The sequence below is a fragment of the Metabacillus dongyingensis genome, assembly GCF_019933155.2.
GTDB lineage: Bacteria > Bacillota > Bacilli > Bacillales > Bacillaceae > Bacillus_P > Bacillus_P dongyingensis.
Genome location: NZ_CP082944.1, coordinates 2,625,367 through 2,683,037, shown reverse-complemented (window position 1 = coordinate 2,683,037; position 57,671 = coordinate 2,625,367). Strand labels below are relative to the sequence as shown.

The 57,671-nt window shown below is 38.7% G+C and carries 53 protein-coding genes (1 of these 53 running past the window's edge); 37 read left to right on the top strand and 16 right to left on the bottom strand.

Annotated elements, in window-relative coordinates:
- The 8 genes from galE to K8L98_RS13290 form a co-directional block, all read left to right on the top strand.
- Nucleotides 1-250, top strand: the final stretch of a protein-coding gene (galE, locus tag K8L98_RS13325) for a UDP-glucose 4-epimerase GalE (RefSeq protein ID WP_223435369.1). It extends 815 nt beyond the left edge of the window; the window shows 250 of its 1,065 coding nt (coding positions 816-1,065); its start codon lies off the left edge, out of view; it ends in the stop codon at nt 248-250.
- 181 nt (nt 251-431) lie between these two features.
- Nucleotides 432-2,375, top strand: coding sequence for an asparagine synthase-related protein (locus K8L98_RS13320; protein ID WP_223435368.1), 1,944 nt, complete (start codon nt 432-434; stop codon nt 2,373-2,375).
- 4 nt (nt 2,376-2,379) lie between these two features.
- Entirely contained in the window at nt 2,380-2,502 is a 123-nt protein-coding gene (locus tag K8L98_RS13315) for a paeninodin family lasso peptide (RefSeq protein WP_223435366.1), read from the top strand.
- Between the two features lie 104 nt (nt 2,503-2,606).
- Nucleotides 2,607-3,548: a phosphoenolpyruvate carboxykinase (ATP) gene (locus K8L98_RS13310; RefSeq protein ID WP_223435365.1), complete on the top strand. Its 942-nt coding sequence runs from the start codon at nt 2,607-2,609 to the stop codon at nt 3,546-3,548.
- The gene (locus K8L98_RS13305; protein WP_223435363.1) at nt 3,541-3,840 is read left to right on the top strand and encodes a lasso peptide biosynthesis PqqD family chaperone; all 300 of its coding nucleotides are present in this window, start codon (nt 3,541-3,543) and stop codon (nt 3,838-3,840) included. Before K8L98_RS13310 ends, K8L98_RS13305 begins: the two co-directional genes overlap by 8 nt.
- A gap of 73 nt (nt 3,841-3,913) precedes the next feature.
- Nucleotides 3,914-4,342 (top strand): lasso peptide biosynthesis B2 protein, encoded by a 429-nt coding sequence (locus tag K8L98_RS13300; protein ID WP_223443411.1) that lies wholly within the window; start codon nt 3,914-3,916, stop codon nt 4,340-4,342.
- The gene (locus tag K8L98_RS13295; RefSeq protein ID WP_223435362.1) at nt 4,332-5,525 is read left to right on the top strand and encodes a nucleotidyltransferase domain-containing protein; all 1,194 of its coding nucleotides are present in this window, start codon (nt 4,332-4,334) and stop codon (nt 5,523-5,525) included. Before K8L98_RS13300 ends, K8L98_RS13295 begins: the two co-directional genes overlap by 11 nt.
- Nucleotides 5,522-7,318, top strand: coding sequence for an ABC transporter ATP-binding protein (locus tag K8L98_RS13290; protein ID WP_223435361.1), 1,797 nt, complete (start codon nt 5,522-5,524; stop codon nt 7,316-7,318). The genes K8L98_RS13295 and K8L98_RS13290 overlap by 4 nt, the downstream gene beginning before the upstream one ends.
- 54 nt (nt 7,319-7,372) lie before the next feature.
- On the opposite strand, the gene K8L98_RS13285 is transcribed toward K8L98_RS13290, so the two are convergent.
- From K8L98_RS13285 to K8L98_RS13260, 6 genes are all read right to left on the bottom strand, one after another.
- Nucleotides 7,373-8,323, bottom strand: coding sequence for a nucleotidyltransferase family protein (locus tag K8L98_RS13285; RefSeq protein ID WP_223435360.1), 951 nt, complete (start codon nt 8,321-8,323; stop codon nt 7,373-7,375).
- Between the two features lie 14 nt (nt 8,324-8,337).
- Entirely contained in the window at nt 8,338-10,140 is a 1,803-nt protein-coding gene (locus K8L98_RS13280; RefSeq protein WP_223435357.1) for an ABC transporter ATP-binding protein, read from the bottom strand.
- Nucleotides 10,137-10,580 (bottom strand): S24/S26 family peptidase, encoded by a 444-nt coding sequence (locus tag K8L98_RS13275; protein ID WP_223435356.1) that lies wholly within the window; start codon nt 10,578-10,580, stop codon nt 10,137-10,139. Before K8L98_RS13275 ends, K8L98_RS13280 begins: the two co-directional genes overlap by 4 nt.
- Nucleotides 10,570-10,836 carry a PqqD family protein gene (locus tag K8L98_RS13270; RefSeq protein WP_223435354.1) on the bottom strand — a complete coding sequence of 89 codons (267 nt, stop codon included), beginning with the start codon at nt 10,834-10,836 and terminating at the stop codon, nt 10,570-10,572. The genes K8L98_RS13275 and K8L98_RS13270 overlap by 11 nt, the downstream gene beginning before the upstream one ends.
- Nucleotides 10,833-11,612: a hypothetical protein gene (locus tag K8L98_RS13265; RefSeq protein ID WP_223435352.1), complete on the bottom strand. Its 780-nt coding sequence runs from the start codon at nt 11,610-11,612 to the stop codon at nt 10,833-10,835. The genes K8L98_RS13270 and K8L98_RS13265 overlap by 4 nt, the downstream gene beginning before the upstream one ends.
- Nucleotides 11,613-11,677: 65 nt before the next feature.
- On the bottom strand, nt 11,678-11,881 hold the full coding sequence (locus K8L98_RS13260) for a hypothetical protein (protein WP_223435351.1): 204 nt from the start codon (nt 11,879-11,881) through the stop codon (nt 11,678-11,680).
- A 282-nt stretch (nt 11,882-12,163) separates the two neighbouring features.
- Here K8L98_RS13260 and K8L98_RS13255 point away from each other — a divergent pair, with 282 nt between their 5' ends.
- Genes K8L98_RS13255 through K8L98_RS13240 form a run of 4 tightly spaced genes read left to right on the top strand, consistent with a single transcriptional unit; the run spans nt 12,164 to nt 14,993 of the window.
- Nucleotides 12,164-12,928 (top strand): sigma-70 RNA polymerase sigma factor region 4 domain-containing protein, encoded by a 765-nt coding sequence (locus K8L98_RS13255; protein WP_223435350.1) that lies wholly within the window; start codon nt 12,164-12,166, stop codon nt 12,926-12,928.
- Nucleotides 12,925-13,782, top strand: coding sequence for a DUF3307 domain-containing protein (locus K8L98_RS13250; protein ID WP_223435349.1), 858 nt, complete (start codon nt 12,925-12,927; stop codon nt 13,780-13,782). The genes K8L98_RS13255 and K8L98_RS13250 overlap by 4 nt, the downstream gene beginning before the upstream one ends.
- A gap of 18 nt (nt 13,783-13,800) precedes the next feature.
- Nucleotides 13,801-14,502, top strand: coding sequence for a Type 1 glutamine amidotransferase-like domain-containing protein (locus K8L98_RS13245; RefSeq protein WP_223435347.1), 702 nt, complete (start codon nt 13,801-13,803; stop codon nt 14,500-14,502).
- Entirely contained in the window at nt 14,502-14,993 is a 492-nt protein-coding gene (locus K8L98_RS13240) for a DinB family protein (RefSeq protein WP_223435346.1), read from the top strand. The genes K8L98_RS13245 and K8L98_RS13240 overlap by 1 nt, the downstream gene beginning before the upstream one ends.
- Here the strand turns inward: K8L98_RS13240 and K8L98_RS13235 are convergent.
- On the bottom strand, nt 14,990-15,232 hold the full coding sequence (locus tag K8L98_RS13235) for a hypothetical protein (RefSeq protein WP_223435345.1): 243 nt from the start codon (nt 15,230-15,232) through the stop codon (nt 14,990-14,992). The two genes, K8L98_RS13240 and K8L98_RS13235, sit on opposite strands and share 4 nt — an antisense overlap.
- A gap of 126 nt (nt 15,233-15,358) precedes the next feature.
- On the opposite strand from K8L98_RS13235, the gene K8L98_RS13230 reads away from it, so the two are divergent.
- Nucleotides 15,359-15,841 carry a CBO0543 family protein gene (locus tag K8L98_RS13230; protein WP_223435344.1) on the top strand — a complete coding sequence of 161 codons (483 nt, stop codon included), beginning with the start codon at nt 15,359-15,361 and terminating at the stop codon, nt 15,839-15,841.
- Between the two features lie 14 nt (nt 15,842-15,855).
- Here the strand turns inward: K8L98_RS13230 and K8L98_RS13225 are convergent, their stop codons facing one another.
- Both K8L98_RS13225 and K8L98_RS13220 read right to left on the bottom strand, forming a co-directional pair.
- Nucleotides 15,856-16,305 carry a DMT family transporter gene (locus K8L98_RS13225; RefSeq protein WP_223435343.1) on the bottom strand — a complete coding sequence of 150 codons (450 nt, stop codon included), beginning with the start codon at nt 16,303-16,305 and terminating at the stop codon, nt 15,856-15,858.
- 13 nt (nt 16,306-16,318) lie between these two features.
- Nucleotides 16,319-16,741, bottom strand: a complete 423-nt coding sequence (locus K8L98_RS13220; protein ID WP_223435342.1) for a DMT family transporter — start codon at nt 16,739-16,741, stop codon at nt 16,319-16,321.
- A gap of 92 nt (nt 16,742-16,833) precedes the next feature.
- Between K8L98_RS13220 and K8L98_RS13215 the strand changes: the two genes are divergently transcribed.
- Nucleotides 16,834-17,514 carry a cyclic nucleotide-binding domain-containing protein gene (locus tag K8L98_RS13215; protein ID WP_223435341.1) on the top strand — a complete coding sequence of 227 codons (681 nt, stop codon included), beginning with the start codon at nt 16,834-16,836 and terminating at the stop codon, nt 17,512-17,514.
- A 555-nt stretch (nt 17,515-18,069) separates the two neighbouring features.
- On the opposite strand, the gene K8L98_RS13210 is transcribed toward K8L98_RS13215, so the two are convergent.
- Both K8L98_RS13210 and K8L98_RS13205 read right to left on the bottom strand, forming a co-directional pair.
- Nucleotides 18,070-18,972, bottom strand: coding sequence for an ABC transporter permease subunit (locus K8L98_RS13210; RefSeq protein ID WP_223435340.1), 903 nt, complete (start codon nt 18,970-18,972; stop codon nt 18,070-18,072).
- On the bottom strand, nt 18,965-19,861 hold the full coding sequence (locus K8L98_RS13205; protein WP_223435339.1) for an ABC transporter permease subunit: 897 nt from the start codon (nt 19,859-19,861) through the stop codon (nt 18,965-18,967). Before K8L98_RS13205 ends, K8L98_RS13210 begins: the two co-directional genes overlap by 8 nt.
- Before the next feature lie 201 nt (nt 19,862-20,062).
- On the opposite strand from K8L98_RS13205, the gene K8L98_RS13200 reads away from it, so the two are divergent.
- Complete coding sequence (locus K8L98_RS13200) at nt 20,063-21,172, top strand: sensor histidine kinase (protein ID WP_223435336.1); 1,110 nt, start codon at nt 20,063-20,065, stop codon at nt 21,170-21,172.
- A gap of 26 nt (nt 21,173-21,198) precedes the next feature.
- On the opposite strand, the gene K8L98_RS13195 is transcribed toward K8L98_RS13200, so the two are convergent.
- Complete coding sequence (locus tag K8L98_RS13195; RefSeq protein ID WP_223443408.1) at nt 21,199-21,435, bottom strand: ion channel; 237 nt, start codon at nt 21,433-21,435, stop codon at nt 21,199-21,201.
- A gap of 440 nt (nt 21,436-21,875) precedes the next feature.
- Here K8L98_RS13195 and K8L98_RS13190 point away from each other — a divergent pair, with 440 nt between their 5' ends.
- On the top strand, nt 21,876-22,760 hold the full coding sequence (locus K8L98_RS13190) for a carbon-nitrogen hydrolase family protein (protein WP_223435334.1): 885 nt from the start codon (nt 21,876-21,878) through the stop codon (nt 22,758-22,760).
- A gap of 12 nt (nt 22,761-22,772) precedes the next feature.
- Nucleotides 22,773-23,438, top strand: coding sequence for a GNAT family N-acetyltransferase (locus K8L98_RS13185; protein WP_223435333.1), 666 nt, complete (start codon nt 22,773-22,775; stop codon nt 23,436-23,438).
- Nucleotides 23,439-23,778: 340 nt separating this feature from the next.
- On the opposite strand, the gene K8L98_RS13180 is transcribed toward K8L98_RS13185, so the two are convergent.
- The gene (locus K8L98_RS13180) at nt 23,779-24,207 is read right to left on the bottom strand and encodes a cell wall hydrolase (protein WP_223435332.1); all 429 of its coding nucleotides are present in this window, start codon (nt 24,205-24,207) and stop codon (nt 23,779-23,781) included.
- Nucleotides 24,208-24,463: 256 nt separating this feature from the next.
- Here K8L98_RS13180 and K8L98_RS13175 point away from each other — a divergent pair, with 256 nt between their 5' ends.
- The 16 genes from K8L98_RS13175 (at nt 24,464) to K8L98_RS13100 (ending at nt 45,107) form a co-directional block, all read left to right on the top strand.
- Nucleotides 24,464-25,717, top strand: a complete 1,254-nt coding sequence (locus K8L98_RS13175; protein ID WP_223435331.1) for a YeeE/YedE family protein — start codon at nt 24,464-24,466, stop codon at nt 25,715-25,717.
- Nucleotides 25,718-25,846: 129 nt separating this feature from the next.
- Nucleotides 25,847-26,842, top strand: a complete 996-nt coding sequence (gene mgrA, locus K8L98_RS13170; RefSeq protein WP_223435330.1) for an L-glyceraldehyde 3-phosphate reductase — start codon at nt 25,847-25,849, stop codon at nt 26,840-26,842.
- Nucleotides 26,843-27,179: 337 nt separating this feature from the next.
- Complete coding sequence (locus K8L98_RS13165) at nt 27,180-28,325, top strand: Gfo/Idh/MocA family protein (protein WP_223435329.1); 1,146 nt, start codon at nt 27,180-27,182, stop codon at nt 28,323-28,325.
- A 165-nt stretch (nt 28,326-28,490) separates the two neighbouring features.
- Nucleotides 28,491-29,627, top strand: a complete 1,137-nt coding sequence (locus K8L98_RS13160) for a LacI family DNA-binding transcriptional regulator (RefSeq protein WP_223435328.1) — start codon at nt 28,491-28,493, stop codon at nt 29,625-29,627.
- 394 nt (nt 29,628-30,021) lie between these two features.
- Nucleotides 30,022-31,062, top strand: a complete 1,041-nt coding sequence (locus K8L98_RS13155) for a zinc-binding alcohol dehydrogenase family protein (protein WP_223435326.1) — start codon at nt 30,022-30,024, stop codon at nt 31,060-31,062.
- Nucleotides 31,063-31,313: 251 nt separating this feature from the next.
- On the top strand, nt 31,314-32,201 hold the full coding sequence (locus K8L98_RS13150; protein WP_223435325.1) for a macrolide 2'-phosphotransferase: 888 nt from the start codon (nt 31,314-31,316) through the stop codon (nt 32,199-32,201).
- Between the two features lie 170 nt (nt 32,202-32,371).
- Nucleotides 32,372-33,064 (top strand): FadR/GntR family transcriptional regulator, encoded by a 693-nt coding sequence (locus K8L98_RS13145; RefSeq protein ID WP_223435324.1) that lies wholly within the window; start codon nt 32,372-32,374, stop codon nt 33,062-33,064.
- Nucleotides 33,065-33,130: 66 nt separating this feature from the next.
- Nucleotides 33,131-34,432 carry an FAD-binding oxidoreductase gene (locus K8L98_RS13140; protein WP_223443406.1) on the top strand — a complete coding sequence of 434 codons (1,302 nt, stop codon included), beginning with the start codon at nt 33,131-33,133 and terminating at the stop codon, nt 34,430-34,432.
- Nucleotides 34,433-35,797 carry a (Fe-S)-binding protein gene (locus K8L98_RS13135; protein ID WP_223435323.1) on the top strand — a complete coding sequence of 455 codons (1,365 nt, stop codon included), beginning with the start codon at nt 34,433-34,435 and terminating at the stop codon, nt 35,795-35,797. It begins immediately after the preceding gene.
- On the top strand, nt 35,797-37,251 hold the full coding sequence (locus K8L98_RS13130; protein WP_223435322.1) for an FAD-binding oxidoreductase: 1,455 nt from the start codon (nt 35,797-35,799) through the stop codon (nt 37,249-37,251). The genes K8L98_RS13135 and K8L98_RS13130 overlap by 1 nt, the downstream gene beginning before the upstream one ends.
- Before the next feature lie 117 nt (nt 37,252-37,368).
- Nucleotides 37,369-39,549, top strand: coding sequence for a malate synthase G (locus tag K8L98_RS13125; protein WP_223443403.1), 2,181 nt, complete (start codon nt 37,369-37,371; stop codon nt 39,547-39,549).
- 30 nt (nt 39,550-39,579) lie between these two features.
- On the top strand, nt 39,580-40,767 hold the full coding sequence (locus K8L98_RS13120) for an NAD(P)-dependent malic enzyme (protein WP_223435320.1): 1,188 nt from the start codon (nt 39,580-39,582) through the stop codon (nt 40,765-40,767).
- Between the two features lie 13 nt (nt 40,768-40,780).
- On the top strand, nt 40,781-41,557 hold the full coding sequence (locus K8L98_RS13115) for a fumarylacetoacetate hydrolase family protein (protein WP_223435319.1): 777 nt from the start codon (nt 40,781-40,783) through the stop codon (nt 41,555-41,557).
- A gap of 74 nt (nt 41,558-41,631) precedes the next feature.
- On the top strand, nt 41,632-42,405 hold the full coding sequence (locus K8L98_RS13110; protein ID WP_223435316.1) for an IclR family transcriptional regulator: 774 nt from the start codon (nt 41,632-41,634) through the stop codon (nt 42,403-42,405).
- 197 nt (nt 42,406-42,602) lie between these two features.
- Nucleotides 42,603-44,384 (top strand): L-lactate permease, encoded by a 1,782-nt coding sequence (locus tag K8L98_RS13105; RefSeq protein WP_223435314.1) that lies wholly within the window; start codon nt 42,603-42,605, stop codon nt 44,382-44,384.
- Between the two features lie 336 nt (nt 44,385-44,720).
- Nucleotides 44,721-45,107 (top strand): VOC family protein, encoded by a 387-nt coding sequence (locus K8L98_RS13100; RefSeq protein ID WP_223435313.1) that lies wholly within the window; start codon nt 44,721-44,723, stop codon nt 45,105-45,107.
- A gap of 218 nt (nt 45,108-45,325) precedes the next feature.
- Here the strand turns inward: K8L98_RS13100 and K8L98_RS13095 are convergent, their stop codons facing one another.
- From K8L98_RS13095 to K8L98_RS13085, 3 genes are read right to left on the bottom strand one after another with little or no spacing between them, the layout of a single operon-like run.
- On the bottom strand, nt 45,326-46,618 hold the full coding sequence (locus tag K8L98_RS13095) for an extracellular solute-binding protein (RefSeq protein ID WP_223435312.1): 1,293 nt from the start codon (nt 46,616-46,618) through the stop codon (nt 45,326-45,328).
- Nucleotides 46,611-48,182, bottom strand: coding sequence for a response regulator transcription factor (locus K8L98_RS13090; RefSeq protein WP_223435310.1), 1,572 nt, complete (start codon nt 48,180-48,182; stop codon nt 46,611-46,613). The genes K8L98_RS13095 and K8L98_RS13090 overlap by 8 nt, the downstream gene beginning before the upstream one ends.
- Before the next feature lie 18 nt (nt 48,183-48,200).
- A complete protein-coding gene (locus tag K8L98_RS13085; protein WP_223435309.1) occupies nt 48,201-49,994 on the bottom strand; it encodes a cache domain-containing sensor histidine kinase in 1,794 nt (597 codons plus the stop codon).
- 818 nt (nt 49,995-50,812) lie between these two features.
- Here K8L98_RS13085 and K8L98_RS13080 point away from each other — a divergent pair.
- The 4 genes from K8L98_RS13080 (at nt 50,813) to K8L98_RS13065 (ending at nt 57,420) form a co-directional block, all read left to right on the top strand.
- Nucleotides 50,813-53,356: a glycoside hydrolase family 31 protein gene (locus K8L98_RS13080; protein WP_223435308.1), complete on the top strand. Its 2,544-nt coding sequence runs from the start codon at nt 50,813-50,815 to the stop codon at nt 53,354-53,356.
- 151 nt (nt 53,357-53,507) lie between these two features.
- A complete protein-coding gene (locus K8L98_RS13075; RefSeq protein ID WP_223435306.1) occupies nt 53,508-54,365 on the top strand; it encodes a hypothetical protein in 858 nt (285 codons plus the stop codon).
- 242 nt (nt 54,366-54,607) lie between these two features.
- Nucleotides 54,608-56,398 (top strand): glycoside hydrolase family 66 protein, encoded by a 1,791-nt coding sequence (locus tag K8L98_RS13070; RefSeq protein ID WP_223435303.1) that lies wholly within the window; start codon nt 54,608-54,610, stop codon nt 56,396-56,398.
- Between the two features lie 155 nt (nt 56,399-56,553).
- A complete protein-coding gene (locus tag K8L98_RS13065) occupies nt 56,554-57,420 on the top strand; it encodes a peptidylprolyl isomerase (RefSeq protein ID WP_223435301.1) in 867 nt (288 codons plus the stop codon).
- Nucleotides 57,421-57,671 lie beyond the last annotated feature (251 nt).

Sequence of the window (57,671 nt, the reverse complement as noted above, 5' to 3'; positions counted from 1 at the left end):
CCACGCATTTGAAAAAGTAACAGGTAAGAATATACCATACAAAATAATTGACCGGAGACCAGGAGATATCGGAATTAGTTATGCGGATTCTACAAAAGCACAAAAGGAGTTAGATTGGGTTGCCAAAAAAGGAATTGAAGAAATGTGTTCTGATTCATGGCGTTGGCAGCTCAATAATCCAAACGGATATGAGGTAGAAAACAAAAAACAGATAGTGGTTTTAACATCGATGCCCGTTCCTGTTAAGTAGTTTATAAATACCATAAAATCACTGTAATAAAATGGTGAAATTTATTCCAAATAATTAGCTATAAAGTTATTGCTTTTAGTAAAAAAGTAATGTAATGTTCTTAATATAGAATGCAATTAGTTTATTCGTTCTTTAATGAGAAAGTATGTTACTAATGAAATGATCTGTAGGAGAGGGAAATATGAGTGCAATAGTTGGAGTTTATCATTTTGACGGTGAACCAATAAGAATTGAAGAATGTAAGAATGTAATGAAAACTATGCAAAAGTTTCCCGCAGATGATGTTCAGACATGGACTAATAGGAATTTATTTCTTGGCTGCCACGCACAATGGATCACACCTGAATCAGTTGGCGAAGTATTGCCTTACTATGATTATGAGTTGAAAATGGCCATTACTGCGGATGTCATTATCGACAACCGCGTGGAATTATTTGACAGATTACAGGTTGGTAAATTTTTGAGAAAAGATATTACCGATAGCAAGTTAATATTGCTTGCATATGAAAAATGGGGAGAAGAAGCCCCAAAGTATTTAGTTGGTGATTTTGCCTTTATGATCTGGGATGAAAAGCGTCAATTGCTCTTCGGTGCTAGAGACTTTTCAGGTACTAGAACCCTTTATTACTACAATGATGGTTCAAAATTTGCGTTTAGTACAATTATTGAACCACTTTTCTCCATCTCTAATATTAGTAAAAAACTAAATGATCAGTGGCTTGCCGAATTTATTGCAATACCTGTTACAACGGATTCCATTTCCACTGAGACGACTGTTTATAACAATATTAAGCAACTGCCGCCTTCACATACAATTAAAGTAGAAAATGGACGTATAAACATAAGGCAATATTCTAAATTTGATTATTCGGTTAAATTGAAATTGAAATCTAATGGAGAATATGAAGAAGCTTTTAAAGAAGTATTTAATACAGCAGTTGTTGATAGACTTCGGACTCATCGAAGTGTCGGTGCTCACCTAAGCGGAGGGCTAGATTCTGGCTCAGTTGTTAGCTTTGCTGCTAAAGCTTTGAAAGAGAAAAAGAAGAGATTACATACATTTAGCTATGTTCCAGTGGATGACTTTGTGGATTGGACACATAGATATAGAGTGGCTAATGAGAGGCCATTAATTGAATCGACGGTTAACTTTGTAGGTAACATTAATGATAAGTATTTAAGCTTTTCGGATACTAATCCATATTCTGAAATCGATGATTGGCTGCAAACTTTGGAGATGCCTTATAAGTTTTTTGAAAACTCTTTTTGGCTAAAAGGAATTTATGAGCAAGCAAGTAGTCAGGGAGTTGGATTACTGCTAAATGGCCAAAGAGGCAATTGGACGATTTCTTTTGGTCCAGCTTTGGATTACTATGGCCGCTTGTTAAGGCAATTCAAATTATCGAGCTTATATAAAGAAGTAAACTTATATAGTAAAAATATAGGTGTGAAAAAATCAAGAATTATGAAATTTGTAAGTAGGAAAGCGTTTCCTGAAATTGCAAGGCTTTCTAACTCGAAAAATCAAGAAAGTTTTCCTATTTGGATAAATCCTGAATTTGCATCTCGAACTAAAGTTTTTGAAAAACTGGAAGAGCAAGAAATCGATATAAGCGGAACTAATACGACTGATGCTTATCACATAAAAGATAATCAGTTTAAACAATTACATTTTTGGGGATTAAATGGGACCATCGGCACCAAATTATCATTAAGACATTCATTATGGGAGCGCGATCCTACAAACGATATAAGGGTAGTTCAATTTTGTCTATCTGTTCCAGATGAACAATTCGTCCAGAGTGGACTTGATCGGGCACTTGTCCGCAGAGCTACTAACGGACTATTGCCAGATGATATAAGACTTAATCAGAAATCCCGTGGTGTACAAGGGGCTGATGGAGTCTATAGAATGATAGGCTCTTGGAAAGTATTTATAGATGAACTCTACAACCTACTTAAAGATCCTAAACTTTCATCTTTTGTAAATAACGAACTATTGGCGAAGTACATTAAGAGAATTGAAACGGACTACACACCTAGGCTTATCTTTGAATTTGAATTTAGAATTTTAATGCGAAGTTTAATATTATATAGATTTTTAAATAAAATTGAAGGGAGGTGATTACATGAAATCTTGGCAAACACCAGAACTAGAAGTATTGGATGTAAGTTTGACAATGGCTGGACCAGGAATTAAAACACCAGACGCAGTTCAGCCTGATGTAGATGAGGTAGTCCATTATAGTTAATTATTTTAATAAATTTAAATCGTACCCTTATACTTTTATAGTATAAGGGTACTTACTGATAATCTTATCTACATGATTTTAATATAAATTCGGGGGATGTTTTCTTGAATAATGTTCGTTTGAATACACAGCTGTACCATGCTTTTGGATTTAATATACAGTCGGACATAGATTTGCTGGAACTGCCTCTCAATAATATAGAAGAGAATGAACCTCAAATCATAGTAGAAAAATCAGATTTAAGTTCGTTTTGGAGAGAACTATCAGTTGAAAACAAATCTTTTGTTATTAAAAAGGAAATTATTTTGTTCAAAATTCAAGCAGTTGGAATTTTTTCGGTGCAAAAAGGAAGAGAAATTCTCTATTCTCCTTTTGCTGATGCTGATGATGATCTAATTCGTCTTTACCTGCTTGGAACATGTATGGGTGCAATATTAATGCAAAGAAGAGTTTTACCATTGCATGGCAGTGCTGTCGCAATCGACGGTAAAGCATACGCCATTATAGGTGACTCAGGAGCAGGCAAATCAACTCTGGCTTCATCTTTAATAAATATGGGGTATCAGCTTATCAGTGATGATGTCATTCCCGTAACTCTAAATGAAGAAAAACTTCCCTTAATAACTCCGGCTTATCCTCAGCAAAAACTTTGGTTAGAAAGTCTAAATGAGTTTGGAATGGATGCAAATGGTTATAAACAGATTTTTAATAGAGAAACTAAATATGCAGTTCCAGTAAAAAATCAATTCGTTACTCAGAAGCTTCAGCTCTCGGGAATTTTTGAGTTAGTTAAAACAGACAATACAGAGATAATAGTAAAACCAATCCATAAACTAAACAGTCTTCATACTTTGTTTAAACATACATATCGTAATTTCTTTATTGCACAAATGGGTTTGACGGAATGGCATTTTAATACAACTGTAGCAATGGCTGAGAAAATCAATTTATACCAGCTTAGCAGGCCAACTAACCGTTTCACTGCACATGAACTGGCTGAAGAAATAATAAATGCTATCAAAGAGGAGGAAATTTTGTATGGTTAACGCACTAATGTCTTCGACAAATTTTATTGTAAGCCAAGGAGAAGGAAACATTGTAAGTGATATGAACGGGGAAAAAGTGATGCTCAGTATAAGTAATGGAAAATACTATAATCTAGGTGAAATGGGCGGTGTAATTTGGGATCTTATAGAAAGTCCTATAACCTTTAATCAATTAATCGAAAGTTTGCTATCACAATATCAAGTTGAAAGAGAAGAATGCCAGAAACAGGTTCTTACTTTTTTAGAGTCCTTAAATAAAGAAAAATTAATTAAATTAGAAAAAGATATTTAGTTTATTGTGCGATCTATTTTAAGTAAGGGATAGTGAGATCTTGAATAAATTAGTACTGCTTCATTCAATGGATATGAAGACTAAATTACTTTTGGCAGAATCTTTTTTTTACTTAGGACTTGGTCGATATCTTAAAAGCATACCTTTTTCAAAAGTAGCTCCTTCTTTAGGACACTATATGGAAGAGACAGCCTATGAAACTATTAATCTCAACAAAAAAACGATAGCCAGTGTTTCTCAAGCAATTAATATAATGAGCAAATATACATTTTGGGAAAGCCAATGTCTTGTAAAAGCTATTGCAGCAATGAAAATGCTGGAGAAGCGTAACATCGAAAGTACTTTATATTTGGGAACAGCAAGAGATGAGACAGGAGAGCTTGTAGCTCATGCTTGGCTGCGCAGTGGACCATATTTTGTCACGGGCTCAGAAGGTAAGGAGAAATATACGGTTGTAGGTAAATTTGCTAAGAAAATTGGAGGATTTGAAAATGAGACTTAATTTAGCAAAGGTGCCTAGAGAATTAAAGATCATTTTCGAACTTTTAAAGGATGAAAGTGTTGAAAACTTAGTCGAAAAAGGAAGGTATTTGTTTACTAAGATTGATTGGACTTTATTTTTAAAACTATGTACACATCATCGTGTTTATACAATGATTTATCCCCGTTTAAAACAGCTGCCTGAAGGCATGATCCCATCAAAAGTTATTCAATATCTGGCTGACAAATACAGGAATAATACATTCAAAATGCTTTTCTTAAGTGCAGAAATGGAGCAGCTGAGCAAGAAATTGACAGAAGACCAGATACGTGTTCTTTTTTTAAAAGGGCCAGTAATTGCCCTCGATTTATACGGAGATATTTCTCTCCGGACTTCTAGTGATCTGGACTTTCTCGTTCCATTTGAAAAACTTGAAAGAACAGAAGAACTTTTGAAAAGCCTTGGGTATGAAAAAGATGAATATATACAGTCTGTACTTGGCGATTGGAAGTGGAGACATCATCATTTTACTTATTTTCATCCTGTCAAAAAAACTAAAGCAGAAGTTCATTGGCGAATGAATCCTGGACCTGGCCCTGAACCTCATTTTGATGATCTATGGAAGGAAAGACGTAAAAGTGAACTGACAACTTCACCAATCTACTTTTTAGGAAAAGAAGATTTATTTTTGTTTCTCGTGTCGCACGGAGCAAGGCATGGATGGTCAAGATTAAGGTGGCTGACAGATATTCAGCATATGATGGGGCAGGATATAGACTGGAATAAATTACAGGTATTGCTAAAAAAGTACTATTTCATAAATCAGGGTTCACAGGCTTTGGTTTTAGCATCGGACTTGTTAAATGCAAAAGTTAATACCGATATGACACATATGGTGGAAAATAAAAAATCAAGAGGACTCGCTCAGGAGGCAATTTTTTATTTTGAAAGAATGGTTAACTTACATACTGATCCTGTGCCTGATGACATCTGTAAATATCATGCAAAACATTTATTTAGTTTAATGTCTCCAAAACAAAAAATACTCTTTCTACTAAGCTGTATTCATCCTTTGCCAGAAGACGCCGAAACACTCCCGTTGCCAAATCAGCTTCATTTTTTGTATTTCCCATTCCGCCCCTTTTTATGGGCATGGAGGAAAACGAAAAAAGAAACAAGATACCTTAGGGGGCAAAAATCTTGAATCTAATCTTGTATTTTCTGAAGCAAATACAATCTTATGCTGGGAAAAGACTATATATAAACTTATTAGGTACTGTGTTTATAAGTTTATTAGATGGTGTAGGTATTTTATTGCTTATTCCCATGATAAGCATTACTGGCATTATCGATTTTAATGTGGGGAATACCCCTTTTAACGAGATTTTCTCTTTTTTTGACCGTATTCCAAGCAGTGTCGGTCTGCCATTCATTCTATTAATTTTTGTTCTTATCGTGATCTTACAAAATTTTTTACATCGTCACATAACGATTCAGAACATAAAAATCCAGCATGGTTTTTTTCGCCACTTGCGAGTAAACACATATCATTCTTTGCTCCACGCGAACTGGGCTTTTTTTATAAAAAATAGAAAATCAGACTTAATCAATTTGTTAACAACCGAAGTTGCCCGTTCTAGCGCTGGAACGCATTCGCTGCTGCAGTTTTTGGCATTTCTTATTTTTACTGTTATTCAAATCGGTCTAGCCTTTTTTCTTTCTCCCAGTATAACGTTTTTCTTATTGCTTTGCGGGGCTCTTATTGTCTTTCTAAACAGGAAATTTTTAAAAATGTCACTAGCTTTAGGGAAAAAAAATTATTCTCTAGGGAAAGAATACCTTGCTGGTATTACCGATCAAATGAATGGTATTAAGGATATTAAAAGTAATACCCTTGAAAAATCCAAAATGAATTGGTTTCTAACCGTTACTAAAGGAATGCAAGATGAACAGATTGAATACACCACATTAAGGACCATGTCCCAACTCTATTACAAAGTGGCTTCTTCTATACTTATAGCTGTGTTTATTTACATTGCAGTAAACATGTTTCATGCACAGGCGGGGGAATTAATGCTGATCATTGTGATTTTTTCAAGGTTATGGCCAAGAGTTGCAGGTATTCAGAGTTCTTTAGAGCAAATTGCTACTATGCTTCCTTCATTCCATGCTGTGAAGAATCTACAAAATGAATCCAGAATAGCTGTTGAATTCAAAGAATTTGAGAACCTTTCAATTAGTCCTATTCAAATCAAGAAAGAAATTGAATGTAAAAATGTTTATTTCCGCTATTCTCAGAATTCAGATTCATATGCTTTAGAAGGTATAAATGTTGTTATTCCTTCAAATAAAATGACAGCGTTTGTCGGGAAATCTGGCGCAGGAAAAAGTACATTAATAGATATTTTAATGGGCTTAAATCTACCAGAAAAAGGTCAAGTTTTAATTGACGGCACACTTCTGACAAGTGAAAACCTTCTTTCAATGCGCAAAGCAGTTAGTTACGTGCCGCAAGATCCATTTTTATTCAATGCGAGTATCAAAGAAAACCTTCTAATGGTTGAATCTGAAGCTACGGATGAAGAAATATGGAAAGCATTAGAGTTCTCCTCAGCTGCTGAATTTGTTAAAAAACTGCCCAAGGGATTAGACACATTAGTTGGAGATAGGGGTATCCGTCTATCAGGTGGGGAGAGACAACGAATTGTCCTTGCGAGAGCAATATTACGAAAGCCATCCATTCTAGTTTTAGATGAAGCTACAAGTGCACTAGATACCGAAAATGAAGCAAATATTCAAAAAGCATTGGAAAGGCTTAAAGGAAGCATTACAATCATTGTTATAGCCCATCGACTGTCAACAATAAGAAACGCAGATCAGGTAATTGTCTTAGAACAAGGGAATGTCATTCAAAAAGGTGAGTTTGGTCAGCTGGCGAAAGACAAGAAAAATCTTTTTGGGAAATTATTAAACAATCAAAAAGATGCAAGTCTTTAAATAGTTGAAAGATAACGTTAAAAGCCACTATAAATCTTTCATAGTGGCTTTTATTTATATTCTGTTATCAACACTAAACAATAAGTAATCCACAAAGTCCAAATAAACCCTCAAACTCCGATACTCCCGATCCCTGATTTTTTCATATTCCCACCACTTGCCGTAATTCTTTTGTATTGATAGTTGTTCAGGATATTTTATTTCTCCAAACACCCTATAAACGATTTTTAACGTTCTCTGAACTCTTTTCAAAGTTTTATCTTTCTTTGCCTGGTTAAACAGAGATTCAAAGCAAATCTTATTTTCCAATATAGACACCGTTTGAATCACATCAATAAAGTGTCTCAGTGAATCTAAATTATGACGCCATGCATGAAGCACAATCATATAAAAAGCATGCTGGTGGGAGAGTTCTTTAATATGCTGATAAGCCATTATAGGAACCGCATCATTCCAAAACTCAATAATGTCCAGCTCTGAGGTATTTTCTTTTAATAGGTTCCAATGTATTTCGACTCTTAATGGAATGGAGGAACCAAGAAAATCCAATCTGTAGCTGCAGTGAAAGTGATCTTTAGGACCCTCATCTTCATAGATGAATCCTCGGTTTCTAAGTATTCCATCAACCGTTTGTCTGTCTTTTTGATGGATCAGTAAGTCAATATCTGAAGTAGATCTTGCAGCGATATGTCCAAAGTATTTTTCCGCAAAATAGACACCTTTTAAAGGGATGGTGTCTATTTTTTGAGTTTCAAATAATTTTAATATCTTTTCCATTTGCACTTTAATAAAAAGGTTTTGAAGCAAGATTTGATCTGTTGCTTTCTTTAAGTAGTCAGTGAAAAAAGCAGGTGTTTCATTCAGACGGTCATGTTGTTTTAATAGATGATAAACTTGAGGTTCAATTGAAAAGTGATGAATATCTTCTATTAAATTTTGATAATCGCTTTCTTTTTCTGGTAATTTAGTTTGATTAAATAATGATTGTAAAAAGTGTATGATCATCTTTCATCCATCCCTTATTGAGAGATTGCTTGTAATGAAGGCAGCTTTTCTTTTGCTTTAAATGTCAGGTGTGATAATTTCCTATATAGACCTTCTTGAGTAATCAATTCCTCATGTCTCCCCATCTGAACAATTTTCCCTTCATCCATTACTACAATTAGGTCTGCATGCTGAATCGTCGATAAACGATGGGCGATAATGAGTGTCGTTTTGTTTTTGATTGCGGCTAATGCTTCTTTGACAAATAGCTCACTTTCACTGTCGAGTGCGGATGTTGCTTCATCTAATAACAGGATAGGTGCATTTTTTAAGATGGCTCTTGCAATGGAGAGTCTTTGTTTTTGTCCTCCTGATAGGCGAACGCCTCTTTCGCCGACTTCTGTGTCATACTGATTTGGCAATGTCATGATGAAATTATGAATGTTTGCTTGTTTTGCTGCAGTAACGAGCTCTTGATTTGAAATGTTTGGCCGTGCGAGCAGGAGGTTATCTTTGATTGTTCCAGAGAAAAGAAAGGTTTCTTGCGCAACATATGCGAAAGAACTTCTTACAACAGATGGGGGAAGGAGTTCTGCTGGATTGTGATCCAGTGTAACCATTCCGCTGTCTGGCTGATAGAAGCCTTGGATGAGGTGAAAGAGTGTTGATTTTCCTGCACCGCTTGGCCCGACAATCGCAACTGTTTGGCCTGCTGGTATATCTAATGTCATGTTATCTATCGATTTTTTTTGCTGATCGTAACTAAAGGTAATGTTCTTCAGTTGAATAGAGCCTTTGATTTTTGATGGAATGTATTCAGGAAGATGGTTTAGTTCAACTTCTTCATTTAATACGTTTGATAGTCTTTCAACTGCTGATGCTGAACTTTGGAAGCTGCCCCAAATTCCTGCTAAACCGGTAAGCGGGGAGATCAAATGCTGCATCAGAGTAACGAAGGTGAGCAGCGAACCAACTGTAATCATGGATTTAGAAACAAAATAAGCTCCCAGGCAAAGTCCCGTTATATAAGTGATGGAAGTAATGGCTTCTCCGCCAATATAAAAAAAACCGCGAAGTTTAGTATTTTTCATTTCTAATGTAAAGAGATCCTGGTTTTGACTGTTTTGCTTTTGAGACATTTTTTTCTCTAAAAGAAAAGATCGAATAACGGATAAACCCTGAAACATTTCATTAAGTGTACTGTTTATATCACTGATTTGAGTAAACATTTTTCTGCTGTTGTTTCTTAGCAGAATGCCAAAAACAGCCCCAATAGCAATGGCAAGAGGGATCACAGAAAAACCTATTAAAGCCATCTGCCAATTGATGATAAACATGTAAACAGAAACAGCAGCAAATGTTAAAGGGAGCTGAATGAGATAAAGCAGATTACTGCCGATGACTCCTTCGATGCAGTTGACATCGTTTATGAAATGAGTCATTAAATCTCCAGTTCGCATGTTTGATGTTTTTTTCACTGGCAGAAGAAGAAGATGCTTTAAAACTTGCTCTTTGAGTTCTAGTTTTACTTTATTGATTGTTACGGACTCTAAATAAGTGTAAAAGTACGTCGTTGCCAAGCTTATACTTAGTAAACCAAGGCCAAACGGCAGCAGCCATTTTAGTTTATCCGTTTCATTTTGAACGGCAGCATCTGTGATCGTTCCAAAGAACCAGGCAAAACCGATCGTTAATAAAATTTGTGAGAGCATAGTAAAAAAAAGAGATATGTAGGATCTTTTGTACTTTAATAGATAGGGACCCAGCAAAGCGAATGTCCTGCGGATATCTTCTATTAAAAACATGTTCTTGAATGTGTTCCATTTCTTTTTTATCATAGCGCTTCACCGAGTCTTCTTTTTAAATAGAAGCGGAACAGCCGTGCAGAGAAGGGAGAAGAAACGACCGCTTGACTGTATAGAAATGGAAAAGGCTTATGCATCATGATCATGCCTTTCTTTTTTTGAACTGATTCCAGGCAGCCAATCACTTGAGCAGGTGATACTGGCTCATCCAGGCATTCGTTTGTATCTCCTTTTAGGATGTAATGCCCCTTTTCATAGCGGTATAATCTGTGGGCAATCAGCTTCCCTGATTTGGAATAAAAGAGAAGGATCTGTCCTTTTTTAAGGTTTCTATGATCGAATTTTATAAATCGGCAAATTTCACCTTTTTGAATAAAGGGATACATGCTGAAGCCTTCAGCCGGCAAGTCAATCCATCCGTGTTTTTCAATGGTCGCTTTCAATAGATTGACTGTATTCTGATCAAACCGCATGTTCAATCAATCCGTATTGTTCCAATTCTTTTAGAAAGCACTGAAGCTCATGTTTTGTTTCCTGATTGTCTTTATTAAACTGAGTTTGAAAAGACAGAACCAGTTCGTCTACAGTGTGCGCATCTTTTAGCAATGACCAGCAGAATCCGCCCGTTTCATTTAACTTCGTAATGGTGAATTGACCGGAGTGGAGAATCATCCATTCTCCATCGATTTCTACTGTTTCGCAATCAGGTGCCTGTTTATAATATGTCATGAAATCATCTCCCAAAATCGATTATTTTTTTGAAAATAAAGATCATAAATGTCAACATGCTCTACGAGAAAGCGCAGCATAGTAAGAATTCTTTTCGTTTCTTCTTTATTGCTGGGCCAATAGAATACTTTATCCAATAACGCTAAAAGGGCAGATGGTTTATCAACCCGGTTTCTTTCTATTGAAAGAGATTGATGGAGAAGGTCAATGCTCAGCAGTTTTATATTAGAAACAGGTGCATGTCCATGCAATTCACTTCTGAATGGCGAGTCAAAGGCCAGAATTCCCTCTTTATCGATTTTTATGATTGTTGCTTCGTCAGACAATAATGGGCGGGGAGCAGAGAGTTTGGCTGCTGTGGATTTTCCTGCTCCAGAATGTCCTGTGAAAATGTGTGCACCATTTGTCTCAAGGACGCAAGAAGAATGTAGAAGAATCCCCCAGTTTCTGTGAACGATAAAAGAACTGTAAAGGTTCATTAAAGCGTGTTTTAGTGCGAGTTCATTGTGAACGTGCACTTCCGCTTGCGTGTAATTTGGGTCAACTGTAATTTTGTAATCTGCTCTTTTAAATGTGATGGAAGTTAGAGTTTCAGAAACGTCTACATCATAATTCTTAAAGGGCTGACCGTAGCCTTTCTCAATTAATATCGATAAATCTATTTTTCTGCCATGATCTCTTATTAGGAATTGGTGAGTTAAAAAATTTACTAGTTTCTTATTTTCGCAAACCAGTCTTATATTATGCTCACCAATTTTAGTATTTATATTGGTCATATCGTTCTCCTCAATCATCATATAAAGAAGGCCATAAGACTTATGGACCTTCTTTATTGTTGATATTAATTTCCTTTTCCCTTTCCTCCTCCATTATCATGGCGGGGACCGGTATATGGCGGATTAGGATAATGAATTCCGCCGTTCCCTTTACCAGGGTGATCCACATTACCATGGCCTTTATTCCAGCTCTGAGCTGTCTCAAACCGAACCGGCTGGTGACTTAAAACCATAGGACGTGATACATTTCCATCATATTCATTCTTCATAGTAGGCCTCATTTCTTAATTTAATTCTTTATAAAGAACAAAAAGGTTGTATATAAAATGTTTCAGAATAGCAAATAAGATTTTTGTTCTTTATAAAATAAATTATAGTTCTTATTAACGTACATTGGTAGTTTTATTTTTCGACAAACAGTACTATTTTCACATATTTAAAGAAAATAATGATTATTCGTCTAAATAGCAGCACATTGTAAAAGTTTGACTATATAATCGAATTATTGATATATTTGATAATATAATCGAATTTCTAGGAGGTTTCATGAAATGCCCCAACACCCAGCCTCAATTTTCATCATGGACATCCAAAATTCCTCAGCAGAGGGAATGGGAGAAGAATTATCAGCCTATTTAGAAAAAATGGTAAAATGGATTAAGACTTGGACAAATGATGAAGTGATTGTGAAACACCGCAGGGGAGATGAAATCATCTTGATTGCAAATGGGTATTCAACTGCATATGAAATTGCCCATTTCATCAGCGTCATATGGAACCTGCCAGACAATCCTCCATATTTCGGAGTTACCTTTGGAGACATCAGTAGAGAATTAAAAGAGATTGATATCGAAACGTGGATTCATCCCATGATCAAGCTTGCGAGGGAAGCCAATGAATCTCTGAAAAAAGAGGGAGATGAAAGATCTCAGTTCAAGTTTTATATAAAAGAAAACCGGGCTGAAGTTCAGCTATTGATGAATTCCCTGCTGATGATGCATCAAAAGCTTGTGAATGAACAAACAGATCTGCAGAAGATGGTGTTTTCCTTATTTGAGATTTTTAATCAGCAGAGAAAAGTGGCAAAGATTTTAGGCAAATCCCCATCCACGATATCAAGTCACTTTAAGAAAGGGAGCGGGGAAGAATTAAGAATGATTTTCATTAATTTGAACATTGTTTTGAACTCGCTTCAGCAAAAAGAATTCCCTGATTCACATCCAGCTCTGCCAAAATTGCAGCAGTCCATCCGCACTTATTTACAGCAGCACATCAGCGAATGGTATTCAAAAGAGGAAGGAAAGGGGAACCTATGATTTTATTAAGTCTCATTCTGGCTCATTTAATTGCTGATTTTTTTCTCCAATCGGATGAGATGGTGAGAGAAAAGCTGAAGAATTTGAAAAAGCATATGCTGCATCACTTTATTGTCCTTTTACCGGCAACGCTTTTGTTCTGGGGGTTGTCCTTTGATTTTGCAAAGCCACTGAAATATGTCGTTTTGCCGATTTTGTTTTTATTAGGCACTCATTTTCTGATCGATTTTCTAAAAATAAAGCTGCTGGACAAAACAGTCGGCAAGCAAAACATGAAAAAGCTTTTCTATTTTATTGCAGATCAGATCATCCATCTGGCAATGATTATCACTGCTTCTCATTTGTTTTTTAAGGTAACTTTTTCTGGACTGCTGGAAAAAGGAATTGAGCTCTTAACAGAGAATTCTTCTTTAAGTATACTGAATTCCGTCCTTTTTATTATCATTATTGTGATTTTAGTGACAAGTGTAAGCGGGCATATAATCCGGATTTTGCTCGGGACGCTGCCTGATCAGCTGCTTTCGTTTGAGGGCAGGTATTCTTTTAAGAATGAGCGGAAAGAGGAGCAGATGAATTCAGCCGGCGGACTTGTAGAAGAGTACACTTATTATACTTTTAATAAGCATGATCTATCACGGGGAAAGCTGATCGGATACATCGAGAGGCTGCTTGTCATCATTTTAACTTTTTATAGTGCTTATCCTGCGATTGCATTCATTGTGACGGCTAAGTCAATTGCGCGATTTAAACAGATGGACGACCGGAATTGGGCTGAGTATTTTCTTCTTGGGACATTAACATCCATGTTTCTTGGCATTTTCTTTGGCTTGCTGCTGAGGGAAGTTTTAATTTAAAAGAAGGAGATGTTGTCAGTGAGGCAGATTATTGCGATGGGGGGCGGAGGATTTTCAATGGAGCCTGAAAATCCGCTGCTTGATCAATACATATTAAAGCAAAGTATGAAGGATCTTCCGAAAGTTTGTTTTGTACCGACTGCAAGCGGGGATCAGAATCAATATATAGAAAAGTTTTATGATGCCTTTCATTCCCATTCATGTGTTCCTGATCATCTAGCTTTGTTTGATCCTCATTTTTATGATTTGGAGGATTTTGTCATGTCGCAGGATATTCTTTATGTTGGAGGCGGAAGTACGAGAAACTTGCTTGTTTTATGGAAAGAGTGGGGGTTGGATTTGATTATTAGAAAGGCTTATGAGAACGGGACCATACTTGCAGGTTTGAGTGCGGGAGCTATTTGCTGGTTTGAAGAGGGGCTTACAGATCCCATGAACGCTCCGCTGTATAAATTAAACGGACTTGGCTTCCTGCATGGCAGCTGCTGCCCTCATTATGATGGGGAGGAGAAACGCAGACCTGCATATCAGGAACACATTTTATCCGGTAAAATGAAAGCAGGATACGGCCTTGATGATGGTGCTGGGATTCACTTTATAGATGAAAAACTTTATAAAATTGTCAGCTCAAGACAGAATGCCAGAACTTTTTTTGTCAAAAAATCAGAAGATTCCATACACGAAGAAGAAAAATTCCCCTTATACTTGGGTGATCAGTAATGCAGCTGTTTTTTCAATACAATTGGCGTGTAAGAGAAGAGTGGTTTGAATGGTGCAAAAATCTGACTGACGAAGAATTGCAGCAAAAACGGTCAGGAGGAGTCGGCTCCATAATTGAAACTCTGCTCCATATCATTGATGTGGAATACAGCTGGATCAATGTGCTTAAGGGTGAAAAGATCATCGATTTTACGATCAGGGAATACCACTCACTTGAAAAGATTATCCGATTATCGGGAGAACTGCAGTCAGAAATGATCACGTATCTGCAAAATTGGAACATTGCATGGGAAAATGAAAATGTAACTCCGCCTTGGATGGACGGCACCTATAAAAAAGGGGAAATCATCCGCCATGTCATTGCCCATGAAATTCATCACGCAGGACAGCTGTCCGTCTGGGCAAGAGACATGGGGAGAGAACCTGTTGGAGCAAGTTTTATTGGCAGAGGGTTCATTCCAGAAAAAAAAGCTGGATATCCAGCTTTTTAAAAAGACTCATTCACTTCCCAAGCTTCTACTAATTGATAGGCAGCATTGTAATCATATCCTTTTCCGAGCAGATAGGACATGGCGGCTACTTCCATTAGAGCATGCTGGTACGACGTGAAATGTGCTTCTTTTAAACCATGCTGTACAAATGGGTGAACAGCATTTAATGTGGATGATTTTAGTTTTTGCATGACTGGCTTAGGATAGCGTGCGTATGGATATGGCATGTAATGATACAATTTAAAACCTCCTCAAGATGATCATCATTAGCATATGCAGGCTTATCGGCTAAGTTCCTGCAAAATTCCGTATTATTTTTATTGATAAGAGCAGATACTATCAAAAAAATGATAAGGATGTTGAAGATGGAAAAAACGATGATCAAAGGGCTGTTTGCACTATGTGCAGTATTGTTCCCTTTTGTAATACGGAAGCCAAATGTAAAGGAAATGCTTATTGTCTTCTTTTCCAAAGGTATATTGTCTACCCTTATTGATGCTTATGTTGTCAATACTAAAAGAGTCAAGTATCCTGTTAGGCCATTTTCAAAAATTTTCAATACAAATATTCTTTTTGATTTGGTGTTTTTTCCGTTATTAAGTGTCATTTGGGTCCGTCAATCTTACAAAGATAAATTACCGGGGATCCTGTTGAAAAGCTTAACCTGGAGTGTGCCGATGTCCATTGCTCAGTGGTATATGGAAAAAACGACCCGTTTATTTAAATGGAAGAAGTGGTCTGTCTTTCATACCTTTGCAAGTATCAGCTTTACGCTTTTAACGATAAGAGGACTTGCTGCAGTTGTGAAAAGGACAGATAAAAATGCAGATACATATCAGGACTATTAATAGGAAATGGGACCTTAAGCAGATCTCATTTCTTGTTTTCGGTCAATTCTCAAATTAAAGACTAGACCAAATAATACAAGCAATCCTCCAAGTATTTTCCCTTGAGACAATTCACCAAGTGTAAAGTAGTCAATGACAATCCCCGTAAATAACTGACCTATGAAAATAAAAAGAGTTAAATAAAATGCAGATACTTTCGGCGTGAGATAGCTTGAAAGAAAGATGACTATGACTCCTGCTGCACCGCCTAAGTAAGCCCAGCTTGGAACTTGTGTAAAGTCTAAGGTCGAAAAGGAAACTGCCTCGCTGCTGAATAAAAGAAAAACCAAGGATAACATCAGGCCTGTCACAAAATTGATGAGCGTACCTTCAAGTAAACCAATTTTGTCTGCAAGGTTGGAATTGATGATTCTTGCGATAACAATTGAAACTCCTGCTAAAATAGAAATAATCAAGTAGATCATTGTAAATACCTCCTTAATAAAATGTCATAACAGCACTGCCCAGCAGAATAAATGCCAGACCTATGCATTTTGTTTTGTTGAATTTTACGGTTTTCATACCCAGCAGCCCGTAGTGATCGATGATAATGGCAGCCAGGGACTGCCCTAACAATCCAAGGGCTATCGTGACAGATACCCCAAGTGACATGAAGCTGATATTTGAAAAAAGGACGGTAAGCACTCCAATGGCGCCAGCGCTGTACAAATAAAGCGGCAGTCCTTTTTGGAAATGAATAGGTTTTTTTATAAATAAGAAAACGGCGCAAATAGCAAGAAGACCGACGAGATGAATGGCAACGCTAGAGGTGTAATTTCCTATGCCATTTGAGAGTTCTCCGTTCAATACAATCATAATGGCAATAAAAGCGCCAACAGCAGCAGAAATCAGGTTGTACAAAAATATTCACTCCTTTTATAGATGTCTTGTTTCATTATCCATATATAAAAGAGATATAATGATGACATATGTCACATTGCGCGAGGTTTTTTATGAAAAAATTACAAAATCAGAAATTGTTTGAAGAGTATATAGCGGTGAACAAAATAGCCGGCTATTTTTCCGAGGATATGAAAGCATGGATGGAACTGTACGTCTTTTCAAAAAATGAATATTTATGCCGGGAAGGAGCAGAAATGGATTATCTCTATTTTTTTGTAGATGGACGTGCAAAGGTTTACACGACATTAAGCAACGGGAAATCACTGCTGCTCTCATTTTATGAGGGATTTAAAGTGCTGGGAGATGTAGAACTATTCCAAGTGCGGGGAGCAGCATCAAGTGTTCAGGCTATTGACGATACATATTGTATTGGCATTTATTTGCCGCAAGTAAGAGAAAAATTGCTTCGGGATCCTGTTTTTTTAACCTTTATGGGATATTCTCTATCCGACAAGCTGAACAGGCTTTCAAAAAATAGCTCCATCAATTTGTATTATCCGCTTGAACATAGACTTTCAAGCTATATTTTAGCTACTGGTGTGAAAAAGGAGAGCATCCTATTTAAAGAAAATCTGACGTACCTCTCTGAAATGCTCGGCACAAGCTATCGTCATCTTCTGCGGACTCTGGATATGCTTTGTAAAAGAGGTACAATCCTCAAAAGAGAGAATGCTTATGAAGTGATGAATGAGAGTGAATTGCGAAAGCTTGCAGGGGATATTTATAGGTAGGCAAGAAAAGAAAGAATGAATTGACATCCAGTAAATGTTTCGAATGATGCGGGCTGACATTTTCTGAGGACTTCAGTTAAGTGAGCTTCTTTATTTTGCCTATTTTAAATCGGCACGGAAAACGGGGTTTCAATATTAGACTAATTTATAAAGTCAGGCTTATAAATTGAAAAGTTTGTAAAGCGATTACAAAAGCGAAGCTTATTTAACTTTCAACAAAACCTGCAGGGGATATTAATAAATAGTAAAGACCCAAAAAAATATTTTGGGTCTGCTTTCATCTGCTTATCACTATTTTCCTATCATCTTATGAATGGATTTAACCATGATTTCAATGTTCTCTTTAGTAATTTTATCAAGCATTGCTGCTTCTGCTTCAATTGCGATTTGAACTAAAGATTGTTTTGCTTAGAGAACAAAGTGGCATTGCTGACTTAAAGCGGGTATGCTTTAATCAGAAAATACCTGGTACAGATCATGTTCTTCCTCCGAATGCAGCAGGATGCAATGAAGAAGATTTTTCAGTGTGAAAAATGCAGGGGCAGCCTCTGCATTTTACTTTTTCTCAGGATAGAGCAAATAGTTTAAAACGATATTTAAAAGTAAAATCAAAATGATAAATGCAATTCCCGGGCCTAATACAATCCAGGGCGCCGTCATCAAATCAAATTTGCTTTGGCCGATCATGCCTGCCCATTCCCCTGACTGAGAAAGAGAGCGTTCGTCATCTCCAAAAACCCCGCCAGGTTTATCTCCGCCAATAAAAATTTCAAATATCCCTAAATAAATGAGCAGCAAAAGGGTTTGAATCATCTGCTGGAAAAAGATGATCAGAATTCGTTTATTCAGAACGGGTAATATGTGTTTAAAAATAACATGTCTATTGTTCGCCCCTAAATGATAGGAAACTTCAATATACGGTTCTTTAAGGATTTGCTTAATTTCGCCTGACATCAGCAGCATGACCGGTGAAATTCCAACGATGAAAATAACTAAAAATTGGAAGGTGATCATAGGTGTATATCCTATTTCATCTTTAATAATATTCAGTGGCCAGATTAAGATAAAAACCAGAATGAACGAAGGTATGTATTGATATGGAATTAAAAAGCACTTTGCCAATGATTGGATGGACCTGGGCAAAAAGGCAAAAACAGATCCCGCAGCCACAGCAGCCAGTGTTCTTAGAATCGAAACGCCAAGAGCGAAAGTAATAGTGTATTTTGCTCCTTCCAATAATCTGAGTCCTAAATCATTTCCATTTCTGTCAGTCCCAAATGGCTGCTTAAGAGATGGAGGAAAAGGAGCTGTGCCCGCAATATCGCCATTTTCATCGTATTTTATTATCACAGAACTTGTCTGGCTTTTAAATCCAAACTCATAAATAAAACTCATAAGGAGAAGCAGCCCAATAAGTATGCAGGGAAAAAAGACAAATAATAGCTTCTTTTTATTCATGCTGAGTACCTCTCATTAATAAAGAATACCATTTTTTAAAAATCCACTGCAGTAACCCGAATGGAATCAGGATAAGCAGAATGCCAATTGCGATTACTTTCTGTTCCATATATCCAAATAAAAATCCAGTGATGCCATTCATTTGAAAAAGAAATTCAACCGCCACTAAGCTGGAAAGCATAAACCAGTAAATAGAGGAAATGTGATGGTGCAAAGAAATAAATACATTTCGCAGAACATGTTTAATGAAAATATGTAAATTGGATACTCCTTTGGCTTTTGCAAACTGGACGTATAGCTTTGCATGTTCCTCTTCTAAAATATTGATAAGTGAACGGATCATCAGGGCGATCGGTACAAAACTTAGACATAGTATCGGAAATAGGTAAACTTTATCTTCTAAACCATAAATCTGAAGCACTTTTATTCCCGTGCTTTTGAAAAATGAGATAACGCCGTATTGAAAAGCCAATATCAAAATGACATCTGGTATTGATTCAAAGATCATCAGGATGCCGCGAGCGATTTTTCGCATATGGGCTGAAGCAAGTATATACAAGGCTGAAAATAAAAATGCTGAAGTCAGTGAAATCAAAAATGAAAGGAATAATATGCTGATGGAATAAAAATAGGCATTGAAAATAAAAGGAAACAATTCAAGCTTATCTCCATAGCTTACAAACGTTAAATCAAATGGAGTAAGAATCTCAGCAGTAATTTGCCCAATTGCATTTAGATAGGATACTGGGAAAAATCCAAATTCAACAGGAAAACCATCTTTTTCCAAGAAGACTAAAGAAGGTAATGCTGCAATGCTGCAGCTGCCCAGAATGATTAGGATTATTTTTAATAATAGGGTAACGAATTGTTTCAGTCTAATATTTACCATATATGTCAGGCACATCCTTTCGCACATTCTATTGTACCAAAAGTGAAAAGGGAAATACCGTAATAATTCATATTATGATAGAATGTTAATTGTATAGTTTTGCAGGAATATTCCAAACTTTAGCCCTATTAATTATTCCTCATCTAAACAAGAATAGAAATACATATGATTTTTCTGCAAGAATTAGGGGTGCTTTTACTTATGACAGCTTCAGATGAGTTAATTCGGTTTTTAGATGAAAATATTTCTACTTTTATCGCTGCATGGCGGCAAAATATTACGATTTCAGAAGACGATCTTCATCAGGAAGAAGTAGAGAAAAACGGGATGAGGATGTATGGATTGGTGAAAAAAACGATTCAGCAGCCGTTAAGCTCAGATGAAATTGATATTCTGGCTAGTAAGGTAGCTCTAGAAAGAGTAGAAGCAAATGTAAACATCGGTGATTTCATAAATAATGTGAATCTTGGAAGACGTGCAGTGATTAGTTATATTGTCAGTTCTGGAATTCCGCGAAATGATCTGCAGCCTTATATTGAAGAAATCAATGCACTTTTTGATCAGTTTTCTTATTTTGCTGTAAAGAAATACACTGAGGTTAAAGAAGAAATATTACAGGAAAAAATTTCATTCATTGATCAAAGCCATAAAGAGAGGCTGACCATATTGGGTCAAATGTCATCAAGCTTTGTCCATGAATTCAGAAATCCGCTTACAGCTGTAAAAGGCTTCATTAAACTGATGCAAAATGATCATCCTGATTTGAAGTATTTGGACATCATCAGTCATGAGGTTGATCAGCTGAATTTTAGGGTGTCACAATTTCTCCATGCATCCAAAAAAGAGACGATAGAGAGTAAACGTGAAATGCTTGACCTCAGTGAATTATTAGATGAGGTTCTATCATTTATGTATCCCAGTCTTCTTGATGGCAGCGTCAAAGTACAGGAAATCTCCAAAAGAGAAACAAGGGTTATTGCGAGCAAAGATGAATTAAGGCAGGTATTTTTAAATCTATTGCTTAATTCCATTGATGCGCTTCAGAAAATAGTGTCTGACCGGACGATTACGATTGAATTTGAAATAATTGATAACATGACATATGTACATATTGGCAACAATGGTCCAATGATTCCGCCGAAGCAAATTCAAACGATATTTGAACCTTTTTTCACTACAAAAGAATTAGGAACGGGAATTGGTCTTTACATCTGCAGAAAAATAATTGAAAGTCATCAAGGGACAATTCAATGTTATTCTGATGAGCATTCGACCCGGTTCTCCCTATCACTTCCGCATATTACCTCATAAAAGAGGACCTGGAATAGAATCCAGGTCTATTTTAAATTCTTTATTAATTTTGATGTGATAATCGCCATAAATAAAGTACTGATAATAAATCCAATCAGCATTTCAGAAGCAGCAATCATATTAGAGATTACCCCAATCGAAGTAATATCTCCAAATCCAGTTGTAGTGAACGTCGTAATACTGTAGTACAAAAAGTCATCACCTGAAAGCTCTTTTCCCGAGAACTTAAAGGATTTTTCTCCTTTTATCAGGTATATTTGCATATAAAGATTTGCATAAGTTGTTATAATTAATGAGAGAAGAAAGCCAGACCCTGTAAAGATGTTTTGAAGGCTTTCCTCCGTTTTAGGGATAGTGATAATAAATTCAAAAAGAAAATACAAACAAATAAGGAGCATAATTAATAAAGCTATAAAAAGGATGAAATGAGGTATATTTACTTTTAAAAATGTTTCTATCAGAAGCAGGGTGATCATGAATACGTTTAGACTAAGGTATATATACAGTTTTTTTTTATTAAAATCATGTTTTGCCAGCATAGTTCCCTCGTTATAGTGGATTTCTACTATTTTCTCCTTTCAAAAAAATCTCATACAGTATACTTTTTTCACTATTTAACACAAAAGTGCGTACTTGTTAAATTTGCTTATTTATCTAATAATGTTTTTATTAAGAAAAAGAGAAAGAGAAAGAGAGGGGTATTATGCAACTTAGAGTATCAGCAGTACAATATGATCTTTTCACCATCCGTTCCTTTAAAGAATTTGCAGATCAGGTCGAACATTATATGAAAACAGCAGAGGAATTCGGTTCTGATTTCGTTTTATTCCCGGAGTTTTTCACAACCCAGCTAATGTCCATAGGAGATGCATCGGGAAATGCATTAACAATAAACGAGCTGCCTGATTTTACAGAACAATATCGGGAATTATTTATAAACCTTGCACAAAAAACAGGTATGCATATTATTGGCGGGACGCATGTAATTAAAAGAGAAAATCGCCTTTATAATGTAGCTCATTTATTTTATCCGGATGGAAGAGTGGCTGAACAGGCAAAACTTCACATAACACCCACAGAGGTTCATGAGTGGAATATGACGCCAGGGGACGATCTTGAAGTATTTGAAACAGAAAAAGGAACAATCGCCATGCTGACTTGTTATGACATTGAGTTCCCCGAAATAGTCCGTATTGCAAAAGCAAAGGGGGCAGATGTTATTTTTTGTCCATCCTGTACCGATGATCGTCACGGTTTCCACAGAGTTCGTTATACCAGTCATGCCCGGGCAATCGAAAATCAAGTGTATGTTGTAACAACTGGTACTGTAGGATCCCTTCCAACTGTTGACTTTATGAGAGGAAACTTTGGTCAAGCAGCTGTTATTACACCAAATGATGTACCTTTTCCTCCGAAAGGGATAGCGGCTGAAGGTGAAATCAATCAGCCTGTGATTGTAACGGCAGATCTTGATCTTGAGCTTCTTTATAAAGTCCGTGCGAGCGGTTCAGTTACAACATGGCGTGATCGCCGCACAGATTTATACCCTGATTGGGAAGCAAAGCAGGGGGATCGGACTCTGCTATAAGGAGGAGTACTCTTGTATGTAAAAGAATTTTTTGTTTATGATGGAGACAAGCCTGTAAAAGCAGTTGTTCGAAACTACACACAAAAGGATTTTGATGCATTAATCCGCATTCAGCAGGAGAGCTTTCCTCCTCCATTTCCGTCTGAACTGTGGTGGAATGAAGAACAGCTGAAAAATCATATCACGCTCTTTCCAGAGGGCGCACTTTGCATTGAAATCAATGGAGAAGTCGCGGGTTCTATGACAGGACTGCTTGTACAGTTTGATCCAAATCACCCTGAACATACATGGGAGGAAATCACAGACAATGGGTATATTCGCAATCATGATCCAAATGGAAATACTCTTTATGTAGTTGATATTGGTGTTCGTCCCGCTTACAGAAAGCTGGGACTTGGAAAATGGCTTATGTTTTCCATGTATGATGTGGTTGTACACAAGGGATTGGATAGTCTGCTTGGCGGGGGAAGAATGCCTGGTTATCAGCAGCATTCAGATAAATGGACGCCAGAGCAATATATTGGTCGTGTGGTAGAGGGGAATGTAAAAGATCCAATTATCTCTTTCTTGCTGCGCTGCGGAAGAACGCCTGTCCAAGTTGTACCCAATTATTTAGAGGACGAGGAATCGTGCAATTATGGCATGTTAATGGAATGGAAAAATCCTTTTAATAAATAGGAATACGGGAAGAAGTATGGAATATAAAAGAATAAATAGCATTACCGATCTTTTGTTCAAATCCATGCATCAATTAATGCAAAAAGTTTCCTTCATCTTGGAACAATAATGGCCAAGCTGTGACGGGTCTTGATCTTGGTTTTCTTCCAATGACAGAAAATCTGTATGGGGTAGATGCAGATCTTATCGTAAGCTTTATAAAACGAAATGATTCTGTGCTCTCAAACAAACCTCGAAGAATGGGAAGAAACGATCGGAAATTTGGAGACTAAAGAAAAAGCAGGCTTTCTGCCATTATGATGAACAAAAAATCCTCGTTTGATGACGAGGATTTTTTGTTTTAAAATGTGTTATAAATATCATCACATTCACCAGGTCTGGGCTGATAAAAACAATGCAGCTTGTAGCGTGCGACGAGCAGCTGGTTATACCAAGTAGGAGGGCAGTCTCCAGGCGGCCTGAAGTACCATAAGCTGAATTTTGCAGGCCAATACCGTTCGCCCGCTATACTCCGTCTCGCCAGCCTCCTTTCCTTTTCTCTTGCTCTTTGATAAAAATAACCGTGCTGAACGGCCTCAAACGCGTGCTCTTGGTAGATCATCTGCGGGATGGTGCGAATGTTTTTAAAGTCCGAGCAATTAGCTCTAACCCGATTAATCCCTACATTTCCTACAAGCTGCATGCCCCTTATTCCTTCGCCTTCAGCTTCGGCTCGAAGCAATCTGGCCATTAAATCGATATCTGAGTTATTTGCTTTTACAACTGCCATGATTTCGCCTCCATTGTCGTGGCATATTCTTATCTTATTCTAGTGACTTGCTGATTGACGTTTCAATTTCATTTTTTTATATAATGTAAAAATAAAAATAAATGATGACTGAGATATCAGAAAATACTTACATTCTGACCTGTCAGTCCTATTCCATTTTATTAAGAAGCAAATTCGTTTACAGTTTTAATTAAAAAGAGTATTGTATAGAGATGGATTTAATCCGACTAATTTCATAAGAAAAGGGGATTATATGATGTCTGAAACGACTCTAAATAGGAATTCTGCATATAAACCGCGAACAACTGTCGTCTCGGAGCTAAATCCGATGCAAAAGCCGCTTGTTGCAGCAGGATTACTTGCAGGTATCATTTTATTCATTGCGATTTTAACTACGACTAATACAACTCAGGCTGTGTTATATATTATTGGAATTATGCTTGGCGTTACCTTGCTCCATGCTCGTTTTGGTTTCACATCTGCATTCAGGCGTCTGATGTCGGTAGGAAACGTTCAAGGTCTGCAGGCTCACATGCTTATGCTTGCCATTGCTTCAACATTATTTGCTGTTATATTAAGCACCGGCTTTAGTTTTACGGGAACAGCCCCGGCAGGATATGTATCGCCAGTTGGTGTAAGTGTTATTTTCGGATCTTTTATCTTTGGAATTGGGATGCAGCTTGGGAATGGGTGTGCTTCCGGAACACTTTATTCTGTCGGCGGCGGTTCCTCTTCAATGATTTTAACACTGATCTCATTTATTGCGGGGTCTGTTATTGGCGCTTATCACTTTACATTTTGGATGGAAGATATGCCTTCATTACCGCCCATTTCACTGGCGACTTCAACAGGTTTTGGTTATTTCGGAGCACTGCTTGTTCAATTAGCAGCATTCGCGCTTATCTATTGGATTACAGTACAGATTGCTAAAAAGAAAAATCCTCCAATGATGAAGCCTCTGCCAACTGCTAAAGGCTTTAAAAAAATCATAAGAGGTTCATGGCCGCTGTTCGCAGCAGCTATTATTCTTGCACTATTAAATGCTCTAACTCTAACAATTAGAGGCAATCCATGGGGAATTACATCAGCTTTTGCTCTTTGGGGCGGAAAAGCCTTAATGGCTTCTGGTGCTGATGTTTCAAGCTGGGGTTATTTTGCAGGAGCGAATGGGGCAGCACTTACGAAATCGGTGCTTGCCGATTCCACAAGCGTTATGAATTTCGGCATTATTCTTGGAGCCTTTATATCAGCTGCAGCACAAGGAACCTTCAAACCGGGAAAAATTAAACCGGGTGTAGCTGGGGCCTCTATTCTTGGAGGACTTCTAATGGGGTATGGTGCGCGTCTTGCTTTTGGCTGCAACATCGGTGCTTATTTTGGCGGAATTGCTTCATTCAGTCTCCATGGCTGGGTATGGATGATCATGGCGATGTTAGGTACTTTTCTTGCTTTATTTATTCGTCCGCTGTTTGGTCTGAAAAATCCTAAATCTACAGACTCTATTTGCTGAGAACTCTCTTATGAGGGTTCTTTTTATTAGGTCAAAAAGACTAAATGTTGAAAAAATAAGACAGATTCATTTACGAAACCGCTTTCTTCAACTACTATACAAATGAAAGAGATTAAAGGAGGAATCCAAATGACATACAGAGCAAGTTCAGAAAGGTATCAATCTATGAAGTACAATCGGTGCGGAAATTCAGGTTTGCTGCTGCCGGCGATTTCCCTTGGGTTATGGCACAATTTCGGCGGAGTAGATTCGTTTGAAAATGGCCGCGCTATGCTTCGCCGCGCATTTGATCTGGGGATTACTCATTTTGATCTCGCAAACAATTACGGACCTCCGCCTGGATCTGCAGAAGCAATGTTTGGGCAAGTTCTGAAAACGGATTTTGCACCATACCGGGATGAATTAATCATTTCCTCAAAAGCAGGCTATCACATGTGGGACGGGCCATATGGTGAATGGGGTTCAAAAAAATATTTGATTGCAAGCTTAGATCAAAGCTTAAAACGGATGGGTTTGGACTATGTAGATATTTTCTATTCCCATCGTCCTGATCCTAATACACCTCTTGAAGAAACAATGGGGGCATTAGATCAAATCGTGCGTCAGGGAAAAGCATTATACGTTGGAATTTCAAGCTACACGGCTGAGCAAACGGAAGAAGCAGTGAAAATTTTAAACCGTCTCGGTACACCCCTGCTCATCCATCAGCCAAGTTATTCGATGCTGAACCGTTGGATTGAAAATGGCCTGCAGGATGTTCTTCAGGAAAATCGGATAGGCTCAATCGCTTTTTGTCCTCTTGAACAGGGCTTATTAACAAGCAAATATTTATCTGGAGTTCCTGCTGATTCAAGAGCTGCCAAATCAACTGGCGCCCTTAATGAAGACCGTGTGACTGAAGAAATGGTACATAAAATCAAACAGTTGAATGATGTTGCAGCAGACCGCGGCCAGAACCTTGCCCAAATGGCATTGTCATGGGTTTTGAGAGAAGGACGCGTGACCTCAGCACTTATTGGGGCAAGCAGAGTAAGCCAGATCGAAGAGAATGTTGCTGCGCTGAATCATCTTGAGTTTACTTCGGATGAGCTTGATAGAATTGAAGATATATTGGCCGATAAATAAAGGTCAAGTCTTGCTTTCAAAGCAAGACTTTTTTTATTGTTAGAAAATAATAAAATAATCTATTTCTAGATAATTGTTCGATAATATCGGGTATTAAAATAAGAGGAATGATAGTGTATAAAGTCTAATTTTTAAAGACTATTTTTTTCTGCCGGATTCTTTTCTATCTGTCAGAGCTAAACGGGCTGCTGCGCTTATCTTTTGAAATCTAGTCTTATTGATTCAAATCAAAAAATTATGACTTAGAAAAAGAGGATTTTCCCTGTTTAAGACTAATTAGTGATTATAATGACAGCATTTTTTATAACAACCAATATATGAAAGCTGGTGATCTGTGATGAAAGAGATTCGAGTTGGAATGATTGGGTATAAGTTTATGGGAAAAGCGCACAGTCTCGCTTACCGGAATGTTCCATTCTTTTTTCCGGGAGCAGCAAAGCCTGTACTCAAAGCAATTGCCGGCCGCAGCGAAGAGGGTGTAAAGAAGGCGGCTGATGAGCTCGGCTTTGAAAGCTATGAAACAGATTGGCGGACATTGATAGATAGAGACGATATTGATTTAATTGATATTGTCACTCCAAACAATTCTCATGCAGAAATTGCGATTGCAGCAGCCGAAGCCGGAAAACATATAATATGTGAAAAGCCTTTAGCTTTAAATGTAGATCAGGCAGAAAGGATGCTTGAAGCAGTGACCCGAAATAAGGTCATTCATATGATCTCGCATAATTACCGGTTTGCCCCAGCTGTTCAATATGCGAAGAAATTGATTCAGCAGGGCAGGCTTGGGCGTATCTATCATGTTCGTGCAACGTATCTTCAGGACTGGATTATGGATCCTGATTTCCCGATTGCATGGAGATTAAAAAAAGAGGTAACAGGGTCTGGAGCTTTGGGTGATATCGGGGCGCATATCATTGATCTGACAAGGTTTCTAGTTGGTGAGATTTCAGAGGTAGTCGGTGCAATGGAGACATTCATAAAAGAGCGGCCGATTGAAGGGGAAGCAGGGAAAAAAGGGAAGGTTGATGTAGACGATGCTGCTTCATTCATCGCAAAATTTGAAAATGGGGCAATGGGAGTATTTGAAGCAACTCGTTTTGCAGCAGGAAATAGAAATCGTAATTGTTTTGAGATCAATGCTGAGTTTGGATCCATCAAATGGGATCTTGAAAACATGAACAATTTGCATGTGTACTTAAGTGAAGATGACAAAGGCCTTCAGGGCTTTAGGGTCATTAACTGTACGGAAGAAGAGCACCCTTATGCCCATGCATACTGGCCCGCAGGTCATATTATAGGATATGAACATACATTTGTGAACTTAATATCCGAATTGATGAAAGCGATTTCAAATAATGAACATAAACAGCCTAATTTTTATGATGGCTTAATGAATCAGCTCATTCTTGATGCTATTGAGCGTTCCTCTATTGAAAAGAAATGGATTTCCATTCCAAAGAAAATTGAACAATTGAGCTAAAGCGGGAGGAATCCTGCTTTTTTTATGTTTTATGAGTTTTTTTATAAGATTGAGGCAATAAATCTTCTGGATAATGTATGAATATTTAAATTTATCAAACAAAAGACTTTTCTGTAGAAGAAATAGTTGATATATTGAATATATCAACCGTTGAAAGGTGACGCTATGACAACTTTTAATCCTCTTTACCTAAAAGTCTATAATTTACTGTTAAATCAGATTAGGAGCGGAAAATTAAAGCAGGGAGATAAAGTTCCTTCTGAAAAAGAGCTTGCAGATCAATTTGAAGTAAGCCGTATTACCTCTAAAAAAGCGCTGGATCTTCTCTCAGAAGAAAACTATATTGAAAGAATTCAAGGAAAGGGCTCATTTGTTATTCATTCTGACGCTGCAATTGATGCTTCTTATTCTGCAAAGCAGGATAGTTCAAAACGCCATTTAATCGGTTTTATTCTGCCGGGTTTTGATGAGAGCTATGGAATAGGACTTGTAAAGGGAATTGAAAAGAGATGCAGTGAACTTGGTTTTACGATTCTTTTGAAACTCAGCTATGGAAGAAAGGAAATTGAGGAACAGGCCGTGAATGATTTCCTGGATATGGGAGCTGAAGGTTTGATTGTCTTTCCGGTACATGGAGAGCATGTAAATAATAAACTTCTTGAGCTGGTTTCAAAGAATTTTCCCGTCGTTTTGATTGATCGATTCATTAAAGGGATTCCTGCATCGTTTGTATGTACTGATCACCGTAGAGCAACAATAGAGCTGACGAATCATTTAATCAAGATGGGACACAGAGAAATCGGATTCATTTCTCCTCCTTCAGAGGGAACGACAGCTATTGAGGAGAGAGTGACGGGTTTTCATATTGCCCATTCTGAACAAGGCGTGAAGCTGAATAGAGACTATATCTTGACTGAAATTAAAAACAGTATGCCAATAAACGAAATAACAGAATCACACGTTATTAAAGAGGACAATCTGATTTTAGACAATTTCTTAAAAAAGCATCGCAGTATTACAGCCATTGTAGCCTGTGAACATTCTATTGGAGAACAAGTCGCAGCAGGGTTATCCAGGCTGGGAAGACGAATGCCGGATGATGTGTCTGTAGTTTGTTTTGATTCGCCGGAGAATTCGAGAATTCAATTTACTCACATCAAACAGGATGAACAGAGTATCGCTATTAAAGCGGTAAATCTTCTGAAAGAAAAAATGCTGGATTCTGACTTTGCCGTCCAGCAGATATTTATTCCTCACACGATTATTGAAGGGAAAACAGCGAAAGCTTTTTCTATGCAATAGGTCTTCCGAATAATGTTGAAGCACTTAAGCGGATCACAGATTATGCTAAAAAAAATACAATATCGAGGACATTACAGCTTTCACAAGGCACTGGTATGATGGATCCATTCTTAACTGGGCAAATCGCATGAAAATAAGCGGTCCTTGGATAGTATCTGCAATCAATAAATTTTAGAGTATGGTGTTTTCCCTATCCCTACTCCTGCAGGTGATAACTACTCAACCTGGTCTGGAGGCTGGGCAGTTACTTCAAATCTGCCCGCTTCGTAGTTCAGTTTACCAAAACGCCTATGAATTTAGGCGTTTTTTGTTATGTCTAACGAGTTCAATTAATTGATTTATCACAATATTCTCCTCATACTAAATAATATATTAAGAAGTGGAGGAATAATTTATGAAAGCAATTGGACTGCATAAATATTTGCCAATCGAACATGAAGAAAGCTTGCTCGACATTGAAATAGAAAAACCAATCCCTTCAGGAAAAGATCTGCTGGTTCAGGTTAAAGCCATTTCCATCAATCCTGTTGATACAAAAGTGCGTGCGCCAAAAGAAAAAGTAGAGGAAAAGCCTAAAATACTCGGCTGGGATGCAAGCGGCACAGTTGTCGAAACCGGTGAGGATTGTACAGATTTTAAACCTGGCGATGACGTATTTTATGCAGGAAGTATTACGAGACAGGGAACGTACAGCGAATTCCATCTTGTGGATGAAAGAATTGTCGGAAAAAAGCCTGCTGCTCTTGCCCATGCTGAAGCAGCTGCTCTTCCGCTGACTGCAATTACAGCATATGAAGGGCTGTTCGATCGCCTGGAAATTGATCCTGCTGACAAAGAACGAAACAGCAGGAAAAGGATACTGATTATTGGCGGTGCAGGGGGAGTGGGCTCTATAGCCATTCAGCTTGCTAAGTGGGCAGGACTGTCAGTTATTGCAACAGCTTCACGCCCTGAAACGAAAGAATGGGCAGAGAAGTTGGGTGCCGATCATATCATAAATCATCATCAATCTTTAAAAGCTGAACTTGAAACCTTCCAAATTTCAGAAGTAGAATATATCTTTTGTCTGAATAACACGGATCAGCATTGGAGGGGAATGAGCGAAATCATTAAGCCTCAGGGAAAGATTTGTTCTATCGTAGAAAACAGAGAGCCTCTTGATTTGAATTTGTTAAAAAGCAAGAGTGTTACATTTGTCTGGGAATTTATGTTCACCAGAGCGATGTATCAAACAGCAGATATGCAAGAGCAGCAAATCCTGCTGAATAAAATCAGCGAATTGATTGATCAGGGAATTCTAAAAACAACTATAAATCAAACCCTATCACCGATAAATGCTGAAAATATAAAGAAAGCACATCAGTCACTTGAGTCTGGAAAAACAATCGGCAAAATTGTTCTCGAGCATTTTACGATGAGAAAAAAACTGGATTAACTAAGCTGTTAAATGCTACACTAGTGTTAATCTTATTGAACGGAGGGATTTCTAATGGCATTCATGCGTATCCGGCTGCGTACATTGTTCTGCTAATTGAATAGTGACAAATAAATCGGATAGGTCTGCCTTTTTATAGAAATTCTAATAAGTTTAAAGAAGAGGGAGAGCTTTCTGCCTCTTTTTGCTGTGCAAAAAAAGTTTCGGCCAAAGGCAGGTCCTCTTGCGATATTAAAGAGGAGAGATAACGAATGACTGTTGATATATTAAAGCTTGCAAGTAAGAATGGTTTAAACCTTATTGAAGAAACGGCTGTTTTGAATGAGTCTGGAATGGATTTTCAGGTCTTATTTGCAGAAGATGAAAGCGGCGTTTCGTGGGTTCTCAGAAAGCCGAGACGCCCTGATGTTATTCAAAGAAGTGCTTATGAAGGGAATATCTTGAAATTAGTTCAAAAACAACTCCCTGTGAGTGTGCCAGAGTGGAAAATTAATACCCCTGAATTAATTGCCTATCCCACGGTTCCGGGAATCCAGACGGGTTCGATTGATATGAACATTCGTAACTATGTCTTTAATATAAACACTGAAAACCTTTCAAAATCATTTGTTCAATCATTGGCAGGAGTGATGTCTGCCTTGCATAACTTAGACCATTTTGAAGCAGCAAAATCCGGAGTTGAAGTATTAAGCCCTGACCAAGTACGTCAATCACTCAGTGAACGAATGGATAAAGTGAAAAAAGAAATAGGTACAGCTGATGTCCTTTGGAAACGTTGGCAGCAATGGCTATCAGATGATTCGTATTGGCCGGGACATTCTTCATTTATCCATGGAGATCTGCATCCGCCTCACATATTAATAGATAAAGAGGAAAAGGTCTGCGGCATTCTCGACTGGACAGAAGCAAAAGTGACAGATCCTGGGAAGGATTTTGTCTTGTTTGCTACTATCTTTGGAGAAAAAGAACTCGGCTATTTACTGGGAGAGTATGAAAAATCCGGCGGAAAAGTATGGCCAAAAATGAGAGAGCATATTATAGAATTTAAGGCTGCCTATGGCATAGATATTGCTGAGTTCGCTTTAATCACCGGGGAAGATGAGCATTATATTATGGCGAAACAGGCATTGGGTTTATAAAAAATTATTTCCAGCGGTCTGCATAAATGCAGGCTGCTTTTTTGCTGATTTTTATATTTATTCAGTAAATTCTAAAAATTAATTGAAAAATGGATTTCATAATGTTTAAATGTAACTATAACAGATCACTTGTCAGATATGTGATGTCTGAAAAGAAAGGCTGTGAATAGGTGCTAATTGAAAAAATTTCAACAAAGAAAGTTTCAGACACGGTCAGCGAGCAAATCGAGAAAATGATTTTAGACGGCTCGATACCTGCTGGCGAAAAGCTTCCATCAGTAAGAGAGCTTTGCGAGAGGTTTGGAGTAGGACGATCAGCCGTACGTGATGCCATAACTGTTTTAAAAGGAAAAGGCCTTGTAAAAGTGAAACAGGGTGAGGGCACGTATGTCAGCAAGTATGACTCCTCAAAGATTTTCAGCAAAGCTGTCATGCTTCCAAATGCGAATGATATTACTGAGCTTTTTCAAGTTAGAAAAATCGTCGAAACTGGCATGGCTGAAATGGCTGCATGTAATCGCTCTGAAAAAGATCTTACGCTAATGAAAAAGATCTTAACAACTCAGACAGATGCCCCCTGGGAAGATGATTATCAGTTTCACTTATCGATTGCGAAAGCAACCGGAAACTCGCTGCTGATTCAGTTTGTACAAGTTATTTCCACCACGATTAAAAATGCGATGATTGATTTTCACCAGTTTATCAAATGCGATTCTGAGGCGATCGAAACCATTGCATTACACCATAAGCGCATCTTCGAAAGTATTTCATCAGGAACTCCAAATCTATCAAACGAATACATGCTGCAGCATTTAACATTCGTAGAATCCATCCTTCACAAGAGTCTTCATCAGAGAAAATGAATTTTTTTGAAAATAAAACAAAACATCGTTTGTTACTACGAAACGATTGGAGGTGCTGTTTTGATAATGACTGAATTAATCTCACTTTTACCTGAAGAAAAAGTAAAGACGGAAGGACAGGCAAATCACTTGCTTGGCAATAATGGCGAAATGACTGTTTTTCCGACTGCAGAAGAGGAAATCATACAAGTCCTTAAATTTGCCGATCAGAATGACAAAAAAGTTTCCATAATCGGCGGCGGGACAAAGCGCGGATTTGGAGGATTATCAGATTATGCAGATATCCAATTATCCATGGCTCATTACAGCGGTATTACAGAGCATACTCCAGGTGATATGACCATAACCGTAAAAGCAGGGACAACATTTAAAGAACTGCAGGATTTCTTAGCAAAGCATCAGCAGAGAGTTTCACTCGATCCAGCTTGGCCGGAGTATTCAACTATTGGAGGTATTATCGCTTCAAATGAAAGCGGTCCCAAACGGCTTGGATATGGATCAGCACGAGATTCAGTTATTGGTCTTAGAATCGTTTATCCTGATGGACGAGTTATTCGATCTGGCGGAAAAGTGGTAAAAAACGTTGCCGGCTACGATATGAATAAGCTTTTTATAGGCTCAATGGGCACGCTTGGAGTTGTGACGGAGATTACTTTAAAGCTTAGGCCGATCCCAAAATACGAAAGTCTTATTCTATTATCTTTTCCTATTGAACTTCTGGAAGAAATGAGGCTGTTTGTGGTAAAACTGCTGGATTCCATGATGGAGCCCATTGCTTTAGAACTGCTGAGCCCTGCCTTATCTAAACGTTTAGCAAATCACAATATGTATACGCTTGCAATCAGTTTTGAGGATTTCGAGCCATCAGTCTACTATCAGGAAGAATTTATTAAAAGCATCGTGCCTGCGGGTTCACTGTTTTCTCTCCTGCCCCAAGCGGAAGCAGAATTGTTTTGGGATGGGTTTTACAAGACAGCGCCTAATGGTGTCACATCAAAGCCTCGTTCTATTACGGAAGCTTCCTTAAAAATTGGCGTAAAAAACATGGATGTTTTCCAAATTGTGAAGGAATGTGCCAGTATGTACAAAACGACGTCTATTGAAGCTCATGGCGGAATAGGACACGGATTATGCCAAGTCATACTGAAGGGAAGCAGCAATGACGTTATGAATGCAATCGAGCGTATTCAGCAAGCTGCATCTCGGTTGGGAGGCTATACAATCATTAAGCATCTGCCTTACGCATTGCGTCACAAAACGGAAGTATGGGGAGAAAAGCCATCCTGCTTCTTTCTGATTCAAGGAATTAAAACCGCAATTGATCCACGTTCAATCCTGAATTATAAACGTTACTTGGGAGGGATCTAGTTGAGCATAAGAGAAAGCGACTTAAAGCAAGCATCCCCGGCATGCAAGGAAACAAGTCTCAGCAATTATTTGTGGAAGGATCATCCGGACGAGAGCAAATGGGCAGATTGTGTCCATTGCGGCATGTGTCTGGAGTCATGTCCAACCTATGAGATAACCGGGCAGGAGCAGCATTCTCCGCGAGGACGGGTGCATCTGATCAAATCAGTTGCAGATGGGTTGCTTCAAGTAAACGAACAATTCATGGATCCTGTCTTTGCCTGTCTTGATTGCCGAGCCTGTACAACGGCATGTCCTGCGGATGTGGATGTCGGCGGTCTCATTGAAGAAGCCAGGGGCCAAATCCGTCAGGCTATGCCATTAACAGGTGTAAAAGGAACCGTAAGCAAATTTTTCTTAAAAGGTCTCTTTCCTCATCAAAACCGTTTGAACACCGCGGGAAATCTGCTGAAATTTTATCAAAAAAGCGGATTGCAAAAAGCTGTGCGCAAAACCGGGATGCTGAAGGTCATGCCAAAACATCTTGCTGAAATGGAAGCCATCATGCCTGAAATCAAGCAGCCGGTCCGCAAAAAGTATAAAAATCAGACGGTCATTCCGGCACAGGGGGAGACAAAGACTGAAGTATCCTTCCTGACAGGATGTGTAATGGACGTTATGTTCAGTGATATTAATGAATCCACAATAAATGTGTTAACAAAGAATGGAAATGCAGTCACAATTCCGCAAAATCAAACATGCTGCGGAGCCCTTCACGTTCATGCGGGCGACAGAGATACAGGCCGCAGACTTGCAAAGCAAAACATTGAGGCTTTTAAAGATTCCGATAAAATCATAGTAAACGCAGCAGGATGCGGATGCATGCTTAAGGAATACGGTGAATTGTTCAGAGAAGTAGAGGCAGAATGGCATGAGAAAGCAGAAAAATTTGCTGCTAAAGTAGTGGATATATCGAAATATCTTCATGACACCGGCTATGAAAAGCCTAAAGCGGAATTAAATACAAGAATCACTTATCATGATGCATGCCACTTGGCACATGGACAGGGTGTACGCCAGGAGCCTCGCGATATCTTACTAGATATTCCAGGCGTGGAAATGGTTCATATGCCTAATGCGGACAGATGCTGCGGAAGTGCAGGCATCTACAACATAACAAATCCGGAAATGGCAGGGGCTGTGCTTGAAAGTAAAATGGAAAATGTTCCTGATGACGTTGAGATGATTTCAATGGGCAACCCTGGCTGCATGCTGCAAATGGCTATGGGTGTTCAAAAATTCGGAAGAAATCAAAAGGTTGTTCATACTGTCCAGCTGCTGGATTGGGCCTATCAAATGGAGAAACAAGGAAAGGAAGAACTGTAATGGCTATTAAAGGACTTAAAACGAAAGATAAACATATTCATAGCCTTGCAAAGCTGACAGGAGGCCCTTCAAACATTCTCTATCATAAGGAAGATTTAATTGCCTATGATTGCGATGGTTTTACCATTCACAAGCATTTGCCAAAAGCGGTTGTTTTTCCGAAAAATACAGAGGAAGTTGCGGCGATCGTCAAATACTGTTCTGAAAATCAGCTGCCATTCCTTGCAAGAGGTGCTGGAACAGGTTTAAGCGGAGGAGCCATTCCCATTAACGGTGAAGTCATTATCAGTCTCGTAAAAATGAAAAAGCTGATCAGTGTAGATCTCGAAAATAGACGGGCAGTCGTTGAACCCGGCTTTGTTAATCTTAAATTAACCAACTCAATTGCAGATAAAGGTTATTACTATGCACCGGATCCATCCAGTCAATATTGCTGCACAATCGGAGGCAACGTTGCTGAAAATGCCGGCGGAGCCCATTGCCTCAAATATGGTGTAACGACAAATCATATCCTTGGACTGGAGGTTGTACTGCCGAATGGAGAGATTATTGAAATTGGAAAAAACGGAATCCCTGATTCGCCGGGCTATGACCTGCTTGGATTATTAACTGGATCAGAAGGAACGCTCGGGATCGTCACAAAGATCACTGTAAGAATCTTAAAAAATCCTGAGTCAAAACAAACAGTTCTTGCTTACTTTGATAGTGTTTCAGACGGAAGCGGCGCTGTTTCAGACATTATTTCAGCAGGAATTGTTCCAGCAGCACTTGAAATGATGGATAAGGTTGCAATTGAAGGAGTTGAAGCTGCTGCGTTTCCAGTGGGTCACCCAAGAGACATTGAAGCGGTCTTATTAATAGAAGTAGACGGTATTTCCGCCGGTATCGATGAACAGATCGCACAGATTCTTGAGGTGTGCACAAAATGGAATGTCCGTGAAGTAAAGGCTGCTGAAAGTGATGCAGAGCGTGCAAGATGGTGGGCAAACCGAAAGACAGGCTTTGGGGCAATGGGGGCTATTTCACCGGATTATCTTGTACAGGATGGAGTCATTCCGCGAAGCAGACTTCCAGAAGTCCTTGAAAAAATCAATCAGATCAGCAAAGAATCAGGTCTCAGGATCGCCAATATCTTTCATGCCGGAGACGGCAATCTGCATCCGCTTGTCTTGTTCGATTCAAGGGTTCCCGGTCAGACAGAAGCGGCATTAAAAGCAGGAAGCGCATGTTTGCAGGTTTGCGCTGAAGTTGGCGGAACGATTACAGGTGAACATGGGGTTGGGATTGAAAAGAGAGAAGAAATGCGGTTTGTTTTTACTGACGAAGAGATTTTAGCTCAAACAAAGGTCCGGGAAGTCTTTAACCCTGATAATCTATTAAACGCGGGTAAATTATTTCCAAGTCCGGGACGCTGTGCAGAAGTGAAAAAAGAAATGAAAGCAGCAGCTCTATAAATTAAATTGGTAAAATGTTCTGAAAATGATTGTAAACGCTTTGATTTTCATGCTATTATTTTTTTAACAAAAAGAAAAACGACGTTTCGTAATAACAAACAACAGGAGGAACGAATGATGAAAGGCTATATTCAAAAAGGCAATCTTCAAGTAGCAGAGGCACTCTATGAATTTATTAATTCAGAAGCTCTCCCGCATACTGGTTTAGATCAGAATGCATTTTGGTCAGGTTTTGAGGCCATCGTTAAGGAGCTGACTCCTCAAAACAAAGAACTATTGGCAGTCCGCGATGAGATTCAGAGCAAAATTCATTCATGGCACAGGGAAAACAATGAAACATTTGATTTTGAAACCTATAAAGCATTCTTGTATGAAATTGGATATTTGGAGCATGAGGCAGATGAGTTTAAGATTACAACTCAAAATGTTGATGATGAGATTGCTGTTCAGGCAGGACCTCAATTAGTCGTGCCGGTCAATAATGCGCGCTACGCCATCAATGCAGCAAATGCACGCTGGGGCAGCCTGTATGACGCCCTTTACGGGACAGATGCCATTAGTGATGCGGACGGTGCACACCGCGAAGGATCATATAACCCTGTGCGCGGAGAAAAAGTCATTGAATTTGCCCGCAATTTCCTTGATGAAACCGTGCCTTTAAAAGATGCATCCCATAAAGATGCTGCGGAATATGCGATTATTGACGGAACTTTATCTGTCACATTAAGCAGCGGTCAAAAAACAGTTCTTAAAGAGAAAGAAAAATTGGCCGGCTATCAGGGGGATGCTAATTCTCCAGCTGCAATCCTATTAAAAAACAACGGGCTTCATTTTGAAATTCAAATTGACCGAAGCCACCCAATCGGCAAAACAGATTTAGCCGGCGTAAAAGATATTCTGCTTGAAGCAGCGCTGACTACTATTATGGATTGTGAAGATTCCGTTACAGCTGTTGATGCTGAAGATAAAGTGATCGTCTATCGAAATTGGTTAGGATTAATGACAGGAAATTTAGCATCAACTTTCAAAAAAGGAAACCAAACAATGATCCGGACCTTGAACCCTGACCGGTCGTATACCTCAGTAAATGGCGAAGAATTTACTCTTTCAGGGAGATCGCTCATGTTTGTAAGAAATGTAGGTCATCTTATGACAAACAATGCCATTCTTGATGAAAACGGTGATGAAATTCAAGAAGGCATCCTCGATTGCGTGATAACTGCAATGCTTGCAAAACACTCATTACTAGGAACCGGACAATATCAGAACTCTTCAAAAGGATCTGTCTACATTGTTAAACCGAAGATGCATGGATCAAAAGAAGTTGCTTTTGCGAACACTCTTTTTAATAAAGTCGAGGATTTGCTCGGACTTGAACGCAATACCATTAAAATCGGGGTCATGGATGAAGAAAGACGAACGTCACTAAACTTGAAAGCAGCAATACGTGAAGTAAAAGACCGAATCGCATTCATTAATACAGGATTCTTGGACCGTACAGGAGATGAAATTCATACTTCTATGGAAGCTGGCCCAATGATTCCTAAAAATAATATGAAATCTTCAGCCTGGCTTCAGGGCTATGAAAAATCAAATGTTTATGCTGGCCTTGAAAGCGGCTTCCAGGGCCGTGCCCAAATCGGCAAAGGCATGTGGGCGATGCCGGATTTGATGGCAGAGATGCTTAAGCAAAAATCTGGCCATTTAAAAGCAGGAGCAAACACCGCGTGGGTTCCCTCACCTACAGCAGCTACACTTCATGCCCTGCACTATCACCAGGTAGATGTTACAGAAGTTCAGAATCAGCTTAAGGAGAATGTGAAAGACCTAAGAAATGACATCCTCACTATTCCTGTTGCAGAAAAAGCAAACTGGAGCAAGGAGGAAATTCAGCAGGAACTTGATAACAACGCACAAGGAATACTTGGATATGTTGTTCGCTGGGTCGAACAGGGCGTCGGCTGCTCAAAAGTGCCTGATTACTATAATGTCGGACTGATGGAAGACCGTGCAACACTCAGGATTTCCAGTCAGCATCTTGCAAACTGGCTGCACCATGGCATCTGCACGAAAGAACAAGTGAAAGAAACTCTTGAACGCATGGCAAAAGTTGTAGACAAACAGAATGAAGGAGATCCGCATTATATGCCAATGGCGCCTGATTACGAAAATTCAGTTGCTTTTCAGGCTGCATGCGACCTTGTTTTTGAAGGCTACAATCAGCCTAATGGATACACAGAACCAATCCTTCATCGACGCCGTTTAGAAGCTAAAGCTAAATTTGCAGTAAAGCAATAACCTATTCATTTATTTTAAGGAGATGAGGCAATGCAGCACCTTCGGGAAAAATCGCTGGAACTTCACAAGCGTTCACATGGAAAATTAAATGTTACTGTTAAAGTTTCCGTAGAAAATTCACATGATTTAAGTCTTGTTTATTCCCCAGGGGTGGCAGAGCCTTGCAGAGAAATTCATCAAAATCCGGAAAAAATATACGACTATACGATGAAGGGCAATTTGGTAGCTGTCGTTTCAGATGGATCAGCTGTATTAGGCTTAGGGAATATCGGAGCTGCCGCATCAATGCCTGTAATGGAGGGTAAAGCCGCTTTATTTAAAGCATTTGCCGACATTGATGCTTTTCCGCTTTGTCTGAATACGAATGATCCTGATGAGATCATTGCGATTGTAAAAGCGCTTGAACCTACTTTTGGCGGAGTTAATTTAGAGGATATTTCAGCTCCAAATTGTTTTATCATTGAGGAACGTTTAAAACAGGAAATGAATATCCCGGTTTTCCACGACGATCAGCACGGAACAGCAATTGTAACAGCGGCGGGACTGATTAATGCTCTAAAGATGGTTAATAAACGTCTTGAAAAAGTGAAAATCGTTTTAAATGGCGCCGGTGCTGCCGGAATTGCGATTACTAAGCTGCTCCTTGAAATGGGAGCAGAAAATGTGATCATGTGTGATACGAAAGGCGCAATCTTCAAAGGTCGATCAGCCGGCATGAATCCGATGAAAGAATTGATTTCAGAGCTGACAAATAAAAGCTTATTCCAAGGATCGCTCGGAGAGGCTTTAGAGAATGCAGACGTTTTTATTGGCGTTTCTGCTGCGGGAGCTGTTTCTTCTAAAATGGTTCAAGGGATGAATAGGGATGCGATTATTTTTGCCATGGCAAATCCAGATCCGGAAATCATGCCTGAAGCTGCAAAAGCGGCTGGAGCGGTGATCGTTGGAACAGGAAGATCAGATATGCCTAATCAAGTCAATAATGTTCTTGCATTTCCGGGGATTTTTAAAGGCGCGCTGCAAGTGCATGCGACTGAAATAAATGAAGAAATGAAAATGGCTGCCGTCTATGCCATTGCGGATTTAATTACACCATCAGAGCTTGAGTATGAGTATGTCATTCCGCATGCTTTTGACAAAAGAGTTGCCGCCGCTGTATCAGAAGCTGTTGCAAAAGCAGCCGTCAGATCAGGAGCTGCCCGCAAATCAACTGTTTGAAAGGAGTACAGACATGAAATTTGTCCGATTTACAGATCAGTCAGATATCTATTATGGAGTTTTACAAGAATCTGAAATCAAAGAAATACAAGGTGATATGTTAAAAGACTGGGAGTATACAGGCCGTTCTTTTCAAAAAGAGCAGGTTCAGCTTCTAGCTCCCTTACAGCCAAATCAGATTATCGGAATAGGTGCAAACTATGTTTCAGATAAGAAGGATATGCCTGAGATTCTTCCTGAAATTCCGGTATTTTTTTTCAAGCCGACATCATCCGTAATCGGACCGGAAGAAAAAATTATCATACCTGCCGGTGCCAAACAGGTTAAATTCGAGTCAGAGCTTGCCGTTATCATCGGGAAAGAAGCAAAAAACGTCCGTGAATCAGATGTTCTGGATTATGTATTTGGCTACACAGTAGGAAATGACGTAACAGCTCCCGCCTTTTTCCACGGAGACGGACACTGGACAATCGGAAAATCATTTGACACATTCACACCTTTAGGACCAGTGATTGAAACAGAGCTGGATCCATTCAATGTGAATGTGGAGGCAAGATTAAACGGGACATTGAAACAGGATAGCCCGACTGAACTCATGATCATTCCGATCCAAAAAATGATTTCCTATTTGACCAGCGTTATGACCCTTAATGCAGGGGATGTGATATTAACAGGAAGTCCTGTTGGGGCAGAATTAGTAAATACAGATGATGTCATTGAATGCGAAATCAAGGAAATCGGCATTTTAAGGAATTCATTTGCCAAAGCACGAGAAAGCGTTAAAAATTAGATGGTCCTTTTCTTTACCCGGAATCAGTAATGATATACTAGAGTAAAAGTCAATTTGCACCAGAGGTGAGAGGGTTGGATCGAGAAAATATGGTAAAGTCCGTCAGCCGGGCATTGGATATTATAACGCTCGTAAGTTTAAAAAAAGGCGGGCTTGGGGTTACCGAAATAGCGAATCAAATCGATATAAACAAAAGCTCCGTATACAAGATATTGTCTACGTTAGTTCAATACGGCTATGTAGAACAGGATGCTGAGACTGGAAAGTACAAGCTTGGCTATAAATTCCTGGAAATCAGCTCAAAGCTGCTTGAATCGATTGATCTTAGAGCTGAAGCAAGAATGTATTTACAGGAGCTGGAAAATGAAACAAACGAGGTCATCCATTTAGTTGTGTATGATCAGGGTGAAGTTGTATATATAGAAAAGCTTGACGGCAGTGAAACACTGCGGATGCATTCAAAAGTGGGCAAGCGTGCCCCCATGCATTGTACATCTGTTGGGAAAGCCATTCTTGCCCATCTTCCATCAAGTGTGGTTATGGATATTTTAGAGCGGAAAGGCCTGCCGATGCATACGGACAAAACGATTACAAATAAAGATGATTTTCTTTTGGAACTGAATACTGTCAGACAAAAGGGATATGCTCTGGACCTTGAAGAGAATGAAAACGGGATCACATGCATCGCTGTGCCGATTTTTGACCATATAGGCAATGCGATCGCGGCTGTAAGCATTTCAGGCCCAACTATACGAATGACAGAACATAGGCTGGAACAGCTGCAGTCCCGCATGCAGCACATCGGCAGGCAAATATCCGCAAGACTTGGCTTTGAAATAAAAGAATGATCTTAAATTTTATGATTTGTTCGTGTTCACTTTTTATAGGTATACCGGACAAATTTTTTTTGAGGAATGAAAGAAATTAAATATTCCAAATATTATCGAGATACCTTTCGTTATACAACAATATTTATTATTGTTGTATAACATGTTTCTTTTATTGTAAATGTTGCGCATTTCGAAACAAAAAGGGGGAAATGTTTTTGAGTACCGGGATGTTAGGATTTTTGTCACTGCTGCCGATTTTAGTTGTGGGAATCTTTTTGGTAGGTCTCAGGTGGCCGGCCAGCAAAGCCATGCCAATCTCGTATTTAACCGCGATTGGACTTGCGCTGTTTGTTTGGAAAATACCAGGAGCAACAGTTGCAGCAGCATCTGTCAATGGACTAGTGGTAGCAGCCACGCTGCTGTATATAATTTTCGGGGCGATCCTGCTGTTAAATACCCTGCAGGAGAGCGGTGGAATTAAAACCATTCGTCAGGGCTTTACCGATATTTCAGTGGACAGACGCATTCAGGTCATCATCATAGCGTGGCTGTTCGGTTCATTTATTGAAGGCGCATCAGGCTTTGGAACACCGGCAGCGGTTGCTGTACCGCTGATGGTCGGGCTTGGATTTCCAGCAATGGCAGCTGTTATCGCTGGAATGGTCATACAAAGTACTCCTGTTTCCTTTGGTGCCGTTGGAACACCGATGCTTGTCGGCGTTCAAACAGGCTTATCCGCAGATTCAGGCATTACGGACGATTTCCTTGCACTTGTCACAGAAATTGGAGGTCAGGTTGCGATTTTACATATGATTGCCGGAACGCTGATTCCGCTGTTCGTAGTCGCATTGATGACAAGATATTTCGGTAAAAACAAATCATTTTCTGAGGGATTGAAAGTTTGGAAATTCGCATTGTTTTCAGCATTTGCAATGACGATTCCATATGTCATCGTAGCAAATATTTTAGGACCCGAGTTTCCATCAATGGTTGGAGGTTTGACCGGCCTTGCAATTGTAGTTTTCGCAGCAAAAAAGGGCTTCCTGATGCCGCCAAAAGAAAAAGCTTGGGATTTTGAAGAAAAGTCAAAATGGGATCCTGAGTGGATGGGTTCACTTGAAATGAAAGATATCACTCACAAGAGCGGAAATATGAGCATGCTTAAAGCGTGGTCACCCTATATTCTAGTTGGAGCATTTTTAGTCATTTCAAGATTGAAAGCGCTTCCTGTAATAGATTGGCTTCAATCATGGGTTGTGTCGTTTCCGAACATGTTCGGCTCTGAAGTCAGTGCAAGCTTTCAGCCGCTTTATTTGCCTGGAACGATCTTTATCTTAGTATCACTCATTACTTTCTTTCTTCATGGAATGAATGGAAGCGCATACAATTCTGCATGGTCTCAATCAGCTAAAACTACATTAGCTGCTTCTTCAGCACTTGTATTTACAGTGCCTATGGTTCAGGTATTTACAAATTCCAAAGGCGGAGCAGCGGGTTTTGACGCGATGCCAATTGAACTCGCAAACGGAGCAGCTGCAATAGCAGGTGAATTTTGGCCGTTTTTCGCTACCTTCATAGGTGGAATTGGTGCATTTATCGCTGGAAGCAACACGGTCAGCAACATGATGTTCAGTTTATTCCAATATGATGTTGGCTCTCAAATTGGTGTAGATCCTACTTGGATTGTAGCGCTTCAAGCCGTAGGCGGAGCTGCAGGAAACATGATTTGTGTTCATAATGTCGTTGCCGCTTCAGCGGTAGTAGGGTTAATTGGAAAAGAAGGAGTTGTGATTCGGAAAACGTTATTTCCATTCAGTTATTATGCTCTTTTATCTGGTGCAGTCGGCTATTCGATTGTATGGTATTCACAAAAAGGTATCTTCAATCTTGGCTCCTATGTTGCTGCAGCGATTGCAATGGCTGCCATTTACATAGTGGCAACGAATCAGAAACGGGCAGCATTGATTGTGGAAACCGATCGAAATATGAAATCATAGGATTTATCTTTGCAGAAGCTGCCATTTTGATGGCAGCTTATTTATGTTAAATGAGTTTCCTTTTAGAAAGTGAGCAGGTGACGAAAGAATACGCAAAGCCTTACAGGGCTATTTTGGAATCATTTCATCATTATAGAAGGCTTTTTTCTAAAAGATTGTTGCTCTCAGGATATAAAACTAACCACTTGTATTTTCCCCGACTGATAATAATGTTGATTCATTTCTTATGCAGATAACTGAGCAGGATAAAGAAGGAATATTGGAATCACTAACGAAATGTTCAATGAGTGGCGAGGATGTCGGCTCTTCAATAATATTTTTCAGGAGATGATTGATTTGAAGTTGTTGCAAATAAGACTGTTGGTCAAAGATTTTAAGAAAAGCGGCCTGTTTTACCGAGATTTATTGGAGTTTCCAGTAAGTTGGTACGATGAAGACATGGAATATGCGCTATTCAATAATGGGGAAACAAAAATTGAGCTTGTATCTCGAAAAGTTATGGCCGAATTGGTCGGAGAAGAAAATAAGCCTTTAGAAGCTGAGTCTCAATCAAGATTTTTACTTCAATTTCAAGTAGAAGATGTCGATAAGACATATAACCGTTTCAGAGAAAAAGAAATTGAATTTGTTAATGAACCTCATGATCGTAAGGAATGGGGAGCGCGTGTTGCACATTTTCGTGACCCTGATGATAACTTAGTTGAAATATATAAAATGCTGTAATTGATTGGTTAAAATGGGACTAGACCACAGACTGAGCGGTAAGGATGAATGTTGACGATTAAGGATTTATAACCTCACTGAAAATATTAAAACGTTATTTGAAAAAAATAAGGGCAAGAAAGTAAAAGAGTCAAAAGAGTTCTTGTGAATTTTTAGAACTTTTCTGACTCAAATTACTATTGGAAACACAAGTGAAGAACTAGATATAATGATTCTAATCACGAATCAGCTAAGAGTTTGTCTATTTCAGCTGCCGCACGGTCTAAACCAGCCTTAACAGACAATTCACCTTCAAATATTTTTTTTAAGTACTCACAGTACACTTCGTCGATTTTACTCCAGTTCTTAACTTGGGGCCATAAAAAAGCATTCTCAGCAGCCTCCTTATAAGGATTAAGGTAAGAATTATTAGGTATTTTCATAGCTTTGACTGCATCTTGGTTAGTTGGCATCAATCCAGTTTGCGCCATAAGAAGCTGCGCTTCTTTATCTGTCATCCATTTCATAAAAGTCCATGCCGCAGATTGTTGTTTACTGCCCTTCATAATAACTAGGTTTTCTCCGCCAATAATCGAAACAGGACCTTTATCATGTGGAAACGGTACTGGGATGGTCAGCTTTTGAGCACGATCCAATTCTGCTCCATCCAATAGGCTGTAGAACCAAGGCCCTTCGTCTGTCATAAGTATATTTCCGGATTTTACTCGTTCAAAATTTTTGTCATCACCGGATTGATCAGGAAGATTAATGAGTCCTTCTTTATAAAGTGATGTCAATTGCTCCACAGCATAGATTGTTTCTTTGCTGTTTAAATATCCGGAAGCCTTGTTGAAATTCTTATCGGATATGGCTCCACCAAGGGTGTATATAAATGGAATCGTATCCCAAGGTTCCAATCCTCCGAGTCCGATCGAAAAGCGATGATGATGCGCAATCTTTATCACTTCTTCCATTGTGCGCGGAGGCTTTGAATAGCCGGCTCGTTTTAGAAGCTCACGGTTAAAGATCGCAGTCTTTGTGTAAATATTAAGTGGTAGAGAATAATAATTCTTTTTGTAATAGCCTCCAGCCATCGCATGAGGAGAAAACCTGCTTTGGATATCTTGAAAACCTGGGAACATGTTTAACGGTTCAAGAAGCTCTTTATGTGAAAATTCAGGAACCCAGGAGATATCAAGCCGGACCACATCTGGACCTCGGTTGGAAGAGGCGCGTCCTATTAATGTGTTCTTTAATTCGTTATTAAATGCAAAGTTGATCGACTCGACCCGCATGTTCGGATGCTCCCGCTCAAAAGCAGGGAGCAACTTTTGTTCTAATAGCTCGGTTTCTTTGTCGTTGTAGGTGTGCCAAAACGTAATAACTGTTTTTTCATGATTCTGAAGCGTTTGAACATGCTTTGGATCGGAAATCATCGAATGACTTTTACAACCTGCTAACAATACGAGAATCAGTAAACAGGATGCAAGCTTCCATCCCATAATGGTAACACCCTTTCTTAATCTAGCCAATCTTGCTCACCTGGTGTTTTTCCCTGTACGCCATTGGAGTTAAACCGGTTACCTTTTTAAAAACTTTGCTGAAATATTTTACGTCTTTAAAGCCTGCGGCTTCAGCTACATCGTAAATTCGATTTTCATTTTCCACTAATAGGCGCTTCGCTTCCCTGATTCGCAGATCAATCAGATAATCGACAAAATTTCGGCCTGTTTGTTTTTTGAAATAGAGACTGAAATAACTTTTACTGAGATGAACGATATCTGCTACGCTCTGCAGTGTTATGTTCTCGGTATAATGGGAAGCTATATATTCCAGAGCCTTCCTTATTAATTTCTCGTCATATCCATTATCAATCAGTTTTGGTGTAAAGGTAGTCCTGATTTCTCCTAGTTGGCAAACCAGCAAGGATACCATTTGATCGATTGTCTCCGCTTGAAAAAGCAGCTCATGCCGCACTGGGAGCATTGATTCATCTGCTCTGAGCAATCGGTACGTGCCCGTGAGAAGGCTGCACGCCTCCTGCTTTACTTGTTCTGGAGTCAGGGCCCCGCCATTCCAGCGTTTAAGCGCATATTCAATTGCTGATGAAGTTGGATCTCCATTGCTGATCATTTCGAAGAATGGCTTCCAATCATGGATTTTTTTATCGATTCTTATCTTTTCCAAACCGGTTTCCGAACCGTTCATATGATAAAATCTGCCTGGCCCTTCAAAAAAACGTCTTTGGCAAGCTGAAAAACTGTTAGTAAATCCCTTAATAATGCTGTTTATACCCCGCTCTGTCACTATACCTGCTGATGTTGAAACGTCCCATTCCTTTTCTACTAACTGCTTCCACTGAAGGAGTTGCTGCTGCTGATCTGCTCCATTAAGATTAGGTAAAATGAGAAACATACTGCTTTCAGCGACAATCATTGCGGTCCCTATCTCGATCTGCTCATAAAACCTTTTCTGCCATTCCTCCAATAGGAACTGCATATAGAGAAAACCGTGATTTTCCCTCCATTCCTCAGCACCATCCAGCATTAGATAAACACAAGCATAGGAATGTTCCAGCCATGCAGGCGCCCACGCGGTTGACGAATAGGAGGTCTGCTCTTGCACGATCAATCTTTTCATTTCTTGTTCGACACGTTTTCTTTCAAGATAGACGGCCTCTTGTTGATAGTGATTCAGTTCAGAATCCTTTTTCCGTTCTTCCCTCAGCATTGTTATACATCGCCTGAGGACGGCCAGAAGGTCGTCCTTTTTTAGGGTTAGCTTCAACAAATAATCGACCGCGCCGAGTTTAAGCCCTTCTTTTACGTATTCAAAGTCACTGTAGTTGCTAATCAGGATTACTTTGAGCCAAGGGTAAAGCTCTAGTGCTTTCTTCGTAAGTTCAATGCCTCCTAACAATGGCATTTTGATATCGGTAATAAGAATATCATAGGGGTGTTTTTCAAGTGCAGATAGGGCTTCGGCACCGTTGGCGTATTGGTCATCGACCGTTATTCCTTCGTTTTCCCAATCAATAAAGGATGTAATTCCTTTCCGGATAACAGGCTCGTCATCCACTATAAGAACTCTAAACATATTGTTCCTCCTGGTGCATTAATTTTTTTGTGTCAGCTCCCAATTTTTTATAATAATACGCACTGTAGTCCCTTGTTCTGACCTGCTGGAGATCGACCATTTCCAATTGTGAGCGTAATATAGCCGCAGAGTGTCAAAGATATGACGTAAACCGATGCCGATTTTTCCTTTTTCAACAGCAGTCACCGGATCATTCAATTCTTTTACCTTATCATCACTGATGCCTAAGCCGTCATCGGTTATAAGAAATTCTAATTTCCCGTCATCAAAATGAATCTTAATCGAGATTTGTCCGTCTGTATTCTTCGGAACAATGCCATGGAATATCGCATTTTCCACCACTGGCTGAAGCAGCATGCGGGGGATAAGGAGCCTTTCCGTACCTGGTTCTATGTCTAACGCTAAATGGAAGGTTTTTTCGTAGCGAAGCTCCAAAATCACCAAATACTTCCGGATTATGTCCAGTTCCTCCTCAACCATAATGATGCTGCCGCTTTTGCCCATATTTGCTTCCAACAAATGGGTGAGTGCCGACAATACGTGATAAGCGCGCTCGTTTTGATTCGAATCAATAAGCCAGCGCAGGGTGCTAAGTGTGTTAAAGAGAAAGTGGGGATGAACCCGGTGCATAACGGCCCGAAGCTCAGCATGGTGCTTTTCACTCTGCTCAGTTTCCACCTGCTGCATTAAATTGACGATTTCAAAAAGCATTTCGTTAAATTGCTTACTTAAAAATCCGATCTCATCAGAGGAATCTACATTCGCTCTCGCTTTTAGATCACCTCGTTGAACTTGAAGCATACTCTGGGACAGTTGTCTGATAGGCTGCGTTACTCTGCCGGCAATGAAAAGCCCAATCCCAATGGCAAGCAAGGAGAAAACTCCGGCTGAAACGACGATCCAGGATTGGAGACGATCCAATTGTCCGCTGATCTCATGGATCGGAACAGTCCCTACTAGCATCCAGCCATTGCTCAGTGACTGCTTAACTCCGTAATAAGGGATGCCATTCGCGTCAAATTCAAATTCAACAGCATCATTACCAACAATATGGTGATACAAATCAGGATTTTCCACCTTCTTATTGATGCTGTCTAAATTCGAATCAATCATGATCATTCCGTTCTTATCCACAACGAAAAATTTTCCTGTCTTCCCAAGTTTTAAGTGCTCAATTGTATTAAGAATAGACCGTCCGTCTAAATGAACCTGTACAAGTCCGATATTGTTCAGCGTGTCAAAATCCTTCAGGACCCTGCCGACAGGAAGGGTTAAGTCCGTATTAATTCCGCCCCCGTTGAAATCGTCATACTGAAGCCCTTGCCAAACTAATTCTCCGTCCTTTTGTTTGGCTTCCTTTACCCATTCCTGTTCTGAAAGCTGTATTTTTTTAAGTCTGGCTTCGGAAAAGGTTCCGCTGCCCCAGCCACTGCCTTCCTCTTTCAGCACATAAACAATTTTGACGAAGGAGTTGGAATAGACGTAATTATTCAGCAATGTATTAATGTATTCGGAATTTCTTCTTTGATCGTTAGATGTATTGCTATTTAATTCTAATGCAGCTTGCCGGATGTTCTCATCACTGCTAATAAAATCAGAGGTATCGATTCCAACATTTAATATGAAAGAGAGCGACTCAGCCGTCTGTTTGGTAATTTGAACGGTGGACTCCCGCACGTTTTTCTTCAAGATCGAATTAGACTCCCAGTAAAAAGATAAAGAGATAAAAAGTGTCGATATCAAAATCACAAGCAGAAAAGCCACAATGATTTTAGTTGAAAAGCTTCTATATAAAAATTTTTTTCGGAACATGAAACCCCGCCTTACATTCGTTCTTACTATTAATTATTGTAAAGGGTGCAGAGAGTGATTGCCCAAGGAAGGTTTTGGAAAAGAACACCTGCTAATCAGTTATTTCACTATAAACATATCATTTTTCTCCTTCGTTAGATGTGGAGGTGTTTTATTTTGAGGAAAGACCGAAAAATTTTACCCCCACAGAATTAGCCGTAAAAAGACTAAACGAATTTCCATAATATTCATTTAAAACCTTAATAAGGAAAAACCACTCGAATAAGCGTCGTATTTTAAGCAATACTCGAAAAATAAAAGATTGACGAACCCTTATGGAAGCAATCAAAGAGAAAAGTCCTTTAGGTCTCATAGTCTATCATTTTCTAAAAATATCCATTTTCCCGGCCGGAAACTAGGCGTTTCCTTCTCGAATGTAAAGAAAAAGCAGAAAATGTAAAGCTATTCCAAATCAAGATCCACGCTATTTTAAACCATTTTGAAGGAACCTTCTCGAGCATTTTTATGATAATTTGAGAGCCATTCAAATTTCAGGTAGGAGTTTTAACCGATTGTTCAAGACTCTCTTAGTTGCTAACTTGGTAGTGTGCCCGGGAAACAAAATTTGCTCTTGATTGAAAATGAAAAAGAGAATGGAGAGATGGTCTGAAAAAATAAGTTGAAGTGAAGACGTCCAAGAATTGAAATCATTTATTTTTAACACAGAAGTGAGAACGATGAAATGAATAGAAGAATCCCAGCTGACGTGAAGAAAGAAGTCTCAATTAAGTTAAGTCAAGCGTCTTAAAAAAGAATTTAAATTTTATTAGAGGTGAAACATGAACTTACCGAAAAAATATTTAAAAATGATCGCAAGTGCATCACTTGCAGCTACTATTTGTATAACTGCAGCAGCTCCAAATGCTCTAGCTGTTACACAGCCCGAAGCAGACACACCTTTAGCTCAGGAAAATCTTCAAAAGCTTTCTGTTCAAGGAATTGAGAAGCTTTCAAACGGTGTCAAATTGGACTTAGGATCAAATGATGCGTACATTCGATTATTTGACAAAGATTTTGTAAAAGTTTCTGTATTAAATAAAGGTGAAAAAGAATTCGAATCTAGAGGGATTGCCAAAAAAGAATCTGAATGGGATACTCCAAAATTTAAAGCAATCTCTAGCTCAGATACTTATACGCTAAAAACAAATGAACTTACGGTTGAAATTAAAATGAAGCCATTTGGTGTACGCTTCCTTGACAAGCAAGGAAATGTCATCAACGAGGATTATGTAAATCAAGACCAAACACCAGGATATGAAAATGGAAAGCCTTATGTATTTAAGAAAACAGATAAAAATGAAGATTTCTATGGCTTCGGTGAGCAAGCCGGCGTGGAATTCAACAAACGTGGCGATAGCATCGGCATGTGGAATACAGATGCTTACTCCTATAATAAAGATACAAAATATGTGTATACATCGATTCCATTCTTCATTGGGTTAAAAGATAAAAAAGCATATGGTATTTTCTTTGACAATACACATCGCTCCTACTATGAAATGGCCAGCGAATCTGATGATTACTACTATTTCTATGCAAACGGTGGTAAGTTAACGTATTACTTTGCATACGGTCCAGAAATTGGCGATGTCGTTGACCGCTATACAGATTTAACAGGTAAAATGGAAGCTCCGCCAGAGTGGTCATTGGGCTTACACCAAAGTAAATGGGAATATAAAGCAGATGAAATCGTAAATGTTGCTAAAACATACCGTGAAAAACAAATTCCATTAGACACTATGCATTTTGATATTGACTACATGGATGGTTTCCGTGTATTTACATGGAATGATCAATACAATCAAGCGTTAAAACAACTAAAATCTATGCCTGGATTCCATGCTATCGCAATCAACGATCCAGCTGTTAAACAAGATGAAAACTATCGCATGTATCAGGAAGGTACAAAAAATGATTATTGGGCGAAAAACGCAGACGGAACCCCGTTCATCGGTCCGGTATGGCCTGGGAATTCTGCTTTCCCTGATTTCTCTAAACAAGAAGTTCGCGATTGGTGGGCTAACAACCATGATACCTTATTTAATGAGGGAATTGACGGTATCTGGAATGACATGAATGAACCTGCCGTATTTATCGACACGGACAAAATGTACCATACGTTACCTTTGGATGCCTATTTTGGTACAGAAGATAACAAAATTATGCATACAGAGTATCATAACTTATACGGTCATGATGAAGCAGATGCTACTCATCAAGCATTTAAAGTGCACAAACCTGGTACTCGTCCGTTTGTGTTAACACGTGACATGTATGCAGGTACACAGCGTTGGGCTGCATTATGGACAGGTGACAGTGAATCGAACTGGGAACACTTGCAAATGTCAATCCCGATGATCTCTAATATTGGTCTATCAGGTGTATCATTCGTTGGTACTGATATTGGAGGTTTCGCTAAACGACCAGACTCAGAGCTGTTTGCTCGCTGGATGGAAGTAGGAGCTTTCTATCCATTCTCGCGTATCCATTATGATAGTGATGCAAAATCTGAAATTAAGCAAGGTCAAGAACCTTGGGCATTTGGTCCAGAAGTTGAAAAAATCAGCAAGAAGTATATCGAATTACGTTATCAATTACTTCCTTACTTATACAATGAGTTCAAGGAAGCAACTGACACTGGTAAACCGGTACATCAACCGCTTGTTTATCAATTCCAACATGATGAAAAAACAAATGATATTAGTGACCAGTACATGTTTGGTGACTCTATGATGCTTGCACCGGTTATAACAAAAGGTCAAACATCTCGTAGCGTTTACTTACCACAAGGCGTAAACTGGACAGACTATTGGACTGGTGAAGAATACAAAGGTGGACAAACTCTTACTGTAGATGCTCCACTTGGTCATTTACCGATTTTCGTGAAGAAGGATTCAATGATTCCAAGCCGTGAAGTACAGCAATACACAGGTGAAAAACCTTTAACAAACCTTGTGCTTGATACGTATTTAGACAATAACGCTTCATATACGTTCTACGAGGATGATGGTGCAACAGAAGATTACAAACAAGGTGAATACAACGAAACATCATTAGAAGTAGAACGTAAGGGCAATAAAATTACATTCAAACAAAAACAAAAAGCTAAAAACTTCAAAGAATCAAAATTAGAGCAATACACATTGAAATTAAATAAGGAAGAAAAGCCATCGAGAATTCAAGCTGGAAACAGCAAATATCAAGAGGTTGGTTCTCTTGCGGAAACACAAGGAAAAACAAATACCTACTTCTATGATGCAGAAGCAAAGGTTCTTTATGTAAGCATCCCAGCTGATGAGAAAAAAGAAGTTCAAATCCGATAAAAAAAATTGAAAGTTTAGCAGGAAGAAGAGGGTGACCAATAACACTATGTTAGATCCTATTGAGTCACCTTCTTCTTTATATAAACGAATAAACTAGTCATCTCATAAAAATATTCGGGAACGAAAAAATTGTTGGAAATGAGGATGTCATGTGAAAAAGCTAAATAAACTATCCGCTGGCATTATAACAGCAACATTGCTATCAATTTCTTTTATACAACCTATACATACAACATTTGCTGCTTCAATAAAGAATGAACAAGCTGAAAAAGGCAGTAACCAAAATGGATCTAAACAAACAACATTACATGATAAATCATCTTGGGATAAAAGTTCATTATCATTTACCGCCGAAAATGTAACTTGCAATGGCATTTCTGCCACGATAAAAAATGGCCAGGACTCACAAGCTATGCAGGGGGAAGCTGCGTATGAGGTTTACTGGTCAGCAAATGGTAATCCTAAAGATGGCGAGGTTGTTTACACTGGAGTTGTTAACGCGTTACCATCTGGTGAAACACAGGAATTAACGTATACACCAGATCAGCTTATGGACGGAAATTATATGTTTAAAGCATATCAGCGTCCTGGCCATCCAGGAAAGGGAGAGTTGTGGAGCGGGTCCATAACGATAAATGATAACGCTGGATTGACTAAAGATATTGAATCACAGCGACCTTTCGATCAATTTTTTAAGACCAGTGTTAGTAGAGGAACAGCAACATTTACGGTCCCTGTAGGCATGGATCCAATTGAGATTAGTTTTACAAGTTATGTTTATCCTGAAGGTACAGTACCTCAAGGAGACGGAAAACCGTATGAGGGGCAGATTAGCTTTGATAACGTCACGAACTTATATGGACCAGGTACATATACTGTTGAGGTTGATTTGCCGAATGGATACTTTCAGACAGATCTATATTTAGGATCTGAAATAGAAAAGTTAACTGAATGCGGACACCCGATGGATAAAATCATTGATGCAGATTATGGTCCAAAAGCTGATTAATAACATACTCACATGCGTGTTAACCAACGAAGGTGAGTAATAGGTTCTGACTAAGTTCAATTAGAATTTAGTCAGGCTTCTCTTGTAAAATAAATGAATTTCTTACCTCCTATGTCGCTCTTTGAATGAAGTATTCTTAAAAAGACCATATACCTTAAGCTGCTAGGCGAAAGAAATTTGGTGTGCTGGTCTAGACATAAATAGTAAAGACACTAGTTGTTAGTTACGGGGAGTTAGATTGTATGCTATTGAAAAAGAAATCAATCGTAATTGTCTTATTTTCTATGATAATGCTATTAATCATCACTGTGGTTGCAATGAAGTCTCTCTTTTTTCAAACGAAACCACAATTAGTAGAAGAAAATAAAATGATTCAAAGTATAACAACTGATAAAGCGTCATATCAACCTAATGAAATGATTCATTTTACGACTAAAATACCCGCTAAGTATTCTGATGAAATGTTAGAAATCACATACTTTCATTTAAATGATGTCATCTCTAAACAAAAGGTAAAAGTAGAAAAAAATGAGGTGCATTGGACATGGGAGCCACCAGAAGAGGATTTCAAAGGGTATTTAGTCCTTGTACAGTTGGAAACTCAAACTGAACTTGATCAGCAAACAGTTGCTGTTGATGTTTCAAGCGATTGGTCAAAATTTCCGAGATATGGATTTCTTTCAAAGTTTCATGATATGTCTAACAAAGATATGGAGTCTGTTATTTCCTGGCTGAATCGTTATCACATTAATGGATTGCAATTTTATGATTGGCATTATAAACACCATCAACCTATTAACTTAGAAAACAATGAGTCTGCCGTCCATTGGGAGGACATCGCCAATCGTCCTACCTCGCTGCAGACGATTAAATCATATATTGAGTTAGCCCATAAACGAAACATGAAAACAATGGCATATAACCTTTTATACGGTGCTTTTGCAGAAGCTGAAAAAGATGGTGTCAAAACAGAATGGCGCTTATTTAAAGATCAGCAAAAAAATCAACATGATTACCATCCAGTACCAGAGGAATGGAAAAGTGATGTATTTCTTGTCAATCCGGCAAATTCGGAGTGGCAAACCTATTTAATTAATCAGCAAAAAAAAGTTTACGAGACTCTTCCCTTTGATGGATGGCATATTGATCAGCTTGGTCCACGGGGAAATGTATATGACTTTAATGGGAAATCCGTGGGGCTCGACGAATCTTTTAAACCTTTTATGGAACATATCAAAAAAGAAACGCCTGATAAACGGATTGTGATGAACGCGGTTAGCCAATATGGTCAAAAACAGCTAGGTGACTCTCCTGTTGATTTCTTATATACGGAAGTATGGGATCAAGATAAATATTATAGTGATTTAAAACGCATGATTGATGAAAACAATCACTATTCAAAAGGGAGATATAATACAATCTTAGCCGCCTATATGAATTACGAGTTTTCCAGTCAGCCGGGGAAATTTAATACTCCAAGTATATTATTAACGAACAGTGTGATTTTTGCATCTGGTGGTTCACACCTAGAACTGGGAGAACACATGCTGTCAAAAGAATATTTTCCACATGATAATTTAAAGATGAGCAAATCCTTAAAAAGCATGCTCTTGCATTATTATGATTTTCTTGTAGCTTATGAAAACCTGCTTCGGGATAACCTGAAAGAGGTGCCGATCACTATTGCTTCATCTGATTGGGTTCATTTCTCTTCACAGCCGGAACAGGGGAAAATATGGAGCTTCGCAAAACAAAAAGCGAATAAAAAAGTCATTCATTTTATTAACTTCTTTGATGCTACAACATTAGAATGGCGTGATACAAATGCAAATCAAGCAGAACCTCAAAACCGTAAACAGTTAACCGTTAAGCTTGAAGAGACGAAATCTATTAAAAAAGTTTGGATGGCTTCGCCTGACAAGCAAAACGGAGTGCCTATATCTCTAAACTTTAAACAAGAAAATAACAAGGTCATCTTTGCACTTCCTAGTCTTAAATATTGGGATATGGTCGTGGTAGAGTATGAACAATAATACAAGGAAATTTCATGGATTACTACTATCTAGTTTTAATAAAAAAGAGGGTAGGAATACATGAGGATGAACGATGTCATTTTGAAGGAAGAATTTCAACCTTAAATGATAGGCAAACATAGTCAAAAAAATGTAAAAAGGTAGGAGTGTTTTGAATGAAAAAAATGTTCGTTTCCCTTGGAATAGTAGGTACAGTTCTTTCTCTTTCTGCTTGTAACCTTAGTGCTTCAGATACAATTGTTCAATCTAAAGCGGGTGAAATTACCAAAGAGGAATTTTATAACGAATTAAAGGCTCAGGCTGGTGACCAAGTTTTAAAACAAATGGTAGAAACGATGGTGCTTGAAAAAGATTACAAAGTGACAGATAAAGAAATTGATGAAAGAATCAAGGAGTATAAGGAACAATTCGGTGGTGAGGAAGGCTTGAAACAGGCTCTTGCGCAAAAAGGCATGTCAGATGAGCAAGTCTTTAAAAAAAATGTTGAACGTGAGTTATTGGCTCAAAAAGCAGCAACAGATGGAGTAAAGGTTTCCGAAGAAGAAGTGAAAAAAGAATTTGAGAATAAGTATAAAGAAGAAATTAAAGCAAGCCATATTCTGGTTAAGGATGAAAAAACGGCGAAAGAAGTGCAGGAGAGACTAGATAAGGGCGAGGACTTTGCTCAACTTGCGAGCGTTTATTCAACTGATCCTGGTTCGAAAGACAAAGGCGGTGATCTTGGACATTTTACAAAAGGGAACATGGTTCCTGAATTTGATCAAGTTGTATTTTCACTTGATGTCAATCATGTTAGTGACCCTGTGAAAACAGAATACGGCTATCACATTATTAAAGTAACGGATAAGAAAACAAACACGTTTGAAGACAAGAAAGCAGAAATTGAAAAAGAACTAACATATAAAAAAGCTAAGCCAATTAACGAAGTCATTTCCATGCTCCAAAAAGAAGCTGAAATTACGATCAAAGATAAAGAGTTAGATGAAGCATTAGAGACGACGCAACAACCTGAAACAAAATAAAAGCAAACCTTATTAAAAGACTGGACTGCAAAGCGTTTCTTCGTGAATGCTTTGCAGTCTTTTTAAGTCTCTATAACTCATGTTGTTAGGGTAGATAAGAATAATCTTTTCTAGTAGAGCGATAGGAATCCAAGAAAAAAATTCCTTAGGTTCCTTTTTTGAGACTAAGTCAAAAAGATTGGTAGAATTATGAGGGGGAAATTTTTATTTTTTGAATTATCTGAAATTTAACTTGTTTCACTGAATGAATT

Coding starts and splice junctions, on each gene's coding strand:
- K8L98_RS13320 (WP_223435368.1), top strand. CDS start 432: ATGAGTGCAATAGTTGGAGTTTATCATTTTGACGGTGAACCAATAAGA.
- K8L98_RS13315 (WP_223435366.1), top strand. CDS start 2,380: ATGAAATCTTGGCAAACACCAGAACTAGAAGTATTGGATGTAAGTTTG.
- K8L98_RS13305 (WP_223435363.1), top strand. CDS start 3,541: ATGGTTAACGCACTAATGTCTTCGACAAATTTTATTGTAAGCCAAGGA.
- K8L98_RS13300 (WP_223443411.1), top strand. CDS start 3,914: ATGAAGACTAAATTACTTTTGGCAGAATCTTTTTTTTACTTAGGACTT.
- K8L98_RS13295 (WP_223435362.1), top strand. CDS start 4,332: ATGAGACTTAATTTAGCAAAGGTGCCTAGAGAATTAAAGATCATTTTC.
- K8L98_RS13285 (WP_223435360.1), bottom strand. CDS start 8,323: ATGATCATACACTTTTTACAATCATTATTTAATCAAACTAAATTACCA.
- K8L98_RS13280 (WP_223435357.1), bottom strand. CDS start 10,140: ATGATAAAAAAGAAATGGAACACATTCAAGAACATGTTTTTAATAGAA.
- K8L98_RS13275 (WP_223435356.1), bottom strand. CDS start 10,580: ATGCGGTTTGATCAGAATACAGTCAATCTATTGAAAGCGACCATTGAA.
- K8L98_RS13270 (WP_223435354.1), bottom strand. CDS start 10,836: ATGACATATTATAAACAGGCACCTGATTGCGAAACAGTAGAAATCGAT.
- K8L98_RS13265 (WP_223435352.1), bottom strand. CDS start 11,612: ATGACCAATATAAATACTAAAATTGGTGAGCATAATATAAGACTGGTT.
- K8L98_RS13260 (WP_223435351.1), bottom strand. CDS start 11,881: ATGAAGAATGAATATGATGGAAATGTATCACGTCCTATGGTTTTAAGT.
- K8L98_RS13255 (WP_223435350.1), top strand. CDS start 12,164: ATGCCCCAACACCCAGCCTCAATTTTCATCATGGACATCCAAAATTCC.
- K8L98_RS13250 (WP_223435349.1), top strand. CDS start 12,925: ATGATTTTATTAAGTCTCATTCTGGCTCATTTAATTGCTGATTTTTTT.
- K8L98_RS13240 (WP_223435346.1), top strand. CDS start 14,502: ATGCAGCTGTTTTTTCAATACAATTGGCGTGTAAGAGAAGAGTGGTTT.
- K8L98_RS13230 (WP_223435344.1), top strand. CDS start 15,359: ATGGAAAAAACGATGATCAAAGGGCTGTTTGCACTATGTGCAGTATTG.
- K8L98_RS13225 (WP_223435343.1), bottom strand. CDS start 16,305: ATGATCTACTTGATTATTTCTATTTTAGCAGGAGTTTCAATTGTTATC.
- K8L98_RS13215 (WP_223435341.1), top strand. CDS start 16,834: ATGAAAAAATTACAAAATCAGAAATTGTTTGAAGAGTATATAGCGGTG.
- K8L98_RS13210 (WP_223435340.1), bottom strand. CDS start 18,972: ATGAATAAAAAGAAGCTATTATTTGTCTTTTTTCCCTGCATACTTATT.
- K8L98_RS13205 (WP_223435339.1), bottom strand. CDS start 19,861: ATGGTAAATATTAGACTGAAACAATTCGTTACCCTATTATTAAAAATA.
- K8L98_RS13200 (WP_223435336.1), top strand. CDS start 20,063: ATGACAGCTTCAGATGAGTTAATTCGGTTTTTAGATGAAAATATTTCT.
- K8L98_RS13195 (WP_223443408.1), bottom strand. CDS start 21,435: ATGCAAATATACCTGATAAAAGGAGAAAAATCCTTTAAGTTCTCGGGA.
- K8L98_RS13190 (WP_223435334.1), top strand. CDS start 21,876: ATGCAACTTAGAGTATCAGCAGTACAATATGATCTTTTCACCATCCGT.
- K8L98_RS13180 (WP_223435332.1), bottom strand. CDS start 24,207: ATGGCAGTTGTAAAAGCAAATAACTCAGATATCGATTTAATGGCCAGA.
- K8L98_RS13175 (WP_223435331.1), top strand. CDS start 24,464: ATGTCTGAAACGACTCTAAATAGGAATTCTGCATATAAACCGCGAACA.
- mgrA (WP_223435330.1), top strand. CDS start 25,847: ATGACATACAGAGCAAGTTCAGAAAGGTATCAATCTATGAAGTACAAT.
- K8L98_RS13165 (WP_223435329.1), top strand. CDS start 27,180: ATGAAAGAGATTCGAGTTGGAATGATTGGGTATAAGTTTATGGGAAAA.
- K8L98_RS13160 (WP_223435328.1), top strand. CDS start 28,491: ATGACAACTTTTAATCCTCTTTACCTAAAAGTCTATAATTTACTGTTA.
- K8L98_RS13155 (WP_223435326.1), top strand. CDS start 30,022: ATGAAAGCAATTGGACTGCATAAATATTTGCCAATCGAACATGAAGAA.
- K8L98_RS13150 (WP_223435325.1), top strand. CDS start 31,314: ATGACTGTTGATATATTAAAGCTTGCAAGTAAGAATGGTTTAAACCTT.
- K8L98_RS13140 (WP_223443406.1), top strand. CDS start 33,131: ATGACTGAATTAATCTCACTTTTACCTGAAGAAAAAGTAAAGACGGAA.
- K8L98_RS13130 (WP_223435322.1), top strand. CDS start 35,797: ATGGCTATTAAAGGACTTAAAACGAAAGATAAACATATTCATAGCCTT.
- K8L98_RS13125 (WP_223443403.1), top strand. CDS start 37,369: ATGAAAGGCTATATTCAAAAAGGCAATCTTCAAGTAGCAGAGGCACTC.
- K8L98_RS13120 (WP_223435320.1), top strand. CDS start 39,580: ATGCAGCACCTTCGGGAAAAATCGCTGGAACTTCACAAGCGTTCACAT.
- K8L98_RS13115 (WP_223435319.1), top strand. CDS start 40,781: ATGAAATTTGTCCGATTTACAGATCAGTCAGATATCTATTATGGAGTT.
- K8L98_RS13090 (WP_223435310.1), bottom strand. CDS start 48,182: ATGTTTAGAGTTCTTATAGTGGATGACGAGCCTGTTATCCGGAAAGGA.
- K8L98_RS13085 (WP_223435309.1), bottom strand. CDS start 49,994: ATGTTCCGAAAAAAATTTTTATATAGAAGCTTTTCAACTAAAATCATT.
- K8L98_RS13080 (WP_223435308.1), top strand. CDS start 50,813: ATGAACTTACCGAAAAAATATTTAAAAATGATCGCAAGTGCATCACTT.
- K8L98_RS13070 (WP_223435303.1), top strand. CDS start 54,608: ATGCTATTGAAAAAGAAATCAATCGTAATTGTCTTATTTTCTATGATA.
- K8L98_RS13065 (WP_223435301.1), top strand. CDS start 56,554: ATGAAAAAAATGTTCGTTTCCCTTGGAATAGTAGGTACAGTTCTTTCT.